Consider the following 57,671-nt stretch of genomic DNA (forward strand, 5'->3'; position numbering starts at 1 on the left):
ATCCCTATCGGCCCCGCGTCTAAGAACAGTATCGGCCCCACCTTGAACGTCTTGATCTTGTGTTTGAGATTCTCGACCCAGAATTTGGCTATCCTGAGCTCTGGGAAATCGAGAGCGAGTATTATACGCTCTTTGGGTTTCAGGTCTGGTCTCGCCATCTGGTTTGAATTATATATCTATGACAGGAGCGACTCCACTTCTTTTACGACCTCATCGAGCTTCACGTTGCGTGAAACGCCGCCCTTCCGGAGCTTCAGTTCCGCCTCCCCTTCCTTTATAGTCCTCGGCCCCACTGCTATGTGTATGGGTATCCCTATCAGCTCAGCATCCTTCAATTTGAACCCCGGGCCTACGTCCCTGTCGTCTATTATGACTTCATAACCTTTATCGAGAAGCTCCCCGTATATCTTCTCGGCCGCGTTCATGATCTCCACGTCCTTCACCTTTAACGGAAGCACCGTGACCTCGAACGGCGCGAGAGCCCTCGGGAATATCATGCCGTTCTCGTCGTGGTTCTGCTCTATCGCCGCGGCTACCGTCCTTCCTATCCCTATCCCGTAGCACCCCATTATGTAGGGCTTCTCCTTCCCGTCGGAGTCTATAAAAGTGGCGTTCATCGCTTCCGAATATTTTGTGCCCAGCATGAACACGTGCCCGACCTCTATCCCCCTCGTCGCCGTGAGCGAGCCGGTCTTGCATCTCGGGCACTTGTCCCCTTCGGACGCGACACGGATATCGCCCGTCTCCTTTATCTGGAAGTCCCTTCCGGGGAGCACGTTTATTATGTGATAGTCCTCCTTGTTGGCCCCCGTTACGGAGCTGCCCATACCCAATACGGACCTGTCGGCGATGGTCCTTATGCTGAGTCCTACAGGGCCGCTGAACCCCATCCTGCCGCCCGTGACTTCTTCTATCGTTGCCGCCGTCGCGAGCTCTACGACCTCCGCGCCGAGCGCTTTCTTGAGCTTCGTCAGGCTGAGCTCGTGGTCCCCCCTCACGAGGGCAGCGACGGGCTGGCCGTCGGCCGTGACTATCATAGTCTTTATAAGGTTCGAAGGCATGACATTCAGGAACTCGGCCACCTCCTCGACGGTCTTGAGGCCGGGAGTATGTACCTCCACGACAACCTTGTCTTCCTTCGACCCCTTGACCCCTTTCTCGTGCCAGTCTATTTCCGCTAATTCGAGGTTGGCCGCGTATCCGCAGTTCCCGCAGCTCATCACGACGTCCTCGCCCGTGGGCGCAAGCACCATGAACTCGTGGGAGAAGCTCCCGCCTATGTTCCCCGTATCCGCAAGCACGGCCCTGAACTCGAGCCCGCACCTCTCGAATATTCGCACGTACGCGTCGTACATGAGCTGATAGGATTTCTCCGCTCCGGCAACGTCCGCATCGAAGCTGTAGGCGTCCTTCATTATGAACTCGCGGGCGCGCATCACGCCGAACCGGGGGCGTATCTCGTCCCTGAACTTCGTCTGTATCTGGTAGAGGTTTATCGGGAGCTGCTTGTAGGAGCGTACGTCGCGCCTCACTATGTCCGTTATGACCTCTTCGTGAGTAGGGCCTATGCAGAATTCCCTGTCTGCGCGGTCCTTGAACCTTAGAAGCTCCTTCCCGTAGTAATCCCACCTGCCGCTCTCCCTCCAGAGCTCGGACGGCACGACGGCGGGCATGAGGAGCTCTATCGCCCCTGCCCTGTTCATCTCCTCCCGGACTATGTTCTCGACCTTGCTAATGGACCTCAGCCCGAGCGGGAGGTAGTTGTAGATACCCGCCGCGACTTTTCTTATCATCCCCGCCCTTATCATGAGCTTCTGGCTCACGACCTCGGCGTCGGCAGGGTCTTCCTTGAGCGTCGGGATAAAGTATTGGGAATATCTCATGTCAGCCGTATAAATTACCGATTCGGCGGCTAAATGCAACTCATTATGCGTGCTTGTTGTCTTGATTCCCTCCCCCTTGAAGGGACGGTTCTGAGCGTGCGCAAGAACCGGTCGGAGCTACAACGAAGCTGATGAAGTCAATCGACTTCGGCCTCAGTGTCACTCAAACCAAAACGGGTTTGGGTGGGGGTGTTAATTTTTAATACTCCGCATCGGCAGCCCGAGAAAGTGACATTACCGGATTCATGGGTCTATATTGGGACAGATAAGATATTGGACCGTTTCCTAATCCATCTTCTCGACCCACTGGGACCGCCAGTCGGGGGCCGGGAATGGCTCGCTCCAGTATGCGGTCTCCTTCGCTATCTTCCCGTCCCTGAACTCGAATATGAATACGGCCTTGTACACGGGGCCTCCGTAATCTAAAGACGCCTCGGCGACGACGAGTTCGCCTGCGCTCACCATCCGCCGGGGCGTTATGGTCGGGAGCGCCGGGAACGCCCCGTATATCGCCCGCCTGTTGGCCGCCCCCACTATCCTCTCACCCGACTGCGGCCAGTCCATGACTGCGTCCTCGTGGAAAAGCTCGTCCATCACCTCCACCTTCCTCTCGTTTATGCACTTGATCAAGCGCTCGATAACCTTCTCGTTTCCACTCGCCATGACGCCCGCCTCCTGTCCATGTCATTTGCAAATATGATGCAGCCGCATAAATCATCCTCTGCCTTCTTACTATAGTAGATTCGGGTTGGAAATGAAATGGGGTATTAGATTTAAACGATGAGTCAGCGCCGATTGACACCTAATCTCTATTTATGTAATTTAGCCTGCTTATAAAATTCACTATGAAGAAGCCATATTGAAATACGTCTCCAGCCTTAACAGCCTCGTAACCGACTACTTCACGTTCTGGATAATCCTGTTTTCGGTAATCACATTCCTCTATCCGGCCCCATTCTCCGGGCTCACGGGACTTATCGTGCCCGTCCTCGGGATAATAATGTTCGGCATGGGCATGACGCTTACCGGGGAGGACTTCAGGAGGATCGCCGGGAGGCCCGGGGACGTAGCGATAGGCGCGGCCGCCCAGTACGGTATAATGCCGGTGACCGGGTTTATTCTCGCCAAGGTGTTTCAGCTCGACCCCATTCTCGCGACGGGCGTCGTGCTCGTGGGCTCCTGCCCCGGCGGCACGGCGTCTAACGTCATCACGTATCTCGCAAGGGGAGACGTCGCGCTCTCCGTCACCATGACGTCAGTTACGACCCTCATGGCTCCTCTCATGGTGCCCTTCTTCATGTACGTATTCGCCGGGCAGTGGATTCACGTCCCCGCGCTCGACCTGTTCATATCTACATTAGAAATAATAATCCTCCCCGTCGTGCTGGGCGCGGGTCTGAGGCTCCTCCTCGGAAAAAGGATTGAATACGTCCTGCCCGTGCTTCCGGGCGTTTCGTCGCTGTCCATAATATTCATAGTGGGCGTGATAGTCGCGGCCAATGCGAATTCTATCGCCAGGGTCGGGCCGGCGGTCGCCGTGATTGTGATGCTGCACAACGTTATCGGGCTTGCGCTCGGATACTCTGCAGCGAGGCTCTCCGGAATGGACGTCAGGAAAGCGAGGGCGGTGTCCATAGAGGTAGGCATGCAGAATTCAGGGCTTGCCGTCGCGTTAGCTAACCTCCATTTCAGCCCGCTCGCGGCGCTGCCTGCCGCCATATTCAGCGTATGGCACAATATTTCAGGCTCGGCCATTGCATGGTGGTGGAGGAGGCATACGAAATGACGAGCCGGAGAACGCGCGGATGAGCGGAAATAACGGTGTCAGGAACGGGAGGGAGAAATTCCCTCTTTCCGGGTACCTGTTCCTGGTCGGGACAGCCCTCTTCACGGCGCTCTCCTACGCTTTCGGAAGGGCGGCAGACAGGTCTATAGACGCGACTACCACGATGTTCATCTGGTTTTTCGGCGCGTTCCTGTGCTCTATCGCGGTCGTGGCCGCCGTCCCTTCGCAAAGGGCCGATTTCAGGAGCCTCGGGAAGTACAGGAACATCTTCATACTGAGCTCCATACTCACTGCCGTTAGCGGCGTGATGTGGATAACCGCGATAAGGACCATAGGCATACCGCTCACGTCGTTCCTCATGAAGTCGCAGACCCTTTTCTCTCTCCTCCTCGGGATGGTCTTCTTAGGCGAGAGGCTCAACAAGTGGGAGAGCGTGGGAGTCGTCATCACCGTCACGGGCGGGATAATAGTCGCCTACCAGAGGGAGTTCTCGCTCCTGATAGGCACGTTCACAGCCATAGGTGCCGCGCTCTGTTATTCGAGCCTGTCTTTCGTGGTGAAGAAGATAGGCCAGGATCTCAACATGCACACGGTCGCCAACCTGAGGGCGCTCGGCGTATCGCTCTTCCTCTTCGTGTACCTGATAGCGACCGGGACCTTCCAGACGCCCCGGCCCGTCGACATTATGTACATGGCCCTGGGCGGCATAACGGGCGCTTATATAGCCAAGGCGTGCCAGTTCCAGGCCATAAAGCTCATAGACGTCTCCCGCACGACCGCAGTGCTCCCTCTCGAATCCATATTCGTCGTGATCTTTTCATATTACATATTCCACGAGATACCGTCTCTCATAAAGCTGATCGGCGGCGCGGGGATAATAGTCGGCGTCATTTTCCTCGTGGTATTCAGGGCCGAGAAACCCGAGGACCTGGGTGAGGGGGAGTGAGCGGTCAATTCTTTTCTGTCTTTGCGAGCGGAGCTAACGTCGTTAGCGTAGCGCGGCAATCTCATCTTTATTTTGTCATTCCCGACACCGATCGGGAATCTCATCTTTTCCTTTCGTAGTTTTATAACTGTAGGAGCGCCATTCCTGAGTCTCTAACGTTTGATACGTTGGCGAACCCTAACCCGTTCGTCCTGAGGCGCAGAACCTGCGCGCGTATACGATCCCTATGTCGCTCCTCAGCTCAGCCCAATAATGGAGCCAAGATAATTCTGAGCTGCGCGCCTGTCCTGAGTTTGTCGAAGGGTCGAAGGACGGAGGTGTTAACAACTAAATCCACCCTTCCCCTCCTTTTAGATCCTGAATCAAGTTCAGGACAGGCGGAGGGAATTAAAACACTCGAATGATCGTTATTTGAATGCAAGCAGCACGAACGGGTTTTCTCTGGGACCTTGACATAGAAATTTCCCCCTTAGAAAAAGGGGGATTAAGGGGGATTTAAAGAACTGGATTCCTGATCGGAACTTGCCCTGAACTTGATTCGGGGTCGGGAATGACAGGATAAAAAGTATGAGATTGCCGCGGTCGCATCCGGCTTCGCCTAAAGGCTACGCCGGGACAGGCGCTCCCTCGCAAAGACACCATTAAGCTTCGCAAAAGTTACATCAGGCAAGCAGGACGAACGGGTCTTGGATTTGTAATAGGCTAAGCTGAAATGTCACGTGAGGATCGTACACGAGCGCAGGTTCTGCGCCTACACCATCCTGAGGCGTATAAGGCTTATGAAGGCATACGCCCCGCAGCCGAATATGAATATGCCCGTCACCTTGTTAACTATGACGAGCCCCCTTTCGGAGAGCCTGCCCCTCAGATGGGAAATCACGTAGCAGAGAACCGTCCAGAGGAACGCGCAGCCCGTGAATATGCCCGCGACGAGGAGAGCTGCGGTCCTGTAATAATCGGCTGGCTTGTGAATGCCGATAATGGCGAATAGTGCAAGGATGGATAATATGACCATAGGGTTCGATAGCGTAAGGAGGAACGCGGAACCGAATGTCCCGAAGTGGCTCCTGTCGACCTTGGATTCGGAATATGGAGCCGGCTTCGAGAAATAGACCCTCAGTCCGAATACGAAAAGTATAATCCCGCCTATCGCGTGCACCCATGCCTCCCTCTCCATGAGCATCTCCGATATGAACGTGAGTCCAAACGCGACTATCGCCGCGTACACGGCGTCGCCCGCAGCGGAGCCGAGACCGGAGACTATGCCCGATTTCCTGCCTTCGTTTATGGTGCGCTGGACGACGAGAGCCCCGACAGGCCCTATCGGGGCCGTTATGATGATGCCTACTATTATTCCCTTGATAAAAATAGCGAAGTCCATACGTAAGTTTAGGTAACACTATACCCGATATAAATAATCTTTCTCAAGTGGAGGATAAGATTGGGGAAATTTGTTATCCTGAAAACAATTATCAATATGAAAGCGTTATGAAGGCTAAATAATTTCGGGCATGGAGATGGTCCCGTGCACGGAGTTTTGAGCCGTTCCGGGCCGCGTCCCGAAACCGCCGTCACGAAGCGGCGACGATCTCGGTAAGGAATTCCGGCGGTAAGGAGTCCCCCCATTTCTCGATGATGGACCTAGTCAGGCGCTCCCTGATCTCGGGGCCTGTCTTGAGCCTCAGGCACTCCACGGCTATCTCCCTCGATTCCTTCTCGGTTATCGTGCTCAGGAGCTTCTTGACCCTGGGTATGGAATGGGTGTTCATGCTGAGCTCGTCGACCCCCAGCCCGACCAGCAGCGGCACGCACGGGAGCTGACTCGCCATTTCCCCGCAGACGCTCGCGGGTATGCCGTTCGAGTGGGCAGAATCGATGACGCCCTTGATCAGTCTCAGCACGGCCGGGTGAAAAGGCGTGTAGAGGTAGGAGACGTGCTCGTTCACCCTGTCTACTGCGAGCGTGTACTGTATGAGGTCGTTCGTGCCTATGCTCAGGAAATCGACTTCTTCGGATATATCCGACGCCGTTATCGCCGCGGAAGGGGTTTCGATCATGACCCCTATCTGCCATGTGCCTTCCCGTCCCAGCTCGGCGGCGGTCTCGGAGATTATGGACTTCGTCTCGGATATCTCGGCCATGTCGGAGACCATCGGGATGAGTATCCTCACCTTCCTGCCGTCGGACGCCCTCAGTATCGCCCTTATCTGGGTCCTGAAAGCGTGCTCCTCCTGGAGCGAGAACCTTATGCCCCGGAGACCTAACGCGGGGTTGAGCCTCGGTGAGGGTTCCATGCCCGTGGGGAACTTGTCCCCCCCTATGTCGAGGGTCCTTATGGTAACGAGCGGGGAATCGAGCGCGTAGACCACCTTCCTGTAGTTCTCGTACTGCTCTTCCTCGTCAGGGAAATAATCGGACTTCGTGAACAGGAACTCCGTCCTGTACATGCCTATGCCTTCGGCGCCGTAGCAGACGGCGTGGGTGAGCTCTTCTATTATCTCTATGTTCGCGTTTACCTTTATTTCCTTCCCGTCGAGCGTCCTGCCGGGGAGCTTGGCGTATTCTAACAGCTTCTTTTCGAGCGCCATGTGACTCGACCTGCGCTCCCTGAACTCCTCCTGCTCGCCCGGGGACGGGTCGAGTATCGCTATGCCCCTGAAACCGTCTATGAAGATCGTGTCGCCCGGGCTCGCCCTGAGCGTTATGTCCTCGAGACCCATGACCGTTGGTATACCGAGGGACTTCGCCACGATCGCGCTGTGCGACGTGGAAGCTCCCGTATCAGTCGCAATACCTATGGCGTGGTGCTTCGCGAACGCGACCACGTCTACCGCGGATATATCGTGCGCCACGAGAACGGAATCGTGCCCGAGGTCGGGTATGTCCTCGGCGACGCCGTGGAGGTTCCGGAGTATCCTCTGCCCCATGTAATAGATATCGGCGAGCCTCTCCTTCATGTACTGGTCCTCGACCTTCCTGAAGGCCTCGCTCTTTACCGAGAGTATGTGGTTAACGGCCCACTCGGCGTTTACGCGCTCGGTCTCTATGAACCTGAGCACTTCTTCCGCGAGGAGCTCGTCCTCGAGCATCATTATGTTGAGGTTCAGTATCTGGAGGTGGTCTCCGGCCTCAAGCGGCTCGAGCTTTTCCCTGATAGTGAGGAGCTGATCCTTGGAGCGCCTGACCGACTGGAGGAACCTCTCTTTTTCGGCATCGATGAGCTTCTCGTCGATCTGCACCCTCTCGACGATCATCCTCGACCGGTCGAGCAGCACGACCTTTCCGAGCGCGATCCCCGGGGATATGGGGATGCCTTTCCTTTCGACCCTCATACGCCCTCGCCGAATCCGCTTTCTATGAGCTCCTCGATCTCGTTCATGGCACTCTCGGAGCCTACGCCTTTGGTTATCACCTTGATGTCGCTTCCCTTTGCGGCCGCGAGCGACAGCACGCCGAGGATGCTCTTGCCGTCTACCTCGTACCCGTTCTTTACGAGCTTGACGTCGCAGGAGAACCTGCTCGACAGCCTTACGAAAACGGCGGCTGCTCGCGCGTGTAGACCCAGTTTATTCTTTATCGTGAAAACCCTGACTACTTCCGTTTCCGGCACCAGTCGATAACCTCAAGCGATATGTGACTTTTTTCCGTTGTACTCGGCCGAGAGTGAGCATGAATTGTCATAAGCACTAATTATAATTTTGCGCGCCGGATTTTTCAATCGCCGCCTGAGGCGTGAAGAGGGCCTTGTCCACGCCCCCGTTGAGCTCGACGCCAGGCTCGTACACAATTGTAATCGAAAGCCCGCCGGTATCAAAATCGATCTTACGGGGGAAATAGTGGCCGTCGACGAGCCCGTCGAAATATTCGTAATTGAGGAGAGCCCTGTCGCCGTTCTCCATCGAGAACTCGGCCTTCTCGACCCTGTAGTTATCGCCGTTGACCCAGAGCGCGTTCTCCACCCCCCCGCCCCCGTCCCTCCATGTGAGCTTTATCATCCCGGCGTCCGAGGCGACCGCCGGCTTTGATTCCGTTTCGTAGATCCTGTACGGGAGCCTTCCCATCACGAGGCTCACTAGGCTCTCGGCCGTTATCCGTATATCCAGCCCCGGATAGACGTACGAGAGGTCGAATTCCTCACCCGCGTCGTACACGCCCCTTTCGCCAGAGGATATTATGTATATGTGCCTCCCGTCGGAGGAGATGAACCCGACCGTGCTGCCGAACGGGTTAAGCGCTTCGAGCCTTATGAGGTCGGGCCTTTCGGCGACCGTGACCTGCGTGTATGAGACCTTGTCCGAAGGGGTCTCGATCCTCACGCGGGCGAGCCCCTTGAGCGATCGCACCCCGCTCTCGAGGAGCCCGATCTTGTCGATTATCGCGCCCGGGTCCGCGCCCGCAACATCTACCGCGGCCTCCTTCCGCGCGCACGAAGCGGAAAGGAGGAGCAGGCCGATCATGAAGTATCTCTTGTATCCGTGTTTCAATTCTAGCTTTGTATCTTGGGATTTTTCGACAGCTGATTTATCTTTTGCCTGAGCCTGTCCCTGAGCTCAATGTCCTCGGGGTTGTCGGACTTGACGCCGTAGAGCATCACGAGGCCCTTGTTGTAGTACTCGATCGCTCTCTCCGTGTCCCCCATGTCCCTGTAAACGTCCCCCAGGTGCTCGAGTATGGCGGGGTCGTCCGACTGGAGCGCGGCCGCCTCCTTGAGCAGCTTCACGGCCTCGGCGTACTTCCCCTTCTTGTAGTAGACCCAGCCCAGGCTGTCGAGTATGTACCCCTTGTTGGGCGAAATGACGAGCGCCTTCCTGATGAGCGACTCCGCTTCGTCGAGGTTGACTCCTTGCTCGGCGTATGTATAACCGACGAAGTTAAGGGCGTCCGCGTGCCGGGGGTTCATCTCTATGAGCTTCTTCATGGTGTTGATGGAATCCTGCTCGCGCTCGATGAGGTAGTACGTCACGCCGAGCGAGTAGTATATGGTCTCGCTGCCGGGGTTCGATTCGAGGAATTTCCTGTAAAGGTTTACGGCGTCTTCGTTCCTGCCCGATTTCCTGTAGACGCTCCCGAGATAATTCACGATCACTTCGTTGTCGGGCTCCCGCCCGTAGACCTCCTCCATGAGCGACATGGACTCGGACAGCATATCCCGCTTCTCGAATACGTAAGCTTTCTGGACGAGGCTCTCGTCGTAGAATTCCGAGTACTGCGGTATCGAGTCAAGTATCCGGACGGCCTCGTCGTATTTACCCGCCTCGATGTAGCAGAGTGCGAGGTAGTATTTCGCCCGGTCGTCGTCGGGGTTGCCCATGAGTATGAGCCTGAACTCCTCTATCGCCTTGTCGTAATCGCCCGACTCGATGTAGAGGAGGCCGAGCCGGAGCTTGAGATCCGGGTTCTGGTAGTCCATCCCCTCCGCCTTCTCGAACTGCTTCCTCGCCTCCTCCATCCGGTTGACCCTGAAGAGGAAATTGCCGTACCGCACGTAAGACTCGAGACTGTGGGGGTAGAGGACTATGACGTCCTGGTATACGCGCTCCGATTCCTTGATCCTCCCCTGCTGCTCGTAAACTATGGCGAGCTCGATCAGAGCCGAGCCGAAGCTCGGGTTTATGTCTAGCGCCATCTTGTAATTCTCCTCCGCGCGGGCGTAGTCTCCCTTCTCGTAGTAGAGCTTGCCGAGGAAGAAGTAACCCTTCTCGTTGTCGGGGTAGAGCTCCGTTATCTTCCTGAACTTGACCTCGGCGCTGTCGTATTTCCCCGCTTCCGTGTCCATGATAGCGAGGAAGAGGAGCGACTCGGCGTCGTCCGGGTCGAGCTCGACGGCGCGCCCCAGTATCTCGACCGACTTCTCCCTCTCCTTCGGGTCCTGAGACGATGCGTATATCTTTCCTAGTACGGTGTACGAGGGAGCGAACCCGGGGTCGGCTTTTATGGACTCTTCCAGCTTCGCGAGCGCGTCCTGCATCCTGCCCGTGGACATGTAGACTAGCGCGAGGTTGTATTTGAGGTACGCGGACGAGGGGTCGAGCTGCTCCGCAAGCTCGAGCTCGGCGAGTGATTCGGGGAGCCTGTTGTCGAGATACATCATGCGGGAAACGGCGAAGTGATAGTACGCCTCGTTCCCGGGCGCTTCCGGCGATACGAAAGGCTCGTCGGCCTTGGCGGGGTCGCTTCTGACCGTCGCCGTATGGGCGCAGGAAAAGAGGGACGGAATCAGTATGATGATCGCGAGCGCGGCTGAATATACGGATTTAATCTTGAATTCCATGTCAGGAGGCTTCCAGGATCTTGAGATTTATTTTACCCACCGCGTTCATGATGACCGAGGTCTCGTTCAAGTCCCCTTCGACGAGCTTTATATGCGTCGCGTCGGCGGGGACCTGGCCGAAGGTGGGGTCTACCGCCACCCACTCCCCGACGTACACCTCGTTCCACGCGTGGTAATAGAATCTCCCGTCGAGATATATTGTACCTGACACCGTTTTCGTAGGAATTCCCGCTGCTCTCGCTAGCGCGGCGAAAAGGGCCGAGTGCTCGTTGCAGTCCCCGGAGCCCGTCCTGAGCACGTCCCTGGCGTTGGGAATGCCCGCCGAGCCCGTCTTTTTCAGGTTCGTGAAGACCCATTCGTTGATCTTGCCCGCGGCCCTGAGCGAGTCCTCCTCTTCCCCGAGTATCTCCTTCGATTTGGATACGATCTCCTCGTCACCGCTCTGTATGAGGTTCTCGGTGGCGAGGTACGGGGCGAAGCGAGGGTCCTTGTTGGGCAGCTTGTACGGCTTCAGGGACGAAGGGTCGCCCGCCCGTATCGAGACTGTCTTGCCGTCGAAGGACTGCCTGTAGCCGTCCGAGAGGTCGAAGCCGTCCCCGGCGCTTATGCCGTCTATCTCGGCCTTCATGTAGCTGAGACCCCTCGGGTCTTTTATCGTGACGTTTGAAGGAATTGATGTTGCGCTTTCTATATCGAGCGCGGAAATACCGTCCCCTGACACCCTGCCGCCCTCGTCCCTGAGCGCGGTCATGCCGGGAGGCATCGACTGCCTGACCAGCACCCCTCCATCCGTGATCCAGGAGGTCACCTTCGCGCCCGAAAGCAGCGACTCCACCTTCCACGCCTCGACCGCGCCTAATGAAGGGACCTCGACTCTCTCTTTTCCGGTTATCTTGTGCACCGTGTCGAAGTTCCCCGGAGGCGACGAGGCTATGACCGTTACGGGGTCGAGCACGGGAACTATATACTCCCGGCCTATCGACGGAGAGTCCGCCATGAGCGCCGCGGGCAGCATGGAGGCGGGTATGAGGTCGGGCGGTACGTCGAAGACGAGCTCGGAGTCCCCCGAGAGCGTCTTCATCCTGACCCGCATGGAGTCCCCTTCCCTCACGCCCAGGGCCGTCACCTTCCCCGCCGGGGACGTGAAGCTGAAATCGAACGACGCGAGCCTGCCGTCTTTCAGCCTGTAAAGCGCCCTCGTCTCGACGTCCTGTGTGTTGTCGAGGAGCTTGACCCTGATCCTCGCCTCCTCTAATGCCTCGGTTACGCCGTCTTCCGTTTTGACGGAATCGTAGGAGTAGCCTATTTTCTTACCGCCTGAATATATGTAGAGCAGGTTTTCAGAGGATGATACGGCGTAAGCGCATGGAATAGTTATTAATACGGACAGGATAAGGGCGGGTATCGATGCGCCTCTAGGGGTTGTCATGTTACGTGAATAATCTACACGCTTTTCCCCCGGTCTCAACCTTTTTGCGGATTACGGAGCATAGTAAGATCCTCCGGGAACTGACAACTGACAGTCCTGCAACGGTATATACCCGGGAGATGTGTCAGTTTGTCAGTTAATCGTTCTATTACAAGAAAAATGAATGACAAAGCAGGTTGAGCAGAGGAGTCTCAAGAGAGTTGTACATGAGCACACATTGTGTGCCCGCCGCCACCGCCAACCCTATATACCCCCTTTGGCGGCGGGGTGTGGAAAGTCCAAGGTTGTCATTGCGAGCCACATTAGTTCCCTCTCCCTTGAGGGGAGAGGGTAAAGGGTGAGGGTGTACCATTCTCTCAAGCATAGGACGGACGGGACACATGGTCCCGGTATACACCCCGCTCGTATGTCCCATCGGTCCCATACATAGTTCGAACCCCCACTCATCCGCCATCCGCCACATCCGCAGGGGTATAGGGTCTGCGGGTCTGTCGGATTGCGGATGGTCTAATCTGTCTTTGCGAGCGTAGTGAAACGAAGCGCGGCAATCTCGTCTTTTTTTATCCCCCCTCCCCCCTCTAGGGGGAGGGAATCAATAGGGAGGATGAGTCGGCCTCCCCCTCCCCCGATTGACACCCCGGCCCATATTAGGTTCACTAGAATGTATATGGAAGTAAGGGACATATTCGGAAAGGTATTCGCCGGAGAGAGGATAGGAAGGGACGAGGGTCTCCAACTCCTGAAGCACGCCGATACCACCCGGATGGGCTCGCTCGCGGACTATGTGCGGAGGAAGCACCACCCGGAAGGTGTAGTCACCTTCGTCGCCGATACCAACCCGAACTATACCAACGTCTGCGACACCGAATGCCTCTTCTGCGCCTTCTGGCGTCCCCCCGGCGCGCACGACGCATACACACACAGCGTGGACAAGGTGATAGAGATGATGAGGACTTCCTATCACAACGGGGCCACGACCGTGCTGCTGCAGGGCGGGCACAACCCCGAGATCACGCTCGATTACTACCTCGACATAATAAGGAGGACGAAGGAAGAGATACCGGGCCTCCACCTCCACGCGTTCTCGGCCCCAGAGATAAGCGCCATAGCGAAATACTCGGACCTCTCGACAGAGGAGGTGCTAAGGAGGTTCTGGGAGGCGGGACTAAGGACGATCCCCGGCGGCGGCGCGGAGGTATTGTCCAACCGCGTGAGGAAGAAGATAAGCCCCCTCAAGATAGACGCCGATCAGTGGATGAAGGTCACGAGGGAGGCGCACCTTACGGGCTTCAAGACGACCGCGACCATGATGTTCGGGCACTACGAGGAGGACGAGGACATACTCGAGCACCTCGACAGGATACGCGCGCTCCAGGACGAGACGGGGAACTTCCTCGCATTCATACCCTGGACGTTCAAGCCGAAAAACACGTTCCTCGAAAGGAAGCTCCCGAACGAGACCGGAGGGGACAGGTATCTCAGGGTACTGGCTCTCTCGCGGATATACCTCGACAACTTCACTCACGTTCAGGGCTCGTGGTTCACGCAGGGGGCGAAGATAGGCTCGCTCTCGATGTTCTACGGCGCGAGCGACTTGGGCGGCACACTCTTCGATGAGAACGTTCTCTGCTGCGCCGAGAACAAGCTCCGCTCTACCGTGGACGAGCTCGTACACATGATAAGGTCGGCAGGGTTCGTCCCCGCCCAGAGGGACACCTATTACCAAATCCTCCACCGGTTTTGATTCCACCGTCTACGCACTCGCAATGACGAGCCGGGAATCCTATCTTTCTCTATCTCCATCGAAAGAAAAACTAAATCCCCCTTCATCCCCCTTTTCCAAAGGGGGAAAATGTCTTCAATTCCATCCTTAGAAAAAGGAGGGTAAGGGAGGATTTTTCATTTTTTATTTCAAATCCCCCTGCATCCCCCTTTACGAAAGGGGGAACGAAAAATAAATGTAGGAGCGGCTTCCAGCCGCGATTACTTCATGTCATTGCGAGCCGAAGGCGCGGCAATCTCATCTTTTGCTTTTTAATTCCCTACGCCTGTCCTCAATTTGTTTCAGGATCATGGTCGTGGAGATCTCGCTTTTTTTGTCATGCTGAATTACGGTTCTGAGCAAGCGTAAGAACCGAACGCAATTGGCCGAATCCAATAATGCAACTATTCTCCGCTTATCCGTTTATCAAACCAAAATATTCAGCATCTCGTCTCATCATGAGATTGCCGCGGTCGCATCCGGCTTCGCCCGAAAGCTACGCCGGGATAAAGCGCTCCCTCGCAAAGACAGGCAGAAAATAGTTCGCGCCAGGCCTGTCCCGTACTTGATACGGGAATGGCGCTCCTACAGTTAGAATAAAAGCGAGATCGCCCACTCTCACCCGCCAAGCTCAAGTGGGATTTCGCCGGACGCCGGTTCGAGAAGCAGAGGCATCCCATTAGAATCGTTTATGAGCGGACATTGTCCGCCGCATTCACCGCCGTTACCTTCCACGCGTTCCCCGTGAATTCGACGGAGCAGTCGAAGGAACGGAAATGCCCGATCAGGAAATCGAAGAGCACGTACGCCGAGCTCGTATATACGGGCCTCCCTACATACACGGCGGCCTCGTCGGCGCCGAGACCCCCGCACTCGCATGCCGAGAGCTCGAAATCGACCCCCTCCCCGCCCTCGGGCACGGTATCCGCCGCGACCGGCGTGAGAGAGATGTTCCCTTCGCCTCCTTCGCCGCTCACGGAGAAGGCGAGCGGGCCACCGCCCGCTTCGATATACCTCGATGCGAGGAACTCGTCTATTTGGGAGACGTGTATGCGGATTGCGCTGTAGGGAGATTCGCTCACAGGGTGGATATAATAACAGAAGGGGCCGGCGTATTCACGGCGGCCCCCTCATTATCCACTCTTCAGATTACGCGGTCGGGATTCGGAAGACCGCTGATACTGTTTATCTATTCCCGGAGCCCTTCACGAACGAGTTGCTGTTATACGATCTCGCGTTCCCCGGGCTGAAATTCCGCGTCGGGCTCGTATACTGCCGGGGGCTCGAGTTAATGTACCTGTTGTTGTCGGACCCGCTCGACTTCCGGTTGACGGACGTCTTGCTTTGCCTCGGCTGAGACTGCCTGTACTGCGGCTGCTGTTTCTGCACGTTGTACTGGTAAGGATTGTAGTTGCTTCTCGGCTGTGCCTGAGTCCTCTTGTACGCCTGCCCCTGACCGGGTTTCGGGTACCTGTTCATTGACTTGTTGTTTGGCTGATAATTATTCGGCTGATAACCGTACGGGTTCCTGTCAACCGGCTTTTGCTTTGCGGCAGGGGCCCGGTTCTGCTTCAGCCTGTCGTTCGCTTCTACGTTGCTCTTCATGCCACTCTGGTTGTCATACATCGAAGGGTCGTTAAAGGCATTGTTCTTCCTGTTCGTCACCGTGGACGGCTTTCTGTCCGTTTTATCCGGTTTATTCGCGGGTATGAACGTATCCCCGGCCGTCTTGCCGCGCTTGGGCGTCTCGTACTGAGCGCCGCTCTTGAGCCTGCCCGTATCCTTCTTTATTACGCCGTAGTCGTCGGGCGCGGCGTTACCGTAGTTCTTGCCGAAGGGATTGCTCCGGCCGGTGTTTGCGTCCCTCTTCTGGACGAGGCCGTTCCCCTTGTTGTCACCGGTATCCGTAAGGCTGTTCTTGGTCCCCGTGTTTTTGTTGTCCCTCGTCGTCCATATGTTCTTGTTGCCGAAGCCCTGGCTGTTAAAAGGCGTTTCACCTTCCTTCTTCTCTATGCTCGGCCTGAATACCTTGTAATTGTTTCCGTCCAGATTTTTCCCGTTCCTTCCGGCCCTCAAGTCTGCGAGGTCGGAGTCGACCAGGTTCGCGGGTTGTAATTTTCCCTTGACCGCGCGCTCTATATTGGACTTCTCGGGGCCGAAGTTGTATATCTTGTTGTTCTCGGCTTTGATGTTCGTAACGTTCTTCACGTTACGCATCACGGTCAACTTATGGTCATTGTCGAGCGCGACTAGCTTCGCGTTCCTGTTCGTGAACTTGTCTTCAGGCACGAACACGCAGTGCTCGCCGGGTGCGTAGTAATCGTTGTCGTAGTAATGTCCTTTCTTGTGCTTCCAGTGCTTGTATCCGTAATTCCCGCCGTAGTAGCCGCCATAACCCCCGTAGTACGGGCCGTAATACCCGTAATCGTAATCTACGAAGCTTATTCCGATCTCGATGAAGAAGTTATTGTCCGGAGGCAGCGGAGACCAGCCGTAGTATCCGGGCGCCTGGTACCATGAGACGTACGCGGGTGCCCATGTCGTCCCCGGTATCCACGTCCAGCCGTAATAGCTGTCGTAAATCCACCTGCCGTAGTGATAGGTCGCCCATCCCCAGGGCTCGTAGGAGGACCATGCCCATCCCTGGTCGGTCCACACCCACTGGCCGTTGAGATAAGGCTGCCACCCGGGGCCGACCCCTGTCGGATACCAGCCGTAACCGTAACCGCTTATCGGCACCCATGAGCCGTAAGCGCCGAGCGAGTTATAAAACAGGCCGAAGCTGAACGCGGTGTCGGCGTGCGCCTTCTCCTCATATTCCATCATCCCCACGCCCGCGAATAACGCGAGCGCCAAAACGAAAACCATGACCTTGTGTTTCATTGTTTTTTATACGCACTCCCTATGTTAGAAGCTACCATATCAAACCATGTTCAGGTAGAAAAAGTTATGCGTTTTTTAAAAATGTATGCTATTGCACACAAACGCGATTTTTGTGGAATATTACACAGTTACGCCGTGGTGTTAAGCGGAGCATTAAGCGCCGGAAGTATCAGTTTTTCTGGCTGGTTACGCGTTCCTTTTTCTCGAGAAGCTCGCGGTAGATTTTCAGATACTCTTTCCCCGAGCTCCTCCAGGAAAAGTCCTCCCTCATGCCCCTCGAAATGAGCTCCCGCCATTTGTCCTTGTCCTCGTACGCGGCTATCGCGCGCAGGAGCGCGTCCAGCATGCTGACCTTGGAGAATTCGTAGAAGACGAAGCCGTTCCCCTTCTCCCCGTCCTCCGTATAGTCCCTGACCGTATCCAGGAGCCCGCCCGTCCCCCTCGCGACCGGAATAGCGCCGTACCTGAGGGCTATAATCTGCCCCAGGCCGCAGGGCTCGAACCGTGAAGGTATGAGGAACATGTCCGATCCCGCGAAGACGCGCCTTTCGAGCTCGTTGTCGTTCACGGCTATCGTGACGGAGAGGTTCCTCTTCCACCTCTTCCCCGCCTTCTCCAGCATGTTCTCGTACCTCTCCACTCCCGCGCCCACGACGGCGACCTGGTAGCCGAGGTCGAGTATCTGGGGTATGGACTCTAGGACGAGGTCGATGCCCTTCTGCTCGGTGAGCTTCGATACGACGCCCAGGAGCGGCTTGTCCCCGTCGGGGTCGAGGCCGAGCTCCTCCCTCAGCGCCTCCTTGTTCTTCCTTTTCCGGTCGGGAGCATCAGGGCCGTATGTCTCGCGTATAGCCCCGTCCTTTTGCGGGTCCCATTTCTCGTAGTCTATTCCGTTAAGTATTCCGATGAGGTTGTCCCTGTTCCTCGACACCCACTTGAGCACGGGGTCGAGTCCGTAGCCGTATTCCCTCTTCCTGAGCTCGGACGCGTAGGTGGGGCTCACGGTGGTGACGAGGTCCGAGTATATTATCCCGCCCTTGAGCAGGTTGACCTTGCCGTAGAACTCTAGTCCCTGCGATGTGAACAGGAATTCGGGGAGACCGAACTTGTCGAGCAGGCCTCTCTCGTGCTGCCCCTGGTAGGAGATGTTGTGGATAGTGAACACGACCCTCGTGTCCTTGAAGAAGGGGTCGTCTTTCAGGTGCTTCCTCCACCTGAGGCATATCGGGAGCAGCGCCGTCTGCCAGTCGTGGCAGTGTATGATGTCGGGCTTGAAGTCGAGCGCCTTCGCTATCTCGAGCGCGCCCAGGGAGAGGAATCCGAACCTGAGGTCGTTGTCCGCGAAGTCGCCCTGAGGGGTCGAGTATATGTATTTCCTGCCGTAGAGCTCGTCGTTCTTGAGGAAGTCGACGTAAACGCCTTCGGATTCGATCTCCTTGATCCGCCCCCTAGCCGGGAGCCAGTCGAGGCAGAACACGAGCTCCTTCGATACGGTCCTGGGCTTTATTCCCAGCTTGGCCAAATTGGCCCTGACCCTCCTGTAATATGGTATGACCACCCTCACCTCGCAGCCGAGCGAGGCGAGCCGCTTGGGGAGAGTGCCTATGACGTCGGCGAGGCCGCCCACCTTGGCGAAAGGGTCCATTTCCGAGGCGACGAACAGTATTTTCATTTTTCGGTCAATGCGAGACAAACGAGACTGAAGATGACTTACACATTTATATTACCAGTTACCGGGATACATTCACCCCTTGTCGAGATCCCTCAGCTTGGCCGCGAATTTAGAGGCGTTCTCGGCGATAGCGTCCGCATCTATCCTCCCCCCTTTCCCGAGGAGCGCGCTCGAAACGCCGACTGCAGAAGCTCCGGCCTTGATAAAATCCGCGAAGTTGTCGAGCCCCACGCCGCCCGTCGTCATGATTTCGACGAACGGCAGCGGGTCCTTTATCGCCTTCACGTAAGCCGGCCCGCCTACGGCGCTCACGGGGAATATCTTCACCATGTCAACACCCATCTTCCACGCGTTCACGATCTCTGAGGACGTGAAAGCGCCCTGTATGGACGTCAGTGTGTTTTCCTTTGCGAAAGTTACGAGATCCTTGTCAGTGTGAGGGGAGACGAGGAACGCGGCCCCCGCTTTCTTCGCCCTCTCCGCCATGTCGATATCGAGCACGGTCCCCGCGCCTACGAGAACGCCGAGCCTCCCGCTCAATGCGGATATCGCCTCCTCCGCGCCCGGGAATGAGAATGTTATCTCTATAAGCCTGAGCCCGCCCTTTATGCACCCCTCCGCGAAATCGAGCGCCGACTCCGCGTTTTCCGCGCGTATGACGGCGAACACCTTGTGTTTTCTTATGGCTTCGAGGCTCTTCACATTTACAAGTTAACAGACTGGGGCGCAGAGATGCAAGTTTTTCGGCGACGTGGACCTGCGCTGAGAAATTTATCCATTAATTGCCATGCCTTATTGATTTCTTTAAACGCATGTTTTATCATGTATAATTATTCGCGAGGGAGTATTACATGGGATTTATTACCGATGAGATGATAAGGGACCGCGTGAGCGAGTTTATAGAGCGGAGCAAGCAGCTCGGCATCAAGGTGACTCCGCAAAGGATAGCCATATATAAAGAGCTCGCTTCGACCGACCAGCACCCGAGCACTGAGACCATATACAAGAAGATAAAGGACTATTACCCGAATATTTCCCTGACCACTGTTTACAGGACTTTAGAGACGTTCGAGAAACTGGGGCTTATATCCGTCGTCAACGTGCTCTACAACGCCGCCCGCTACGACGCGAACCTCACCCCTCACAACCACGTAGTCTGCATCGAGTGCAAGAAAGTTGAGGACCTCTACGACGAGTCTCTCTCGACGCTCGACGTATCCGACAAGACGCTTGGCGATTACCACATAAAGGGCTATTCTATTTTGCTCAACGGCGTCTGCAAGGTTTGCCAGGACAGCTGAGCGCTGTTTTCCGCCCCGAATGTTTTTATAAGGAATCCAAAAAGTATTGTCATGCTGAACTTGTTTCAGCATCTCGTTTTTAAATTCTCCCCAATTAATAGGTTCACAAAACAATACAGATTGTTGTTTGAAAATCTTTCCATCTCTCAAAGCGGCATGAAACTAATGTCCGATAATATAACTTATGTCGACTATATGTTTGACCTTTTCCTTTTTAATATCCCTCCCCTTTACCAAGGGGGAGGGTTCGGGTGGGGGTTTACATTAAACTATCTGTCATTCCCGACCCCGATCGGGAATCTCATCCTGCATCGTGAATCCTGCATCCTGCACCGTACCCGTAGGAGCGGCTTTCCTGAATTGATCCTGAAATAAATTCAGGACATGGTTCAGGACAGGCCAGCCGCGACCCTACTCCGCTCCTTCTTTCAAACATCCCATCCTACTTTGTCATTTCGAACAACGGGAGAAATCTCTTGTTTTCTTTACTTTTTTTCTGTCATTCCCGAATATCTTTATCGGGAATCTAAATTTTTTATGGTGATTTCATTTATACCAATAAATATTACTTTCTGGTATAATATTTCTTGCGAGGAACATACAATGCAGAAAAACACCAGTGTGACGCTCGGCAAACATTTCGAGGAATTCATAGCACAGCAAATCAAGGAAGGAAGGTTCTCATCCGCAAGCGAAGCCATACGTGCGGGACTTCGTCTGCTCGAAGAGCGGGAAACCAAACTAAACGCACTGCGCCGGGCCCTTAAAGAAGGCGAGAAGAGCGGCTTCGTCGATTATTCCCTGAAGGAGCTGATAGAAGAACTGGATACTGAAGACCCCGCTTGATACCAACCTTGATATTCCTGTTGTTCCCGACATCGATCGGAAATCTAAAAAACCGTTCATGCTGCTTGTCCGGCATAGCCTTAGCGACGCAGGAAGCTTGTCGAAGCATGTCATTATTTCCTCGTTCAGACCCTATTCCCATTCCCCCCATAATTGTGTAATCCTATTCTCAAAAGCTGAATAGGAGACCGTTATGAGCATTCCCGAAGGGTTAGAGGCCGCGCTTGGATTCGGATTCATGGACGCCATATTCACGAGGCGGTCAAGACGTTTCGGCCTCGGGATGGAGATAAAGGAGGGCACTCTCGCCCACAAGTCCCGGCACGATCCGGTCCCCCTCTCCGAATTGGAAGAGGCGTTCCTCATATGGGCCGGCACGGGCATGACGGGGCTTTCCTTAGGCGACCTCCCCCGCACGGGCATCTCCTGGCTCTTCCAGTGGACGGGCAGGAGCTGGCCCTGCTCCTGCAACTCACATTCTACGGAGCTCTTCTACACGAACGACAGCGGCGTCTACATGGTGAGGCTCCACGACGTACTGCCCGAGGAAGGAAAGAGCCTCATATTCCAGGGCATGACAGACGACGAGAAGCTCGCGAAGGTCATGGAGCTCTTCAGGAAGAACCGGATCAAGCTAGAGGACGGACGCGCGAATCTGCCGAAAGGCGAGCCCGGCCTCTTCGACTTCAACGCGTGGAACTGCAACAAGCCCGGGACCACGTTCTTCGTCCCCGTTACGAACACCACGGTCGAGTATATGGTGCTGCTGTTCATATACTTCGGCGCGAAATACGGATTCAACATAATCGACGAGCTTAACGGCGGCAGGTCGTGCGGCCTCGACAAGTGGATCGAGAAGGGATACATAAGAAAGGACGTCGAGCTCTCGCTATTCGATCTCGAATTGAGGGTTCTAACGACCCTCAACGTCGAGCAGGCATTCATATGCCAGAACATGAACCTCGCGCTGCAAGGTCTGGGCCTCGGCGGATGGGCGTTCACGGGGCTCCTCCCCCATTACGCGCTCGGCGTACATCCCGATTACAAGGGGCTTGGGTTCAGGTTCACGAGGCCGGAGAAGACCGTGCGCAGCGCGAAACCGCCCGTGCCTGTCGGGAGGGACGGCGTTTTCGAAGCCCTGTGCCCGCCATACGTCAAGGATATGGGCGAGGCCGTGGACAAGTTCCTCCGCATGAGGGGGAGGTTCTGGGAGGAGGACAACCCCTACCCTTACCGTAACCCCGAAGGCGTGCTCGCCGACGAATATCACCCGAGCGAGGTCAGGATAGAGATAGTCAAAGACTTTTGCAAATACGTCTACGAGAATTACGGCAGGTTCCCCGCGTTCCTCGACCCGATGTTCACGAGGCTCGTATTCCAGGCGCACCATCTCGACCTCGAGTTCTACGACAAGTATTACACCGAAGGAGCGTACACGGAGCTCCACAAGAACCACTTCAAGCTCTGGCATCCGGATATGAAGGACCCGTTCGGCGCGGAGTGAAGGTTCTTCTGAATAAATTCACATATCTTTCGATTGGCTTAGGATGAACGGGGTTGTCCGTGAGCGTGAAATATCATTAATTCCCTCCTTAGAAAAAGGAGGGATAGGGAGGATTTTTCTTTTCTTACAATCGAACAAACTTGAGGCACTTATCACTCCTCCGGCCTCCCGTAAACGGCGAGGCTCCTGTTGCTGTACCTTACGTCGTCCGTTATCTCCCTCCCGAGCCATTCGGGCGGAACGAACCGTGCGCTCTCCTCGACTGACTTGAACTCCACCTCCGCGACCAGGAGTCCATCGAGCGCGCCTGAATATACGTCGAGCTCTATCACGTGCTCCCCGCACGGTATCTCGCACCGCGTCTTTTCGACTCTCGACCCCTCGGTGCACGGCCAGAGGGTCTCGAACGCTTCCCTGCTGAGCTCGACTTCGACCTCTTCCCTTTTGAGCCCTCTCCCCGACTTCACTGTCTCGTAGTACCTGTCCCCTATTTTCCGTATCCGTATCTCCGTCCCGTCGCCGGAGACTGCGAGATAGCCCTGCGATATCCCGCTCGCGGGACAGCTCTCTATCCCCTTAGGCATCTCCTTCACGAGAAACTTTCTCTCAATCTCTTTCGCCATGAGGTAGTTTCTTATTTTACTGTCACCCTGAACCATGTCCTGAATTTATTTCAGGATCAATTCAGGAAAGCCGCTCTTACAATAATTTGTCTTTGCGAGCGGAGCGAAGCAATCTCATGAAAAGACGAGATGCTGAAACAAGTTCAGCATGACAAAAAGAGAAGAGATCGCAATGATACATGCCTCATACTCGCTTCATAAACATTTGCGGAATCACCCCTCCGCCCCCTTCCCCGTTATCGCCCTCATCTCCTCCCAGAGTTCGGCGTACGTATGCGCCGACTCCGAATGCGGGAGGTAAGCGGTCACAGGCTCCCTGTAGACCCCCATCCTCTCTATGTCCGACCGGTACGGTATGTGGGTTCTGAGCACGTTCCTGCCGTCGGACTCGATCTTCTCCATGATCTCCCTGTGGAGGCTCTTTTTCGTCTCCACCATGGAGAAAAAGGCGTACAGCTTCCCCGCGTCGTATTCCTTCTTCGCGAAGAAATCGAGGAGCTTTTCGTACGTCATGACCGAGAGCGTCGTCGGAATGAGCGGGACGAATATGAAATCCGAGGCGTTGAACACGTTCTCGGATACGAGCGATATTCCCGGCGGGCAGTCGAGGAACAAGTAATCGTACTCGTGCGTGACCTCGCTGAATACCCTCTTCAGTCGGAATTTCGATTTCTTCATCCCGTCGAGCGCGATGTCGAGGTTCCTGTATGAGAGCTTGGACGGCAGGAGGTCGAGGTTCGGGTAATCCGTTCCCTTAATGTTTTCGTCGATGATCCTCCCGCCCTTTACGAACTTGCTCGAATTGAAGCTGCGCGACGCCTTTATACGGAAATAATACGAAGAGGCGCCCTGCGGGTCGAGGTCGCAGATGAGCGTGCGGTATCCCCCGGCCGAAGCGAGATACGAGAGGTTTACCGCGGCCGCGGTCTTGCCGACTCCGCCCTTCATGCTGTAGAGGGCGAGCGTGATCATAGGGTGAATACTCTAATTGCCGGAGAACAATTTTTCAAACAGGGCTTTCATATCGTCGCCCGAAAACTCCTCGAACCGCGCGTGGAATTCGGCCCTGAGCTCCTTCTGCTTTAGATAGAGCTCCGATATCAGGCCGCCCGCGGCGGCGATGCTGTCCCTCCCCTCTTCGGCAGCCGGGTCCATCTTGGATATGTAGCCCTTCAGCCTCTCCTGCTGGACGTGCATGTCGTTGTAATCGCCGAGGTTGTCCTGTAGCTGTTTCAGGTGCCGTATGGCCGCCTTTATCTCATCAGCCGGGAAGAGGGACTCGAAGAACTCGAGATAATACCTGAGCTTCTTGCACTCGATCCTGAGCGTGTGGAAATCCCTGTCCGGGGAGCTCTCGTCTAAATCTTTCCCCAGCTTCACGGCTTTCCTGTACCGTTTCCGTATGCGTTTTTTCGCAAGGTCTATTACCGGCGCGCCAGAATCCGGAAGCTCGTCTTCCGCCCCCGCGGGCTCGTTGAGGAATTTTCCCCACGCCTCTATGCTCCGCCTGTAGGAGCCGGATGCGAGCTCGCTGACGAAACCTTCGTGAGCTTCTTCCCTCTCCCTCGCGATAATATCGTAGAGAGGGCCGAGACCCGGTCTTAACGCGGGCGGCAGCATCTCCGTGTACCGTTCCCTCCTCAGCAGATATATGTCGAGGTCGCGGAGCTCGTTCGACTTCCTCCCTATCGCAGCAAACTCCGTCTTGAATTCCTCCTTCACGCTTTCGGGGAATATGCCTCTTATGAGAGTTAGCGCCGAGCGCGTCCTCCTCACTGCCACGCGGAAGTCGTGGAGGAACTCGGTGTCTATGTCTTTTATAATTCCTTCTTCGTTCTTCCTCATCGTTTCTAGGAGGCTCCCGAGGATCATCTTTAGCGCATCCCCTGAAGGCATGTCCGGCTCGAGCCTGACTGTAACCTTCGATGAATAGTCCCCCGCCGTCTTGCCCACGGCGCCGAGCGCGATCGAGAATATGTTTCCGTCCGCGCGCTCGATACCCATACCGGCGAGGCGGCGTATTATATCGTCGAACTCGTCCGCATAGCCTCTGACCGGAGCCGCCTCGAGAAGATGGACGGTTACCTTCCCCGAGCCGTTTTCAGCGACTTCTATCTCTTCGAAAGCGAGGTGCACTACGGTCTTCTCGTCCTCGTTGACGACGTTGTGCCGCGTCGCGGCGCTTCTTATCGATACTTGCGGTACGAGCGCCCTTATATCGATGACCTGGCGCAGCGCTTCGCGGAAAGGGCCGTCGGGGAAATCCTGCCAGAACCTCGGGCGTCCGTCCGTATCGGAGTAAGGAGACGAGAGGTCCATTTCAGTGCCGGATGAGCGCAGCACGTACCGCTCTCCTTCCTTCGACAATAATTGCCCGTTTCTGTAGAGCCTGTGATCGAATGTGTCGAGGAAGACCCTTTCCATATCGCGGGAGCTGTCAGGCGCGAGAGTAAGATTGCTCCCTATGCCCGCGAGTATGACTTCACGGTCGCCGGGACTGCTAAGTACGAAATATTCTGACTTGTCGCCACTCGCTTCTTTCGCCGGATTCATGGATAAACGGGGTAAATCGCCCGGATAGATACATTATACCATCCTCAAGACCTTCGCCCCTTTTATCTTCCCCTTTTTCAATTCGCCGAGCGCCCGGTTAGCGTCTTCGAGCGGGTATTCCTCGACTTCGGGAATTATCGGGACCCTGGCTGCGAGCTCAAGCAGCTCCCTAACGTCCCTCCGGCTCACGTTCGCGACCGATTTAATCTCTTTCTCCATCCAGAGGTGAGACGGATAATCGAGTTTGAGGAGATATTCCTTGTCGGAGTCCTCTTTCCTTATGGCGTTGATGACGAGCCTCCCTCCGGGGTTGAGGCTCCTGAGCGCCTCGACGACCGGCTTCCACACGGGTGTCGTGTCTATCACGGCGTCAAGCATTTGAGGAGGGGCGTCATCCGTGCCCCCCGCCCATGCGGCCCCGAGCTCCCTCGCGAACTCCCTTTCCAATTCGCTCCTCGCGAAGACATATATCCCGGTATTGGGATACAAGTAACGCGCCATTTTCAGCACGAGGTGTCCCGAAGCGCCGAAGCCGGTAAGACCGAGCGTCTGGCCGTCCTCTATGCCCGTGAGCCTCAGCGACCTGTATCCGATGGCCCCCGCGCACAGGAGCGGCGCCGCTTCAGTGTCGGTGAATACTTCGGGGATCGGATATGCGTAGCCTTCCTTTGCAATCATGTATTCCGCATACCCGCCGTCCGCGTCCCTGCCCGTGGCCCTGAATTCCGGGCAGAGGTTATCGTCTCCTTCGAGACAATAGGCGCATTTTCCGCATGAGGAGAATATCCAGGCGACGCCTACCCTGTCTCCTTCCTTGAGAGTGGTCACGCCGCTTCCGGCTTTTTCTACGAAACCCACAGCCTGGTGTCCCGGTATTACGGGGAGCTTCGGAGGAGGCGTCCTCCCCTCTATCTCGTCTAACTCCGTGTGGCAGACCCCGCAGGCGGAAATCCTTATCAGCACCTCGCCCGGACCCGGAGCCGGCGGCTTGACGTCGGCAAGACGGAGCGGATCATTGTCGTCGTGAAGGGAGACTATCTTTTCGAGAAGCATAGCTTTCAACGGAACATCCTCCGATAACACTCAGCTCACTATAAGCCCGTCCTTTATCTCGAGCACCTTCTTCGTCATCTCGGCGAGGTACATCTCGTGAGTAATCATCAGTACGGACCTCCCCTTTTCGTTGAGCTCGAGGAACACGTCCATGACCATGGCGGAGTTCCTGGAGTCGAGGTTCCCGGTAGGCTCGTCGGCCATCACTATCTCCGGGTCGTTCGCGAGCGCCCGCGCTATGGCCACCCTCTGCTGCTCTCCGCCCGAGAGCTGGTAGGGCTTCCGCTTTTCCTTGCCCTTGAGCCCGAGGCTCTCTATCAGCTCGTGACACCTTTCCCTGGCGCGCGCGCCGTCGCCCTCTCCGTTCTTGAGCATCGGTATGAGCACGTTTTCGAACGCGGTTAATTCCGTGATTAGGTAATGGAACTGGAACACGAACCCTATCTTCCTGTTCCTTATTTTCGAGAGGAGCTTGGCGTCGCCGAAATCTACTTTCCTGTCGTCGATTATCACCTCGCCCGAAGTGGGCGAGTCGAGTAGGCCGAGTATGTACATGAGCGAGCTCTTGCCCGAGCCCGAGGCCCCTACTATGCTTATGAAGTCCCCTGTCGAGATCTGAATTGATATTCCCTTCAGTATCTCGTTCTCGCCTATGGATTTCCTTATGTCCCTTCCTTCGAGGATTACGCTCATACGCTTGACCGGAATATGTCGACCGGGAAGAGGCGGGACGCCCTCCAGGACGGGTAGAAAGAGGCGAAGAACGCGAATATCATCGCGAATATGAACCCCAGCACGAAGTACCTGGGTCTCCTGTCGAGCACGAACCCGCTCGCCCTGATTATGCCGACGATGTCGAACCTGAGAGACGCGAGCCATACCTCTATGAGATAGCCGAGGAGACAGCCGAGCAGCGCCCCTATGAGGCCGACGAGGAGCCCCTGGAATACGAATATCCTCGTTATCTCCCCGTCCTCGTAACCTATGGCCTTGAGTATCGCTATGTCCCTCTTCTTTTCGAGCACCGTCATCATCATGATGTTGAATATTCCGAACGCGGAAACTATCAGTATGGCGAACACCATCATGTACGTTATCCAGTTCTGCATCTTGAATATCTGGAGGAAGTTGCTGAACGCCCTCTGCCAGCTCTCGGCGAAATACCCCGTGTCATCCGTCATCTCGCCCGCAAGGCTTTCCGCCTGATTTACGTCCTTAACCTTGATAATGAGCTCGTTCACCTGGTTCGGCTTGTCGAGTATCGCCTGGAGCGTGCGGAGGTTAATGTAGACCCTCGACTGGTCGAGGCTCGTTATGCCGGAGTTGAAGAAATCCACCACCTTGAGCGTGTATATGCCGCCGCTCGGCGAAACGAGGGTCACCTTCTTCCCCGGCTCCTTTATCCCGAGATCCCTCGCGAGGAGCTTTCCGATTATTATGCTGTTCCTGTCGGTTACTATCTTGTCCAGGTTTCCGAGCTCTATATAGTCGTCCACTACCGACGCCCGTCTTTCGAGGTCGGGCTCGATGCCGATGAGGTTCGCCGTCTTGTCCTTGGTGCCGTAATTGATAATAGCCTGTCCCGTCAGGTGAGGGGCGATGCCGACGACCCTCTCGTCCTTCTCGTACTTGTCTATGTAATGCTTGTAGCCGATTATCTTGTCCTTCAGGTCCTTGGGCTTGGAGCCCAGGACGTCGGCGACTATGTCTTCCCCGTAAGCGGCCCTGAGTATCCTGTCCGGGTCGTCCGATTCCTCTATCTTGAGGGTTATGTGGGCGTTGATGTCGACTGCCTGTTTTATGAAGTAGATCTGGAACCCGTTCATTACGGAGCTCATGGCTATGAACGCGGCCACGCCTATCGCCACGCCGGCCGTCGAGACGAGCGCCTGCCTCTTTCTCTCGGTCAGCAGCTTGAACGCGATGAACAGTATGGACCTCAACGGGTGAGGGTCTCCTCGCCCCCCGGGGCTCCGTCCCTTATCTCTATGTAGTCGTCTTCCTCCACCCCGGCCTCGACCGGCACCCTGACCTTCTTCCCGTCTTTCACGACCTCTATGTATCCGTCCTTGTAGGCCTCTTTCGAGATGAAGAGCCCTTCCCTGTCCATAACCACTATGTTCGCCTCGACGGTTATCCCGACCGGTATGTCGGGCGGATAATCCGTATCGGCCTTGACCTTGACGGTCCGGGAGACCCTGTCCGATTCCCTCTCTATCACCCTTATCTTTCCCTCGAACACCTTGCCGGGATAAGCGTCCGTCGTTATGAGCACCTTCTCGCCGGGCTTAATCAGCGGAATAAACTCCTCGTCGACAGAGAGCACGGTCTCGAGCGTACCCGGGTTCCCGAGTGAGAAGAGTATGTCGTCCTTGAGCACGGAGTTCACGTAATCCCCTTCCTCGGCGAATTTCCTCAGCACCTCGCCGTCTACAGGGGACTTTATCTCGTGCTTCTCCATCTCCCTGACGACCGCCTGCTCGGCCGCCGTGAAGGACTCGAGCTCGGACCTGAGTGACGCGAGCTGGTCGTTCAGCGCTTCGAGGGATTTCGCGAGCGTCTTTTCCGTGACCTCGAGCCCCTGCTTCGACTTGTCGTAGTCTTCCTTCGAAATTATCCCCTTGCCGTAAAGCGACTCCCTCCTCTCGAAGTTCCTCCTTTCAATCTCCGTGTTCATCTTCCATATAGCTATCTCGTCCCTGAGAGCCTTGAGGAATGGCGAGTCCTCCTTCATCCTCCCCTCTATGAGCTCCCTCTTTGCGGAAATCTCGCGGAGCTGCTCCTTCAGCTTATCGTTCTTGATAGTCGCGATAACCTCGCCCTTTTTGACCTTGTCCCCCTCCTTCACGTATATGCGGTCTATGTAGCCGGACACTTCGGGCTTTATCTGCACCTTGTTCACGCTGTCCACGTAGCCCGAGGCGTAAACGGACTTGACATACCTCTTCTTTTCGACCTTTGCCGCCTCTTTTGACTGTTCGCCCCCCGGAAAGAGGAATATGTATGCGATCAGCAGAACGGCCGCAGCCGCAACGAGAATAAAAATGTACCGTCTATTCATCTATGCACCCGGATGCTTGCAATTGAGTATTATCGTGAGGCTCATGTAAGCGGACTGAAACCGCCCCTGCGGGAGCCGCGTCCTGGACTTTCGGTGTATGGAAAGCCGTCATGGAACCCGCTCACGAGATATATTCTATCATTTATCTGTCAAAAAATCTTACAACGGACATGAATAATTATAGCCGTAAATTCGATTTTTAGCCTTTTATGCCATAAACATTGGGAAGTTCTTTTTGCGGCACGGAACTTGATTATAATTATTTAATATAATCCAAATATCAGGAGGGCAGGCATCATGGCACTTAAAAGATGGGAACCGACGAAGGGCATGGAGAAGTTCTTCGAGGATATGTTCGAGGAAAGTTTTCCGACCAGGTTTTTAAGGAGATTTCCGAGATTCAAGTGGATGACCGAGGTCGAAACGGTCTGGCCTGCGGTCGATATGTACGACAAGGCCGAAGAGATAGTCGTCAAGGCTGAGGTGCCGGGAATAGACAAGAAGAACATAAAGATCTCGGTATCGGACAACACGCTAACGATCAAGGGGGAAATGAAGAAGGAAGAGGAGATCAAGGAAGAGGACTACTACTATTCCGAGAGGTCATACGGAAGCTTTTCGAGGTCGTTGACCCTTCCCGCGAAGGTCGTCGAGAGCAAGATATCGGCCGAGTTCAAGGACGGGATTCTGGAAGTCCATCTCCCGAAGGCGGCTGAATCGAAGCCCAAGGAGATCAAGGTCGAAGTAAAGTGAAACAGCCCGGTTAGGGAGGCCTCTCCCCAGGCGAGGCTTACCGGCCGGAGAACGAAAGGAGGCCCGCGTGAAAATTAACAGGATAGTATGGGGAGCCGACGGGACGGGAGATTCCGCTGAGGCTCTAAGGATAGCAGAAGCGCTTTCCGTAAAATTCAAATCGCGGATCATGGGAGTATCAGTAATTCCCGACTACTATAACGTAGTCAACCTCTTCCCGCCCGCCGAGAAAGCGAAGTTCCGCGACTGGGTCGACCTCAACCTGATCACGGCGAGGAAGGACGCTATGGAAAAGGTGAAGCGCGACCTTTCGAAAAAGGGCGTCGGATTCGAGTACGACATCATGAGGGGCATACCCGCGAAGGCGATAACGAATTTCGCGGCGAAGCAGGATGCCGACCTTATCGCGCTCGGCAGGGGAAGGTCCGCCGAGAAGACGATACTCGGGGGCACGGCGCTCAAGGTCCTGAGGTCCGCAAGGGTCCCCGTGCTCACAGCAAGAGGGGATAAATTCAGGGGGGGCTTCAAGAGGATATTAGTCCCTGTCGACCTCTCTCACGGGCTCGGGAAGAGCTTCGATTACGCGATCGACCTCGCGGCCGCCTTCGGCTCGGCCGTGCACGTGGTGAACGTCGTCGAGACCGGCTACCAGAAATACCCGCCCGAGCTTGCCGAGCAGCTGCGGGGATTCGCGCACAGGGAGCTCAGGGAAACGGTCGGGACGACGAAGCTTAAAGACGAGCTCTTCATCAACACTGTGATCGCTCCCAACGGCTGGCGCGGGATAACGGACTTTGCAATCGAGAAAAAAGCTGATTTAATTGTTATAATGACTTACGGGGGCGGCAGGTTTAAGAAGGAATTCATCGGGAGCGTCGCGGAGAAGGTCATACAGGGGGCTCAGTGCCCTGTGATAACGATGACGCCCTGAGGGATTTGCGGCCCTTTGCACTATACGAAATGGAAATTGGTAAAATTCTCTGGCCGACCGACGGCTCCAAGGAATCGGAAGGATCGCTTGGGCTCGCCGTCCACCTCGCCCGTATATACGGCTCCGAGATCATCTGTCTTCACGTGAGCCAGATACAGGTGCCCGTTACGGACCTCTATCCGAGCTATGAGCACGTCATAATGGACATAGTCAAGAACACCGAGGAGAGGTTCGGGAAGGAATTCAAGCGCATAGAGTCAGAAAACCCCGGAGTGAAATTCTCGTCCAGGATAGTGAGGGGGAGCGTTGTCGACTGGATAATCGAGACCGCGAAGGACAACGCCGCGGGGCTCATAGTAATGGGGAAGAAAGGACACGGGCTCATAGGGAGCGCGCTCCTCGGGAGCAACACCCTCAAGGTGCTGAGGAATTCCCCCGTCCCTGTGCTTTCCGTGAAGCCCGAGGGCGAGAGGAAGGAATACGCCATAAAAAAGATACTCGTCCCGCTCGACATTGCGGACACCGCTGATACCTCCCTCGCGTATGCGCTCGAGCTTGCGGGAAAGCTCGGCTCAGGCGTCACCGCGGTGTACGTGTTCTGGCTCGACGCCAACGTTTATGAAATAAGCCCGGAGCTGGTCGACGAGCTGTCCGCCCACTCGGGGAAAGAGCTCGGGACCAGGGTCGACGGGATCAGGGCCCGCTATTCTAAGGACAACCCGGGCGCGCCCGAAGTAGAGGTCGATACCCGCGTGCTTACCGGCGTGAGCCCGGCACTTACCGTGACCGACTTTGCCGATGAGAACGGTTTCGACCTTATCGCGATAACGACGCACGGGAGGAAGGGTCTCGAGAGGTTCATACTCGGGAGCGAAACCGAAAAGATCATACGTGAAGCCCGCTGCCCGGTCCTGGCGTTAAAGCCCTGAGAGGGAGTGAAATATATGCCCCTGACGATCACGACACTGCTCTCCGCGTTGATATGCATTACGCTTGCGCCGCTCATTGCCTCGGCCGCGCCTGAAAAAGGTACGGCAGCCGCCGGAGATAAAATGGTCGAGAGGGGAAAGCAGCTCGTGACGGAGGGCAACTGCGATTACTGTCACACGCCGCTGATAGAGACGAAAGAAGGCCCCGTGCCCGATATCAAGAGGAGGCTGTCCGGGCATCCCCAGGACAGGGAGATACCGCGTCTCCCCGATACTGAGGTCGGCTCTACGGAGTGGATAGAGTTCCTGGGCACGCTCGACACGACGGAGTGGGCTGGGCCGTGGGGCCTCGTATTCTCTAAGAACATCACCCCCGACCCGGAAACGGGCATAGGGAAATGGACGGAAGAGATATTCATCGGGACCATGAGGAGCGGAAAACACATAGACCTGAAAAGGGATATTATGCCGCCCATGCCCTGGCAGGACTACGCCCGGCTCCCGGACTATGACCTGAAATCCGTATTCGCCTACCTCATGACGCTCCCCCCGGTGAAGAACGCGGTGCCCAAGCCCGTGCCGATGCCCGGTAAAAAATCGGGAGAGTGATGCGGGCGTTTCCAATGCGCAATCTTATAGATTAAAATAATCCGCTATTCAGCGCCTGAAAGGAGGGCTTCAGCTTGATCAAGAAAATTGTGTGGGCTTCAGACGGTTCCAAGGATTCACTCGACGCTCTCGCTTTCGCGGAGTCGATCGCGCGCCCCCTCGACTCGGAGATAATCGGCCTCTACGTCATCCCAGATTATTTCGAAGTCCGCGCTCTTGACGAGTTCCCGAGCCCGGAGCTCGACCTGCTCGCCGACTGGATAAAGGAAAAGGAATCTAAGGGGAGCGACAGGCTCAAGAACATATCGGAAGAGCTCGCCTCAAAGGGGCTCCGTTTCAGGACACGCATCACGCAGGGCGTGCCGTATTTGAAGATCATAGAAGCCGGCGAAGAGGAAAACGCCGACCTCATAGTGCTCGGGAAAGGGAGGGCGGAGGAAAGGAACCTCCTGGGCGCGACCGCGCTCAAGGTGCTCAGGCGCTCGAGGATACCCGTGCTCATAGTAAGGCGCGACAGCCCGAAAAAGGAGATAAAACGGATACTGGTCCCAACGGACCTCTACAACATAATGTCGAGGGACCTCCAGCTCGCCCTCGGCCTCGCGAGGGACCTCCGGGCGGAGATATACAGTCTCAACATTGTCGCTACGGGGGAAGGGAAATACCCGCCCAAGCTCGTGGAGCTGATGAGGGGGGACGCGTACAACAAGCTCACGGAGCAGGTCGAGGAGGCCAGGCTCGAGGACAGGGTGGAAACCGCCGTAGAGACGGCGAGGAACGCCTGGATAGGGATTATCAACTACGCCAGGGAAAAGAAGATAGACCTTATAATCATGAACACCTACGGGGGATATAAGTTCAGGCGTGAGGACTTCATCGGGAGCGTCGCGGAGAGGGTCGCACAGGAATCCCCATGCCCCGTCGTCACGGTCAAGCCCGTTTAGCTGTCGGTCACAGTACCCGTAATACGGAGCAAGATGTTATCGGCGATAAGAAACAAGCTCTTCGTACCCGTTTTACTGATATTCCTCATAAACATGTTCGGCACTATAGGCTACATGGTCGTGGAGGGATGGAATTTCCGGGACTCCCTCTTCATGACCGTGACCACGCTTACGACCGTCGGTTACGGAGAAGTGCACGACCTCTCCCCCGCGGGCGAGATATTCACAATAGTGCTGCTCACCCTGGGCGTGGGGACCATACTTTATCTCCTCGGCACTCTGGCGAAGATAGTGCTGGAAGGGGAGCTTAAACAGATGATCGGGAGGTCCAGATTGGAAAGGAAAATAAAAGACATCAAAAACCATTATATAGTCTGCGGCTACGGGAGGATGGGCAAGACAATAGTCAGGGAGCTCGCCGGGAAGGGCATGGATATCATAGTCATCGAAAAGGAGCCGGTCGAGACGGCGGGGAACGGCGAGCCCGTGATAATCGAGGGCGACGCTACAAAGGACGACGTGCTCCTCTCGGCCGGCATAGAGAGGGCCTACGGCCTCATATCCGTCCTCCCGACAGACGCCGAGAACCTATTCGTCGTGCTGAGCGCGCGAGGGCTGAACCCCGGCCTCCTCATATATACGCGGGCCGGCGACGAGGGCTCGGAAAAGAAGATATTGAGGGCGGGCGCCGACAGGGTCGTATCCCCTTACCACACGGGAGGGATGAGGATAGCGGGCATGATACTCAAGCCGGCGGTGGTCGATTTCATAGAATACGCCACTACGGCCGGGAACCTCGAGATTCAGCTCGAGGAGGTCGAGATACTGCCGGGCTCCGCTCTCGGCGGCAAGACTCTCGAAGCGTCCGGCATAGGAAGGGACCTCGGCATAATAATAACCGCCGTAAAAAAACCGGACGGGACGATGCATTTCAATCCGACGTCGAGGACGGTGATTGAAACGGGGGATACGCTCATAGCTTTAGGCGAGGTCACTAAGCTGAAGACGCTCGAAGCCATGGCCCGCGGATAGTCGGGCGCAGCGTCAGTCGGCTTCGTAAGAGGCCTCTCCGGCCCTCGCGATAAACCCCCTCGCCTTTACGAGAGCCTCTTCCACGGCTCCCTTCCTGTCGTCTTTATGTCCGGGCACGTTGACTATGACCCTGAGCGACATTATCCTGCCCTTAACGTCCTCCTCCTTCTCGATGTACCCGAACGTGACCTCGGTCGCGTCCCTGTCCGCGTTGTAGCTCGTATCGATCAGGTATAGCGTTGAGTAATCCGACATTCATGCCTCCCTTATCAGCCGTTCGCCGCCGGTATCACGGGTGTAATGGCAACAATTGTACCGTTTCCCGGTCCCGGCGCTGAAAGAAATTTCCGGACGACAACATTACCCTGCGTGTCAGAAAATGCGACAGACGACACCGGAGGGTCGGGCCCGGCCTGCATAACGCCCGGTTTCCCGAGCTTAACGCACATTGCTTACGTGGCATTATTGTTGCAATATTCTATAATAAAATCTTGCATTAAGGACATCCCTCCGAGGAGGTAGGATAAATGACAGGAAAAAGAAAAACCCAGGCCGAGCTGTTGAGCGAGGTCATTAACAGGAACGTCGTGACGATCTCGCCTGCGGCGGCGCTTTCAGAAGCCGCGTACATGATGATGAACGAAGACGTGGGCGCGCTCGTCGTGGTCGACGCCGATATGAGCCCCGTCGGCATGATCACGGACAGGGACCTGGTCGTATCCGCGATGGCCGAAGGCGTGAGCCCGGACGAGGCAACGGTCGAGGAGGTAATGACGAAGGACCCCATAACCGTCGACGAGGATACCGACATATTCGAGATGCTGAGCCTGCTGTCCGAGAATTCGATAAGGAGGCTCCCGGTAACGCGCGGGAGAAAGTTGAAGGGCATAGTGTCGGTCGACGACCTTATAGTCGTCGTGGCGACGGAGCTCGTAAATCTAGCCATGGCGCTCAGCAGCAAATCTAAGGTCCTCTGAGCATGAGTCGGGGACACAACGGGAGATATTGTGGTAGAATTAATTGTCCCGGAGGGGCCTTACTTCAGGAAGCGGGAAATAATTCTTCAAAGCGAGACTGACATGGAAATGAACAGGATTCTCTGGGCCACGGACGGATCGGGTGAAGCCGAGCTCGCGCTTGAGTACGCGAAATACATTGCGAGGCTGTCAGGCGCCGAGATAATAGGCGTTCACGTAATTCCTCTACCGGTACAGCTCCTCTTCGAATCCCTGAGAGAAGAGGACGAGAAATTCCACGAGTGGCAGTCCGGGGTCGAGAGAAGGGTGAGCGACAGGTTCGTCGAGGTGAGGAACGAGCTCCTTCATCTGGGAATAAAGTTCGACGGCGTCATACTCAAAGGGATACCAAGCGACAAGATAAGGGAGTTCTCCCGTCTGAGAAAGGCCGACATTATAGTAATGGGGAAACAGGGGCACGGCATCATAGAGAGCATGATGGTCGGAAGCGAGACCGTGAAAGTGCTTAAGTCTTCCCACATCCCGGTGCTCGCCGTCAAGAGGACCGGCCCCGGAAACGATATCAAGATAAGCAAAATAATTGTCCCGATAGACCTTGCCGACGAGAACGAGACGGCGCTTGACTACGCCCTCGGCCTCTCGGGCTTGACAGGGGCGGACGTTACGGCCGTATACGCTCTCAGGCTCGATATGTACGCACAGGACATGCCGGCCGGGGCGCTCGACATCGTCATAAAGCAGTCTGCAAAGGAGCTCCGGGAGAGGGTGGACAGGATCAAGGACAAATACGAGAGCGGGCACGGCGTCACTCCGATCAGCGGGATAAAGACCGAAGTCATACACGGGCTCAGCCCCGCCATATCGATCGCCAATTACGCATCGAGGCAGCATGCCGACCTGATAGTCATCAACACGCACGCGAGGACGGGGCTCAAAAGGCTCGTGCTCGGCAGCGTCACGGAGAGGCTTATCCCGGAGGCCCCCTGCTCCGTTTTGTCGTTAAGGCCGTAAGAAAATTCATCCGCGGGAACAGATGCCTGGAAGTCAAAACCTGAACAGACAGGACCTGATCGAATTTCTGCTCGAGCCCTCTTCGTATCCGCACAGACCCTCCGGGGTCACGCACCTCCAGACGCACATATCCGACGTATTCATTGCCCCGCCGTACGTTTACAAGATAAAAAAGCCTGTGGACCTCGGCTTCCTCGATTTCACGACGCTCGAGAAAAGAAAGCATTTCTGCACTGTGGAGGTCGAGCTCAACAGGAGGCTCTGCTCAGGCGTTTACCTGGGAGTCGAGACGATAACGTTCTCCGAGGGCAGGCTCGCGTTAGGCGGCTCCGGCGAGGCCGTGGAATACGCCGTCAGGATGAAGGAGCTTCCGGAGAGCGGGTTCCTGCTCAACATGCTCGGGCGAGGCGGTATAGGCGAAGAGGACATGAGGAGGCTCGCCCGGAGGCTCGTCGATTTCTACGCCTCTCAGCCCCGTAGCGACGAGATCGCCACGTACGGGCAGCCCTGGAGGATAAGGGTGAACATAGACGAGAACCTCTCGCTCACGGGAAGGTTCGTCGGCGTCACGATCTCGCGGCCAGCTTACGAAGCCGTCCGTTACTTCAACGAGCGGTTCTTCGGGGAGAACCGCGAGACGTTCTTGAAGCGCATCGAAGACGGTTTCATAAAGGACTGCCACGGCGACCTCCACCTCGACCATATCAACATCAATCCCGAAGGCATATGCATATACGACTGCATAGAGTTCAACGAGAGGTTCAGGTACATAGACACGGCTTCCGACATAGCGTTCCTAGCAATGGACCTCGACTATAACGGCTGCCGCGGGCTCTCGCGGTTTATCGTCGATGAAGTCGCGCGCTTGATGGACGACCCAGGCATTTACGGCGTCATCGACTTCTATAAATGCTACAGGGCCTACGTCCGGGGCAAGGTCGAGAGCATCAAGGCATTCGAGCCCGAGGTCCCGGAGGACGAGAAGGCGCTCTCCCTTGAGAGGGCAAAAAAATACTTCGGGCTCGCCCTCAGATACGCCCTCTTCGGCTCGGGTCCCGCGGTCGTCGTCACGTTCGGCGTCATAGGCTCGGGAAAGTCCACGCTCGCCGCTGCTCTCGGGGAGGAGCTCTGCTCGGCCTTAGTCTCGTCTGACGCCGTGAGGAAGGAGATCACCGGGACTCCGCCTGGGGAGAGGAGATACGAGGGGTGGGAAGGCGGCATATATACTAGCGCGATCACCGAGAAGACTTACAGGGAGATAATAAGACGCGCTCTCGGCGAGGCGGAAAGGAATATGACAGCCGTGCTCGACGCGAGCTTCTCAAAGCGCAAGTGGAGGGAATTCCTCATAGGCGAAGCCGCGTCAAAGGGCATGGACGTCTATTTCGTCAGGACTACGGCGCCCGTTGAGGAGATAGAGATGAGGCTTCTCCGGAGGGAGAGAGAGGGAGCGGCCCTATCCGACGCAACCGCGGCCATACTGCCGAGGTTTTTAGCCGAGTGGGAGGAGCCCGGCGGGATGGCGAAAGGGTATTATTTCATGGCGGATACGGCAAGACCAGGAGACGAGGTCCTCGATGCGTTATTCAAAGAGATCATAGAGACTGGGGGCCTCCGCCGGGCAAAACCGTAGCCGCGCCGCGCGAAGCCGGACGCAACGGTCGTTATATCCCCCTGTTTAGTCGTCTTGTCCTGTGTATAACGTTATGGCCGATACAAGAGAGCCCTGGAACATATCTCAGGAGAATGTACTGACCGCTCTCGGGGTCTCGCCGGGCGATGGGCTCGCCCGCGGGGAAGCCCTCGCGCGTCTGAAAAAATACGGCCCTAACCGCCTCGTCGAAGCGAAGCCCAGGAGCGCCCTCTCGATTCTGCTCGCCCAGTTCAGGAGCCTCATAGTCCTCCTTCTCCTGGCGGCCGCCCTGCTCTCATTCGCATTCGAAGACTGGCCCGAAGGTACGGCCATTGCCGTCGTAATCTTGCTTAACGCCGCGATCGGGTTCCTCACGGAGATAAGGGCCGTGAGGTCCATGGAGGCCCTCTACAGGCTCGTCCGCGTGGAGGCGACCGTGCTCAGGGACGGGACAGCATCCGTCGTCCGCGCGGAAGAGCTCGTCCCCGGGGACATCGTAATACTGGAGGCGGGAGACATAGTGCCGGCCGACATCAGGCTCATAGAGGCGTCAAGGGTTGAGGCGAACGAATCCTCGCTCACGGGCGAATCTATCCCGGTAAGGAAAAACACCGACACGATCGCCGGGGAAGCGCAGCTCTCCGAGCGGACGAACATGGCGTTCATGGGCACAGCGCTCACTAAAGGCTCGGGCAGGGGCGTCGTCACGGCCACAGGGACAAATACCGACCTCGGGAAGATAAGCGTCCTCGCCGAGAAGGCGGGACACGACAAGACTCCGCTCGAAAAGAGGCTCGACAGGCTCGGGAACAGGCTCATCTGGGTCACTCTGCTCCTGGCTTCGGCCGTCATCATTGGTGGCGCGCTGACAGGGAGGGATCTCCTCCTAATGATAAAGACGGGGATAGCGCTGGCCGTGGCCGCCATACCCGAGGGCCTCCCGGTCGTCGCCACGATAGCTCTCGCGAGGGGCATGGTCAGGATGGCTCGGAGGAACGCGCTCGTGAACCGCCTTAGCGCGGTCGAAACGCTCGGCTCGACGAACATCGTCTGCACGGACAAGACGGGCACGCTGACCGAGAACAGGATGACCGTGGAGAGGATAGTTACTGAAGGCGTCCTGCTCGGGTTCACGGGCGAGGAAGGGAAATTCCTCGTCGACGGGGCCGAGACGGGGTCGATTGCGGACGAAGCCGCGCTCAGGGTCATAGAGACCGGCGTGCTCTGTAGCCGAGCAAGGCTCGGCGGCAAGGCTCCAGGAAACGGGGAAGACATCGGAGACCCTCTGGAAGTAGCGCTCCTGCGCGCAGGGGCCCTTGCCGGCATGGAAAGAGACGTATTACTATCCGCTTACCCGGAAACCGGAGTAGAGGCTTTCGACACTCTCGTCAACATGATGGCCACGTTCCACGAATCGGACGGGGCTTACAGGGTGGCCGTCAAAGGGGCCCCGGACGCCGTGCTCGCATGCTGCGACAGGGTGCTCACGGCTTCGGGCGCCGCTGTGCTTTCCGGGGAAAGGAAAGGACACTGGCACGGCAGGAACGACGAGCTCGCCTCGCTCGGCTACAGGGTAATAGCTCACGCCGAGAAGACCGTCACAGACCCGGAATCGGATCCATATACGAACCTCACCTTCCTCGGTCTCGTGTGCCTCCTCGACCCGCCACGGCCGGGCGTAAGGGGAGCCATAAGGGAGTGCCTCAAGGCAGGCATAAAGGTCGTCATGGTCACGGGCGACCACCCGTCCACGGCGAGGAACATAGCTCTCGCCGTCGGGCTCACCTCCGACCCTGAGGAGCCCGTCATACACGGGAGGGACCTGAAAAAGATAGATGACCTTCCGGAAGAAGCGAAGAAGCGTCTGAAGGAGTCCCTGATTCTGGCCCGCGTCAGCCCCGAGCAGAAGCTCGGGCTCGTCTCCTTTTATCAGAAGGAGGGGTTCGTCGTGGCGATGACCGGGGACGGCGTGAACGACGCTCCGGCGCTCAGGAAGGCGGATATAGGGGTCGCGATGGGGAAACGCGGTACCCAGGTCGCGAAGGAGGCCGCCGACATAGTGCTCAAGGACGACTCCTTCCAGACGATAGTCCACGCGGTCGAGCAGGGGCGCGTCATCTTCGGCAACATTAGGAAGTTCATATTCTACCTACTCTCCTGCAACGTGAGCGAGATAATGATAGTCACGGCGGCGTCGTTCGCCCCCGTCCCGCTCCCGCTCCTCCCCCTCCAGATACTATTCCTCAACCTCGTGACGGACGTGTTCCCCGCGCTTGCCCTCGGCATGGGCGAAGGGGACGAGAGGGTGATGAGCATGCCGCCGAGAGACCCGAAAGAGCCGCTGATAACACGTAGGGGGTGGCTGGGCATAGCCTCTTACGGCGCGCTTATAACGGCGAGCGTCCTCGGGGCGCTCTTCGTGTCGGTCTACTCGCTGGGACTCTCGGAGGAGCAATCCGTATCCGTATCTTTCCTCACGCTCGCTTTCGCCCAGATATTCCACGTGTTCAACATGCGTGACGCCGGGTCGCCTCTCGTCATTAACGAGGTCACCCGGAACGGCTATGTATGGGGAGCGGTTGCCCTCTGCGCGCTTCTGACCATGGCCGCGGTCCTCACCGGGCCTGCGGCCCGCGTGCTCGGCATCGTCGACCCCGGCCCCGGGGGCTGGAAACTGATAGCCGCGGCTAGTCTTGTCCCGCTCGTCGTCGGGCAAGCGCTCAAGCATGTCTTGAAGAAATGATCCCGTGAGGGGGCTCCTCACGGGACCGTGGATTGCAGTTTAAACGGTGGGGTCAGGGACTATCTGGTAAATGACGCTGCTCCCGCTGTAGAAGGGCCTGTAATATGCGGCCCCGAAAAGATAGTAAGTGGTCCCGTTCACGACCTTCGGCTGGGCGCCCTCGGGCAGTGAGTCCACGGTCGCTCCGACCGGGGGCTGGACTACCTGGAACCCCGCGTCCTGGGACGAATAGAACGCGCCTCCGCAGTCGTAGTACTGGTCGTCGCCCGCGTATACAGTATCGCAGGAGGGCGGAAGCGTATTGACTACCGCTCCCGGCGGCGGCGGCACGACTACGTACTGGCTCCCCTGGGGAGCGTAATAGACGCCGTCAGCGTAATAGAACGGGTTACCGGATACGTAAACTGTCGTCGAGCTCGCCGGAATGCTCGCTATGGCGGCGCCCATGGCGAGGCCGCCCGCGAACGCCCATCCGCCGTAATAGCCGCCCCAAGACCCCCAGTATCCGCCCCAGTAGTTGTTATACTCGGTGCAGTTGTAGCAGTTGTTATTGTTCCTGTTGTTCGAATTATTATTGTTGTTGTCGTTGTTATTGTTATTGTTATTGGTGTTCCTGTTGTTCGCGTTGTTCGCGTTTGTGTTGGCCCGGTTCGTATTCTGGTTAGCGTTCGTGCCGGCGTTCGGGTTGGTGTTAGTCCTGTTCATGTTCTGCCCCTGATCGGCCATGTTCTCGCGGTTCTGGCCGGCCTCCGAGTTCTGAAACTCGGACTGCCGGTTGGAGAACGAGTCCTGGTCTCCTCCGAAATCGTCCCTGTTCTGGCCGAAATCGGAATCCTGGAAGGACTGCCTGTCGCCCATACCGGAGTTGTCGAAGGACTGCCTGCTGCCGAAATTATCCCCCTGATAACCCCTGTAGCCGGACATGTCGCCCATTCCGTTCCCGGAGTACCTCACGTTCCCCATGCCCCTGTTACCGGCGCCCCTGTAGCCTCCGCCGAAGCCGCCCCGTGAAAAGGCGTCCGTCGTCATGAATACGCCCGAAGCCAGAAACGCTATAACTGCCGCCGACGCGGCCGTTCTATTTATTAAATGTTTTAGGTTTCCCATTTTACTCCCCCGTATTATTGTTATTTGTTTTCATTTTTATAAATTCTATCTGCACCGCCCCTTCAGGCAGCACCGGCGTGAATACCGACGCGTTTACCGCCGGGTTTAAAGCCCAGTCGGAAAATACCGCCGAGTATTGAGGTCCGCCCGGTATGGTCTTGTAGGTTATGACCAGCTTGCAGGGGAGCGCCTCCTTGCCGTTCGATATCCATATCTGCCAGTCAATGAACTTCTCGACGAAAGCCAGGTGCTTGCACGACTGCCCGTTAATCGTGCTGTCGCCTATGACAACGCCCGCCGCGACGTTCGTCACGAACGCCTTATAAGGATCGCTCACAACAACATCGGAAAGGGGAAGCGTGAAACCGTATTCGACCATGAGTTTGTCCATCGCGTCGTCGAGGTTCGCGGGAACGGGAAGGTTACCGTAAAAGTTCTTGTCCACGTCGAGCACCGTGACGTCCTTGCCCGTGTACCATACCTTTCTTCCGATCAGGTCCCCCGCGTATTCCGCGTAGACCTTGTCAGGCCTCTGGAGAGTCACGTTCGCTGAGCCGCCGTACATTATCTGCTGCCCGGATACGATGAGCTGGTCGAAGTTTATATCGGCTCTGAAAGTGAGGGTTTTCGCTGAAGCGAGCGTCGAGCTCATGGATTTGAGCAGCTTGTCGGCTACGGGGTCGATCACGGGTGTTACCGGCGCTGTTTGAGTCGCGTCGTCCTGAGCGAACGCGTCCCCGCCCGGCAGGGGCGAAAACAGGAAAGGCGCAGCGACGAAGGACAGTAATAAAAGGAAAAAGAGCTTCAAATCAGGGATAAATCTCTTCATGTATAACATCTCCTCCTGTAATATTATGCCCTAATTCTATATCAGATTTGTAAAAATCTCATTAATAAATTCCGGGGCCGGCTCAGCCGTGCCTTACTATGAGCACCGGGCACGGGGAGGAGAACATCACCTTGTGGCTCGTCGTGCCGAGCGAGACCTCTCCCGATTCGGTCCTTACGCCGTGGGACCCCATGATTATGAGGTCTACGCCCATCTCTTTCGCGTACGTGTCTATGACCCTCCAGCGTGGCCCGATCAGTATGTCCGTATGCACGTCGAGCCCGCTTTTTTCGAAAATGTCCTTCTCCTCAGCCATCTTCTCCTGCATCTGCGCCTCGAGCGTCCTGTAAAATTCCCTTATCTCCTCGTCAGCCTCTTCGTATCTGAGCGGCTCTATGGCGTGGAGCAGATAAACGGACGCGCCCAGAGCCCGGGCCAGGTAGAGCGCGTGCTCCCTCGCGTTCACGGACCTGGGGGCGAAATCGGTCGGGAACAGTATCTTCTCGATCTTCAATTAAAGTCTCCTTTTGAGCGATATTCTAATACCATTAACGCCGGATGGTAAGTATCATTTTTTCTCCGCGTCTAGAGCCCTTACGAGCCCGTTCAGTATGTCCGTGGTCGTAAGCACGCCCTTGAGCTCTCCGGAGGCAGAAACCACCGGCAGGGCGTTGAACTTGTTCTTGCTGATAAGCTCAGCCGCCTCTTTGAGAGGGATGTCCTCATTCACCGTTACGGGGTCGGGGGTCATCACGGAGGATACCTTGAGTCCCGGCTCTGAAAGCGTTTCCATGACCGCCAGTCTCAGGTCCCTGTCGGTCACTATCCCTATGAGCTTCCCGCCCTCGAGCACCGGGGCCTGGCGTATTTTCAAATCAGTCAGCTTTCCGAAAGCTACCCTGACGTCCTCGTCCGGCGGGAACGTCACCGGGTCCCTGGTCATGCACTCCTTCACGAGCATGGGCTTCCTCCCTGATCTTTAGTCCGCCCGTAAGCCAAACCCCTGGGCATGACATATAATCTGCTCATTCGGCGCGGGAAATCCAGCCCTGGAGTTAAAAAATGCCGCCGACAGGAGTATTTTTTATGCCATTTTTGGAAATTCCGATGCTTTCCAAGAGAAAAATCGGCTCTTCAGATGTCGACGTAATGGAAGTAATATTTAACCTCTGTGGGATCAATTCACAATATCCTGGGGTGAGCATCGGCTCTTGGATTTTACGGCCTGTGATATATTCCGTGTTATAATATATAGAATATCTTGAAGGGGGTATTTCAAATGTATTTGACCAGATCGTTTATCAGCCTTGTATTAGCTTCATTTTTTATGATTTTTCTTTCTGTAAAGGATGTAAGGGCCGGAGACGTCCAGTTTTTCATTACGGACAATTTCTCAACACCGGGGCAAAGGATTTGCTGGATATGCACGGGACCTTTTCTCAGGAGTACTGGTTTGCATTACTTCACAGCGCCCTTCACCGCTAAGTATTTTTACAGCGCTCAAGACGGTATCGGAAGTCAATACGGCGAATGGAGCTGTTATTACAACTACGCGAATGATGCAGGGGGGGAACTTCGATGCCTGGGCCCCAGGGCCGGATTCACCTATGGATTCACGTTTAATTTACCAAGTAACGCCATGGGGGTAGAGTTTGTACAGGCCGCACCCGGGTACGATGCTAAACTGATACAACGCGTGGCCCCTACAAGAACACAATCAGCGGAGGCAACAGCACCTGCACCCGTTGCTTATACCGCCTCTCTCGGGGACGACGCCAAAGAAGACAAACCGGACAGGGATACATTCACTTTCGACGCGGTCGAAGGGGACGATATAGTCCTCAGTCTCACAGGAGACCCGGCTAAAGGCCACATCGGGTCCCTAGCCAGACTCAAGCTCCGCCGTCTCGGAGCCGGCTCCGGCGAAGAACTAGCCGAAGGCAGCGTTCCCCTCAGGCTGAAAACGACTATATCTGAAACGGGGACGTACGAAGCTGTCGTCGAGCAGGATGACAAGCAGAAAGACGATTGGTTCAGGGGAGATTACTTCCTCGTTCTCAGGCCGGGCATAGCGGATCTCATACCGGCCGAAGACGTCGAACAATGATCTCTAAATGCGCTGAAATCCGCCGAGTGAATTCGTGTAACTCGTTTTTATTCGAGATCAAGCGGGGAACATGACTTATCGTTACGCCGAGGCCGTGGGGTGCTGTCCGTTATCGAATCCCAGAACCCTAAGTGAAGATGCGGCGGTTTCCTCCACGAGCTTTCCGTAGGGGGTGTCGAGCATGCCGCTCGTATGGAAGAGTATCGCACGCGTGACCATGCCTATGACGAAGGCCGCGCCCAGGTTCTCGTCCATGTCTATGAACACCCCTTCCCTTACCCCCTCGCCTATGATATCGACGAATATGTCCCTCGGTTTCCTCTTATCGTAAGGCATTTTTCCCAGTTCCGTGAAGTGCCCTACCATAATATAGGCGTAGGCTTCCTTCTCCCGCTCGGCGAAGTCGAAGAACGCCCGGACAGCTGCCGAGAGTTTTTCCGCGGGGCCGGGGGCGGGCGCTGTTTTCTCGGAGAGCTCGTCCCTGAAAGCGTCCATGTAACGGACGAAGAGCTTGTAGGCGAGGTCGCTCTTGCTCTCGAAGTAATTGTATATCGTGCCTTCGGATACTCCTGCGTCCCTCGCTATCTCTTTCGTCGTCGTGGCGGTTATGCCCTTTTTTATGAAGAGCCTGAGCGCGGCGCCCTGTATCCTCTCGGACGGGTCAACTGCTTTCGTTTTCGAAGGGGTCAGCATGGTTTGTTAAATCGAACAAATATAATATGCGTAATGTTTCCTGAATCAAATATATTCATACCCTCGAGCGTCAGCGGATGCGTTCATCAGGCGGAGCCTAGTTCGTCAGCTCGCCGAAGCCTCCGAGAGCCTTCCCGTCTTTATAGAACGTGCTCGCGCTCATCGCCTCGGCGCTCCCGAACGCCGCAATGTTATACCCCATGGGAGACCGGAGCTCGCCGTTCTGAAGATAAGACGCCTTCTCCGCGTCTATCCACTCCCCCGTGCCGTAATCGGCGACGTATGCTGCAAGCGGGCTCTCCCCGCGTTTGCCTGCGTCCTTCAGGTCGTCCGCCATGCACCCTATGTCGTCGAACTTCCTGGCCTCCCCGCTCGAAGTTATATATTGTGCGGCGAAACGCTTGTCGCTGATTATCATCCTGCACCTCTCGCAGGAGTCTTCCCCGTAGTGGACGGCATGGGGCCTTGTGTCTATCTCGTCCTTGCACCCGGCCATACCCAGGAGCATCAGCAGTACGAGAATATATTTCATGCTTCTTCCCTCCTGAATAAAGAGAAAGTCAGAAACGCATATACGAACGGCACTATGGTCCAGAGGCTCAAGACGGAAAGGAGGAGATATATCACCCCTTCCCTCCCGAAAGTCCTTACGGCGTACACGCCCACGGGGCCCAGTATCTCGAACCTCGGGCTCAGCGCGAGGACAGAGGCTATCTTGAACACCTCGGCCGGGTTAAGGAGCGCGAGCGCGAACACCTGCCTTACGCCGAGGTCCATCGCGGCTGCGGTGCCCATTATGCCCAGGTCTCCGAGTATTATAAACACGAGCCACAGGAATACGGCTACCCCTATCGCCTTCGAAGCCCTCCTCGAAAAAACCGAGACGACGAACCCCACGCTCAGGAGCGACGCCGCCAGGAGCCCCGAGAGGAGCGCCGTGAGTATGAGCTCGGCTGCGTCCCCGCCGCCTCCCCTTAATGCGACCCCGATTCCAGCAAGACCGAATCCGAGCGATATGGAGAAGAATATAGGTACGAGTATTCCGAAAAATTTCCCCATGAAAACCTCGGACTTCGTTACCGGATGCGAAAGGAGGTACTGGAGCGTCCCGTTATCCCTTTCCCCGGATACGCTTATCGCCCCCGTTATGAGCGCGATGAGCGGGACGAAGAGGAGCACCAGGTTTATAAGGCTCGCCGCTGTCCTTCCGTAAGCCGACACTCCCGCGACTTCGCTCCTCCCGGGTGCCACGGCGAGTATCAGGACCGCGAGCGCGGAAAAAGAGACGGTGTACAGGACGAACCACCTGTTCCTGAGGGCGTCCCTGGTTTCCTTTCCGGCGAGTATGAGTATGTTCCTAATTTCCATCCCTGCGTGCTCCTTCCAGTATGTTTTCCATGGTCGGCTCCTCGACGCTGAACCCCAGGACCGGTATGTCCCTCGACATCAGCTCTCTCAGCGGACTGAGGCTGTCCCCGCCCCTGACCTCTACGAGGAAACCCCTGCCGTTCCTGCCGTGAACGATGATGCCCGCGCCGGCGAGCGCGGAAGACGCAACCGCGGCGTATTCTTCGGGGACGGCGATGTTCATTTTCGTTCCTAGCCCGAGGGACTGCCTGAGCCTGTGAGGCTCCTCGTCCATGACGACCCTGCCGTCTTTCATCAGCACCGCCCTGTCGGCGAGATAATCCACTTCGTCGAGCCTGTGCGAGGAAAAGATCACGGTCTTTCCCTTCTCCTTGTACTCCTTTATGTGTTTCAGGAACTCGGCGCGCGCGTGCGCGTCGAGGTTTGAAGTGGGCTCGTCAAGTACAAGGAACATGGGCTCCGACAGGAGCGCTATAGCAAAAGATAGGCGCTGCCTCATTCCGCCCGAAAGCTCGGAGGCGTATTTCGAAGCGTGTTCCGCGAGACCGACCTTTTCCAGGACGGACATAGGCCTCTTCTCGTCTATTCCCCTCAGGCGCGCGAAGAAACGCATGATGTCGAGCGCCCGCATGTCGTAGAAAAGCGGCTCCTGCGGCAGGTAGCCGATGAGAGACTTCGCCTCCTTCGGATGCTCTCTCACCCTGAGCCCGCCTACAGTAATGTCGCCCGTGTAATCGAGGAGACCGAGTATGCACTTGATCAGAGTGCTCTTCCCGGCGCCGTTCGATCCGAGGAGAGAGACCGCCTCCCCCTTTCCTGCCCGGAAGCTCACCGAATCGACCGCCTTCAGCTTCCCGAAATATTTCGTAACGTTCTTTATCTCTATCAATTGACGCTCCCATTCACCGCTTCATGACGTATGCGTAAAAAACGAGCGGGATAATAACCATGGATAGGGAGAGTAAAATCAGCCGCGGCGACCATCCCCTTCCGCCCGCCTTAAGCTCGGAGGGCATCTGCGGGCGGACGAGCGGGTATTCGTCCGTAAGCTTGGGCTCGGGCTTGATAACCGGAAACGCTTGAGACGCGAGCTCTATCGCCTTCGCTACGGGACTGAAGACGAACACTCTCAACTCGGGCTTCCCGTCTATGAGGCTCTCGAAAAGGCTCTCCGACTTGTAAGGAATCTCTCCTATCCCGTCCCCGTCCTCGTCGTAACCTACGTAATCGCTCCAGTAGTTGCCGCTCCCCTCTCTCGACCATTCGTTCCCGGAGAGACGCCCCCCTCCCCTCACTTCCACCTGCTCTTCGTTATCTATGAAGCTGTTGTCGATGAACGCGTTCCTCCTGATAGAAGGCATGAAGGAGACTCCTATGTCGTTGAACGCTATCACGTTGTCGCTTATCGTGTTCCACGAATCGTAGAGGTAGGGCGAATTGTCGAGGAATATGCCGACCCGGTTGTCCATTATGAGATTGTCCCTCGCTACAACGTCGTCGAGGTCCTTGAACCCGATTCCGTAGCCCGTGCCCGTGCCGCGGTTGTCTATGAATTTGTTCCTGTGGAACTGTATGTCCACGCTGTACATGAGGAACCCGCCTACGTAATTGTTCCTGAATACGTTGTCCTCGAACCTGTTATGGTTGGACGACATGTAATGGAGACCGTACCTGCCTTCCTCCACGGTGTTCCCCTTGATGAGCGTATCGCTCGACCACCATATGACGACGTCCCTGATTCCGGATATCTTGTTGTCGAGCACCTTCGTGCCGGAGCTGTACCAGAGTCTCACGCCGTCACCCCTCTCGGGCATCGGGACTTCCTTCCCCCTAATCGTATTCCCGCGGATGACCGTATGGGGCGCATTCTTTATGTATATGCCGAAAAGCACGTCCGTCAGTATATTTTCCTCAACTGTAACGCCCTCTGCGGAATCGACCAGTATCCCCGTGTCCTCGTTAGAGAGGTGAGAGCCGGACCCCGTCACGGTAAAACCCTTGATAACCGAGCCCGGGGCTTTTATCTCGACCACCGTCCCCGTGCCTCCGCCGTCAATAACGGGGTTACTCACGCCTATGAGTCTGAGCTTCTTGTCCGCGACCACCCTCTCCCTGTAAACGCCTCCGTCGACGATTATGGTGTCGCCGGCTGAGGCCGAATCTATAGCTTCCGAGATCGATCTCACCGGACCGTCCCGGGTTACGCGTATCGTCTTTTCGAGGGACTGAGCGAGCGGCGCCGCGCCGAGAATAAAAACGGCGAGCGCGGAGAATCGGAGCAACAGGTATCTAGTCACGGGTCACCTTTACACTACTCCTTTTTTATTTGCCCCCCTCGTCGACGAGAAGCGGCTTGTAAGCCTTTCTGTGGAAGTATAGTCCTATGAGTATGAGAACGGAGGCCGCGATGGACATGTATAGCCCTGTCTCCCAGGTGGCCGTCGTGGAGAACTGCGCGATCTTCCCTTCGCCCAGGAGCGGCGGCACGAACGGCTTTATAGCGCCGCTGAGAGGCGCCCTCTTGTCGAGGTTGGTCCCGAATGTCCGCATCCAGAAATAGAGGTCTCCCAGGAAGAACGCCGGGTAGAGCACGGCCGGTATGCAGAGGAAGAGGGCGAACGGGCTGTGGACGTAAACGGCCGCTGCGATCAGGAGCGCGATGCCTATGATTATAAAGATGCTGAGCGTGCGCTCGAGGACCGCGGCCTCTCCCAGCGGCTTCATCCCGATATAGTGGTTGAGCCCGTCTATCTCCTGCACGTCCCCCGTAAGCCTGTTCACGTACATGCTCGCAGCGAGTCCCTGCGGGTATTGCGGAGCGAAAAGCGTTATCTTCCAGTAGGGAAAGAATATCGATATGAAAAGAAGCACCGCCGCCGCGACGAGCACTATCGAAGGGACGAGGAACCTCTTCCTTTCCTTCGCCCAGAGCTCTTTAGGTATGCGCGGTCCGAATATCAGTTCATTCTCTTTCATTTAATTACGACCTCCATTATGGAACCGAGTTCCGTGAACTTGCGTATCTGAATCGCCGTCCCTTTTTACCGGCGGGGACTCCCCGTATAATCTTTTCAAGCGAGTGGAGTCCCCGACAGCATACGAGAGCGAATACCGTAAACAACAGTCACAGACCGCTGAGAATGCTTTTAGCGTTCAGGCCCGCGGTCGCGGCCTTAACGTAGTACTGCCATGCCATGTTGTACTCGTTAGAAGCCTTCTCGTACTCTTCCTTCGTCATGGCTTCGTCGGCGACGGCCATGTTCTTGTCGCCTTCGCCTAACCACGCGACGGCGTCCTCTATGAGGCCCTTCACGTCGGCGTTCCCCTTGTCCCCGGTCTTTCCGAGCTCGTCCGCTACGCCCACTACAACCACCCTGGTGTCCTTGGCCTGCTTCTGCCAGGAAAGGGCGCTCTGCTTCCACGCAGACTGGTCGCCCGCAAACGAAACCGCCGCGGCGATGAAAAGAGCCGTTAAAAGCACTATTGCAACATTTATTCTCTTGATGTCTATCGCTTTCATTTTTCAATACCCCCTTTTCGGATATCGTCTTCAAGAGAGGGCGCTCCCCTTCACTTCCCGTGACTAAAGATCCGGGAAAAGCGCCCCCCGGTAAATCACGACTTAGGCTGCTTCGGCTGTACGAGGAGATAGCCCATCATCTCAAGATGCAGCGCCGAGCAGAACTCCGTGCAGTAGAACGGGAACACCCCGGTCTTGTCCGCGACGAACTCGACCGTGCTGCTCTCGCCGGGCTCGAGGCTCAGGTTAACGTTGTAGCCGTCTATGGCGAACCCGTGCGTGGCGTCCCTCGCGCGCTCGACGTTCGTTATGTGCATGATGACCTTGTCGCCTTCGTTCACCGTTATATGCTCCGGGTTGAAGTGGCTCCTTATCGCCGACATCCATATCTCCACGGTGTCTCCGTTACGCACTATCCTTTCGTTGCCCACGGACGCAGCCTCGGGGTCGACGCTCATGGTCATCGGGTTGAACCCGACTTCGGGGTAAACGAGCCAGGGTTTAAGCTTGTCGGCCTTCACCATCTGGACGTAGTGAGGCTCGCCCACTCCTATAGGCATGTCGTAAAGGAGCTGCATATTCTTCCCGGAAATGTCTATGAGCTGGAAGTTCTGCGGATGGAGCGGTCCCACGGGCAGGAACCTGTCTATCGACCACTTGTTGAGCGCGACGCAGTATTTTCCGTCGGGCGCAACGGTATCGCCTTCGGCGCACACCACGTGCCCTATGTTGTACTGTACCGGTATCTTCTCGACGGTCGTCCATGCATCAGGGCCGTCGTAATCCGGCGGGCCGAGCTTCCACTTCGCGAGCGTGCTCTCGACGAATACGCTCGTGTAGGCGTTCCCCTCGTTGTCGAACTGCGTATGGAGAGGGCCTAACCCTATCTCGACCTGCTTCTCCATAACGTCGGCGAAGTTGAGTACTGGTACGCCGTAAGCGTCCTTGCCCTCGACCTTGTTGTTCTTGATCGCGTCCATTATCTTATCGAACGAATAGACAGTGGCGTGTGTGTCGAGCTTGCCGGACGCGACAATGAAATTACCGCCCGGGGAGACGTCGACTCCGTGCGGGCTCTTGGGCACGGTCATGAAATATACGAGCCCTTCGGCGATAGCAGTATCGAGCGGGATTATCTTCTGACCGTTGAGCTCCTTGGCCTTACCCTGTTTGAAGACCTCTTCGGCTTTCTTCCAGTTAAATACGTGCAGGTAATCGGCTTCCTTCTGCGATATGCCCGCCTCAAAAGGCGGGTTGCCCTGGTTTATTCCGCCTGTCGCCATCTCGGAATTGATGGAGTTGCAGAACGCCCAGCCCTCGCTCACCTTCTTCCCCGAATCGCAGAGGTCCTGCCAGTAGGGCGGGAGCTCGATCGAGAAAGACTGCGATTCGTCTATCCTGCCCTTTTCCCTGTCGAACTTGTGGAACGTGGCTAGTCCCCTGTATTTTTCCTTGTACTCGTCGAGCCCTGCATACTGATCGAACGGAAGCGGGGCAGCGTACTGTGTCGTTTCTATGACGTACTCCGTATTGGGCGTCACGAAGCTCGCGCCGTGGTCCGAAATCGTATTCGGGTTCTTGATTATCTGTTTCGTTTCGAAATCGCGGAGGTCTATGACGGCGACCCTGGCGTTAGCCTTGTCGTTCACGAACAGGAACTGCCCGTCGTAATCCCCGTTAGTTTCACTGAGCGCCGGATGGTGGACGTCGGCCCACGTGAGGGTTTTGTCCGTGCCTTCGGGCATGTCGCCCTCGGACAAAATCTCGTGCGATTCCTTCGCCCCCGTGGCGTAGCCCTGCCAGGGCTCGGGCGTGAAGACGGCGATCGTCTTCAGCAGCCTCATGGAAGGCACGCCTATCACGAATACCTGGCCGGAGTGCCCGCCTGAAGCGAACATTACGTAATCGTCATACTTGCCGGAAGGTATATAAGTCTTGAGCGCCGCCTCGACGTCCTTGGGGGAAAGCCCTCTCGCCTGTGCGATCTCCTCGACGCTTGCGGGCGCCTGAATACTCGATGCATCCTGTTTACTCTCCTTCTCATCTCCCGAGTTCTTGCAGCTCGTGAAACATACCGTCGCGAGTGCAAGGAGAAAAACAGGCAGTAACGCGATTAACCTCATCAATCCTTTCATATCTGCACACCTCCTCATGTGTACTGGATTATTTAATTCAGCTACTTTTTATTTGAATCCTCGTATTCGAAATAATCGATCAGGGCGTCGATATCCTGATCGGAGAGCCCCTGGTTAGGCATCGGGACCATGTACTGCTGGAGCATTTCCTTGGCGACCGGGTCCGACATCAGCATCGTCTCCGGAGACTTGAGCCATTTCTTGAGCCACTCCTCGTCCCTCCTCTCCGTAACCCCTGCCAAGTCGGGCCCGGTGAGTTTGCCCTTCCCTATCGTGTGGCACGCTGCGCAGCCCCTTTCCTGGAACAGTTTTTTCCCGGCCTCTGCCTCCGCCTGGTCTCCGCGGGAAACGGGTGCAAACCAACCAAAAACTAAAAAAACTAGCAAGGCAGCTAGAAACATCCTGATCACGGGTGCGAAAACATTATTCATGTGCATTTAGAACCTCCTTTCGCATAAAATATTATGAAAGTTAAATGCCAATCGTAATTGTCTGTGAACATTGATATAAACTAAAAATCTCCTTGTCGAATGTCCGAGAATAGTACATAAAATGAGTGCGCGCTCACTCATGGTTTTGTGGAGAAAATCGAGATATTGAATTAAGAATGGTAGAGGAGGGGAAAATTCGGTATGGCACTTTTATTTCCTTTCACCTCCGAAGGGGAAAGGCGCGATTCCTTATACTTCCCTCCCCCTCATAGGAGGGGGGAGGGTTCGGGTGGGGGTGTACCTTAAAATTCCTGTCATTCTTGAATGTCTTAATCGAGAATGATAACAAAAAGAGAGACCATGATTAAGGCCGGGTACGTGCTGGGAAGTGCGCATCAGCAGGGGAAATAATGCGGCTATCCGAAAATCTTCTTCGCCTTCTTAATCGCCTCGACAGCGAGGTCTATCTCTTCCTTCGTGTTATAGAGGTAGAAGCTCATTCTGACGGCGTAATCCATGCCGAGGTGCGCCATGAGGGGCTGCGCGCAGTGGTGCCCGGAGCGGACTGCTATCCCTGCCTCGTCGAGCACTCCCGCGACGTCGTGCGGGTGTACGCCCTCCACGTTGAACGACACGACCCCCACCCTCTCTCCCGAGCCGTGCCCGTAGACCTTAATCCATTCATGCTCCGAGAGCCTGCCTAATGCGTGTTCCAGGAGCTCGTCCTCGTACGCCGATACGTTTTCGGGTCCGAGCGCGGCGAGATAATCGACCGCCGTGCCGAGTGCTATCGCGCCGCCTATGTCCGGCGTCCCCGCCTCGAACTTCCACGGGAGCTCGTTCCAAGTCGATCTCTCCATAGTGACTTTTTCTATCATGTCCCCGCCGTAGAGGAACGGGTCCATCTTCGCCAGGAGTTCGGGCCTCGCGTAGAGGAACCCCGTACCCGTAGGGCCCATCATCTTGTGCCCCGAGGCGGCCAGAAAATCGCAGCCTATGTCGGTAACGTCGAGTGGCAGGTGCGGGGCCGACTGAGCGGCGTCGACGAGGACTAACGCGCCAGCCTTATGCGCCTCGTCCGTTATGCGCTTCACGGGGTTTATCGTGCCTAACACGTTGGACGCATGGACGACGCTCACGAGCCTCGTCCTGTCCGTCAGGAGCCTCGGGAGATCGTCGAGTTCGAGCTCTCCGTTTTTATCGACACGAATGAATTTCAGCTTTATGCCTGTCCTGTCCCGGACCATCTGCCAGGGGACGATGTTCGAGTGGTGCTCCATGAGGGTTATCAGCACTTCGTCGTCCTTCTTCAAGTTCTTTAGGCCCCACGCATAGGCGGCGAGGTTTATTGATTCGGTCGCGTTCCTCGTGAACACGATGCTCCGCCAGTCCTGAGCGCCTATGAAGCGCGCTACTTTCTCGTGCGCCTCCTCGTACATTTGAGTCGATTCGTAGCTGAGAGTGTGGACGCCCCTGTGGATGTTGGAGTTGTGCGTCTCGTAGAAATTCCTGAGCGTGTCTATGACCGCGTTCGGCTTCTGCGTTGTGGCGGCGTTGTCGAGGTAGACGAGGGGCTTTCCGTGCACCCTCCGTCCGAGGATAGGGAAATCCTCTCTCAGCTTAAGAGGGTCGAATGCTGGTTTTTTCCGGGCGGCTCTTTCCATGACGTTTAACGGAACAGGCACGGGTTGATTTATTTAATCCGCTTTCATCGCGAGGAGCGCCTTTTTCAGGACCTTTATGCCGAGCAGCGCGCATTTGAACCTCACGGGAGAGATCGGGTTCCCGAGCGCAGACAGCATATCCTCGTCTTTCATGGACAGTATCTCCCCGACAGACTTACCCTTCACGCTCTCGGTCAGTATGGAAACCGACGCCTGGCTTATCGCGCAACCAGTGCCCGAGAACTTAGCGTCCTCTATTACGCCGTCGCCGAGCTTCACGTCTATCCTGACCTTATCCCCGCAGGACGGTATCCCCTCTTCATAGGAGGCGTCTGCGTCCTCTATTGTCCCGTAGTTCCTCGGGTTCTTGTAGTGGTCGAGAATGAATTCGTACTGGTCGGGTTCCATATTTCGTGCAATCCCCGCAGGCTGCCGGTTCTATTTGTATTATACCAGACAATATCCCCTGTTCATTTGGCCGGAATCGTCGTGCGTCCACCTCCGTCATCCGCTCGACCGAAGGCAAGCCGGCTTCCCCCGTCCTACGAATGTATCGTGCTTATCCTCGTGTCGAGCTGTCGGAGCGCCTTCTCCACCTCCCCGAAGTTGCAGTTGACCACCCAGAAGTAATAGAGCTTCCTCGACTCGGGCGCAGCGCTGAACGAAAGAACCTTCTCCGAGCTGTTCTGTATGACGTGGAGAACGTCGAATAGGCCTATACCGTCGGGCATCTGGACTTCGAGCCTCTGCGGCTTTTCGTAGAACCCTAACATACGTAAGAGCGCGTCGAGGAGGTCTATAACGGTCAGTATGCCGACCAGCTCCCCTTTACTCGAAACCACCGGCAGCGCGTTGAACTTACCGTTCCTTATGATCTCGGCCGCCCCCTCGAGGGAAGCGTAATCGAGTATCGTAACAGGATCCCTGGCCATGATATCACCGACTTTGACGCCGCTCCCCTTGGAAGCCCTTATGTCCCTGTCCGTCACAATGCCTACCAGCTTACCGTCCTCAACGACCGGGCACTGCCTGAAATTGAGGCTCCTCATAAGCTCGAGCGTCTCGTCGGCCATCTTGTCGGGAGTAACCGTTACAGGGTTTGGTGTCATGAATTCCTTGACGTGCATCGCTCACCTCCGAGTTATGTATATGGGGCAGTTCCAAAGGTTTGGAATAACCTATATTATCATACAGAAATATTATGAAAGCGCTAATGGTATTAACACGAACCTCGCGCCTTGCGTATTCTTGACAACGTAGCGCCCCTTCGGTTTTCTTTACTCATCGCCATGGCTAAGACAGGGACAGTATATCTCATAGGCGCGGGACCGGGAGACCCGGGACTTATGACAATAAGGGGAATGGAGGTCCTCGGAAAAGCGGACGTCATCGTTTACGACTACCTCGTCAACCCGAGGCTCCTCGCTCTCGCCCGCCCCGGAGCGGAGATAATTTACGTCGGCAAGAGAGCTGGCGTTAAAGAGAAGACACAGGGGGAGATAAACAGGCTACTTGTCGGTAGGGCGAAGAAAGGCAAGTCGGTCGCCCGGCTAAAGGGCGGCGACCCTTTCGTATTCGGCAGGGGCGGCGAGGAAGCGGAGGCTTTGTCCAGGCACGGCATAGAGTTCGAGATAGTGCCGGGCGTAACGTCGGCGTCCGCTGTTCCGGCCTATGCGGGGATACCGCTCACTCACAGGAACGTCACGTCTTCCTTCGCCGTGGTCACGGGACACGAAGACCCGCGCAAGGAGAGGTCCAATATTCCCTGGGACGTGCTGGCAAAGATAGGCACTGTCGTCTTCCTCATGGGGGTTCGGAACATCGAAAAGAATATGCGCATGCTCATCGATCACGGGAAGCCCACCGCGACGCCCGCTGCAGTCATAACATGGGGCACCTACCCCTCTCAGACCGTTGCGACCGGCACCGTGGGCGGCATAGCCAGGGTAGTGAAAAAGAGGAAGGACATCTCCTCTCCCGCAATAGTTGTCGTAGGGGATGTCGTAAACCTGAGGGACGTCATAAACTGGTACGAGCGGAAGCCTCTCTTCGGAAAGCGGATACTCGTGACGAGGGCGAGGGAGCAGTCGGAGCCTTTCCTGAGGATGCTCGAGGAAGACGGGGCCGAGGTGATAGAGTTCCCCGTCATAGAGATAGTCCCTCCGCGGAGCTTTGAGGACCTCGACCGGGCGATAGGGAGCGTCCGGGATTACGACTGGCTCGTGTTCACGAGCGTGAACGGGGTGGCGAAGTTCTTCGAGAGGCTCATCGCTTCGGGTAAAGACGTGAGGGAGCTATACGGTCTCAGGATAGCGGCTATCGGAGAGGCGACGGCGGGCGAGATAGAAAAGAAAGGGGTCCGCGTCGAGCTCCTCCCCGTAGAGTACAGGGCCGAAGGGCTCATCGAGATGTTCGGTAAGGAAAACATGAGCGGGAAGCGCGTGCTCATACCGAGGGCGAAAGAGGCGCGCGACGTGCTGCCGGTCAAGCTCAGGGAAATGGGCGCCGAGGTCGACGTCGTGACCGCTTACGAAACGCGGAGGCCCGGGCGACACGAGGCCGCAAAAATAAAAAACATGCTCGCGAAAAACTTGATAGACGCGGTCACGTTCACGAGCTCCTCGACTGTCAGGAATTTCCTCTCGATATTCCCCGAGTTCAAGCCCTCGCGAGGCAAGCCCG

55 protein-coding genes (2 of these 55 running past the window's edge) are annotated in these 57,671 nt (G+C 56.1%); 18 read left to right on the top strand and 37 right to left on the bottom strand.

Going from position 1 to position 57,671, the window contains the following annotated elements:
* The 3 genes from pyrF to AB1598_02730 all read right to left on the bottom strand — a co-directional run.
* Positions 1-158 carry the start of an orotidine-5'-phosphate decarboxylase gene (gene pyrF / locus AB1598_02720; GenBank protein ID MEW6143910.1) on the bottom strand. It extends 565 nt beyond the left edge of the window, so the window shows 158 of its 723 coding nt (coding positions 1-158); the start codon lies at positions 156-158; its stop codon lies off the left edge, out of view.
* A gap of 18 nt (positions 159-176) precedes the next feature.
* Positions 177-1,883 (bottom strand): proline--tRNA ligase, encoded by a 1,707-nt coding sequence (locus tag AB1598_02725; GenBank protein MEW6143911.1) that lies wholly within the window; start codon positions 1,881-1,883, stop codon positions 177-179.
* A 285-nt stretch (positions 1,884-2,168) separates the two neighbouring features.
* Positions 2,169-2,546, bottom strand: coding sequence for a nuclear transport factor 2 family protein (locus tag AB1598_02730; GenBank protein MEW6143912.1), 378 nt, complete (start codon positions 2,544-2,546; stop codon positions 2,169-2,171).
* A 196-nt stretch (positions 2,547-2,742) separates the two neighbouring features.
* On the opposite strand from AB1598_02730, the gene AB1598_02735 reads away from it, so the two are divergent.
* Positions 2,743-3,669, top strand: coding sequence for a bile acid:sodium symporter family protein (locus AB1598_02735; GenBank protein ID MEW6143913.1), 927 nt, complete (start codon positions 2,743-2,745; stop codon positions 3,667-3,669).
* 19 nt (positions 3,670-3,688) lie between these two features.
* Positions 3,689-4,615: a DMT family transporter gene (locus tag AB1598_02740; protein ID MEW6143914.1), complete on the top strand. Its 927-nt coding sequence runs from the start codon at positions 3,689-3,691 to the stop codon at positions 4,613-4,615.
* Between the two features lie 751 nt (positions 4,616-5,366).
* On the opposite strand, the gene AB1598_02745 is transcribed toward AB1598_02740, so the two are convergent.
* The 6 genes from AB1598_02745 to AB1598_02770 all read right to left on the bottom strand — a co-directional run bounded on the left by AB1598_02745 (position 5,367) and on the right by AB1598_02770 (position 12,315).
* Positions 5,367-5,996, bottom strand: a complete 630-nt coding sequence (locus AB1598_02745) for a LysE family transporter (GenBank protein ID MEW6143915.1) — start codon at positions 5,994-5,996, stop codon at positions 5,367-5,369.
* Positions 5,997-6,186: 190 nt separating this feature from the next.
* Complete coding sequence (gene ptsP, locus AB1598_02750; protein MEW6143916.1) at positions 6,187-7,947, bottom strand: phosphoenolpyruvate--protein phosphotransferase; 1,761 nt, start codon at positions 7,945-7,947, stop codon at positions 6,187-6,189.
* A complete protein-coding gene (locus AB1598_02755; GenBank protein ID MEW6143917.1) occupies positions 7,944-8,225 on the bottom strand; it encodes an HPr family phosphocarrier protein in 282 nt (93 codons plus the stop codon). Before AB1598_02755 ends, ptsP begins: the two co-directional genes overlap by 4 nt.
* A 76-nt stretch (positions 8,226-8,301) precedes the next feature.
* Positions 8,302-9,072: a DUF4292 domain-containing protein gene (locus AB1598_02760; GenBank protein ID MEW6143918.1), complete on the bottom strand. Its 771-nt coding sequence runs from the start codon at positions 9,070-9,072 to the stop codon at positions 8,302-8,304.
* Between the two features lie 29 nt (positions 9,073-9,101).
* Positions 9,102-10,886, bottom strand: coding sequence for a tetratricopeptide repeat protein (locus tag AB1598_02765; protein ID MEW6143919.1), 1,785 nt, complete (start codon positions 10,884-10,886; stop codon positions 9,102-9,104).
* A 1-nt stretch (position 10,887) separates the two neighbouring features.
* On the bottom strand, positions 10,888-12,315 hold the full coding sequence (locus tag AB1598_02770) for a transglutaminase-like domain-containing protein (GenBank protein ID MEW6143920.1): 1,428 nt from the start codon (positions 12,313-12,315) through the stop codon (positions 10,888-10,890).
* 661 nt (positions 12,316-12,976) lie between these two features.
* Between AB1598_02770 and mqnC the strand changes: the two genes are divergently transcribed.
* Entirely contained in the window at positions 12,977-14,059 is a 1,083-nt protein-coding gene (mqnC, locus tag AB1598_02775; protein ID MEW6143921.1) for a cyclic dehypoxanthinyl futalosine synthase, read from the top strand.
* Positions 14,060-14,766: 707 nt separating this feature from the next.
* Here the strand turns inward: mqnC and AB1598_02780 are convergent.
* From AB1598_02780 to AB1598_02795, 4 genes are all read right to left on the bottom strand, one after another.
* Complete coding sequence (locus tag AB1598_02780; GenBank protein ID MEW6143922.1) at positions 14,767-15,159, bottom strand: hypothetical protein; 393 nt, start codon at positions 15,157-15,159, stop codon at positions 14,767-14,769.
* A 103-nt stretch (positions 15,160-15,262) separates the two neighbouring features.
* On the bottom strand, positions 15,263-16,960 hold the full coding sequence (locus AB1598_02785) for a DUF6600 domain-containing protein (GenBank protein MEW6143923.1): 1,698 nt from the start codon (positions 16,958-16,960) through the stop codon (positions 15,263-15,265).
* A 169-nt stretch (positions 16,961-17,129) separates the two neighbouring features.
* The gene (gene glgA, locus AB1598_02790; protein ID MEW6143924.1) at positions 17,130-18,632 is read right to left on the bottom strand and encodes a glycogen synthase GlgA; all 1,503 of its coding nucleotides are present in this window, start codon (positions 18,630-18,632) and stop codon (positions 17,130-17,132) included.
* Between the two features lie 72 nt (positions 18,633-18,704).
* Complete coding sequence (locus AB1598_02795; protein MEW6143925.1) at positions 18,705-19,334, bottom strand: bifunctional 4-hydroxy-2-oxoglutarate aldolase/2-dehydro-3-deoxy-phosphogluconate aldolase; 630 nt, start codon at positions 19,332-19,334, stop codon at positions 18,705-18,707.
* A 149-nt stretch (positions 19,335-19,483) separates the two neighbouring features.
* Here AB1598_02795 and AB1598_02800 point away from each other — a divergent pair, with 149 nt between their 5' ends.
* From AB1598_02800 to AB1598_02810, 3 genes are all read left to right on the top strand, one after another.
* Complete coding sequence (locus tag AB1598_02800; protein MEW6143926.1) at positions 19,484-19,933, top strand: transcriptional repressor; 450 nt, start codon at positions 19,484-19,486, stop codon at positions 19,931-19,933.
* 603 nt (positions 19,934-20,536) lie between these two features.
* Positions 20,537-20,779, top strand: coding sequence for a type II toxin-antitoxin system ParD family antitoxin (locus AB1598_02805; protein ID MEW6143927.1), 243 nt, complete (start codon positions 20,537-20,539; stop codon positions 20,777-20,779).
* Between the two features lie 193 nt (positions 20,780-20,972).
* Positions 20,973-22,283, top strand: a complete 1,311-nt coding sequence (locus AB1598_02810) for a hypothetical protein (protein MEW6143928.1) — start codon at positions 20,973-20,975, stop codon at positions 22,281-22,283.
* A gap of 152 nt (positions 22,284-22,435) precedes the next feature.
* Here the strand turns inward: AB1598_02810 and AB1598_02815 are convergent, their stop codons facing one another.
* The 7 genes from AB1598_02815 to AB1598_02845 form a co-directional block, all read right to left on the bottom strand.
* Positions 22,436-22,906 carry a CYTH domain-containing protein gene (locus tag AB1598_02815; GenBank protein MEW6143929.1) on the bottom strand — a complete coding sequence of 157 codons (471 nt, stop codon included), beginning with the start codon at positions 22,904-22,906 and terminating at the stop codon, positions 22,436-22,438.
* A 213-nt stretch (positions 22,907-23,119) separates the two neighbouring features.
* On the bottom strand, positions 23,120-23,878 hold the full coding sequence (locus AB1598_02820) for an AAA family ATPase (GenBank protein ID MEW6143930.1): 759 nt from the start codon (positions 23,876-23,878) through the stop codon (positions 23,120-23,122).
* Between the two features lie 12 nt (positions 23,879-23,890).
* Complete coding sequence (locus AB1598_02825; GenBank protein MEW6143931.1) at positions 23,891-25,459, bottom strand: CHAD domain-containing protein; 1,569 nt, start codon at positions 25,457-25,459, stop codon at positions 23,891-23,893.
* Positions 25,460-25,492: 33 nt separating this feature from the next.
* The gene (locus tag AB1598_02830; GenBank protein MEW6143932.1) at positions 25,493-26,521 is read right to left on the bottom strand and encodes a zinc-dependent alcohol dehydrogenase family protein; all 1,029 of its coding nucleotides are present in this window, start codon (positions 26,519-26,521) and stop codon (positions 25,493-25,495) included.
* A 21-nt stretch (positions 26,522-26,542) separates the two neighbouring features.
* On the bottom strand, positions 26,543-27,205 hold the full coding sequence (locus AB1598_02835; GenBank protein ID MEW6143933.1) for an ABC transporter ATP-binding protein: 663 nt from the start codon (positions 27,203-27,205) through the stop codon (positions 26,543-26,545).
* Positions 27,202-28,455, bottom strand: coding sequence for an ABC transporter permease (locus tag AB1598_02840; protein MEW6143934.1), 1,254 nt, complete (start codon positions 28,453-28,455; stop codon positions 27,202-27,204). The genes AB1598_02835 and AB1598_02840 overlap by 4 nt, the downstream gene beginning before the upstream one ends.
* The gene (locus AB1598_02845; protein MEW6143935.1) at positions 28,452-29,573 is read right to left on the bottom strand and encodes an efflux RND transporter periplasmic adaptor subunit; all 1,122 of its coding nucleotides are present in this window, start codon (positions 29,571-29,573) and stop codon (positions 28,452-28,454) included. Before AB1598_02845 ends, AB1598_02840 begins: the two co-directional genes overlap by 4 nt.
* A gap of 297 nt (positions 29,574-29,870) precedes the next feature.
* Here AB1598_02845 and AB1598_02850 point away from each other — a divergent pair, with 297 nt between their 5' ends.
* From AB1598_02850 to AB1598_02875, 6 genes are all read left to right on the top strand, one after another.
* Positions 29,871-30,326 carry an Hsp20/alpha crystallin family protein gene (locus AB1598_02850; GenBank protein MEW6143936.1) on the top strand — a complete coding sequence of 152 codons (456 nt, stop codon included), beginning with the start codon at positions 29,871-29,873 and terminating at the stop codon, positions 30,324-30,326.
* A 67-nt stretch (positions 30,327-30,393) separates the two neighbouring features.
* The gene (locus AB1598_02855; protein ID MEW6143937.1) at positions 30,394-31,257 is read left to right on the top strand and encodes a universal stress protein; all 864 of its coding nucleotides are present in this window, start codon (positions 30,394-30,396) and stop codon (positions 31,255-31,257) included.
* Between the two features lie 29 nt (positions 31,258-31,286).
* Positions 31,287-32,186 (top strand): universal stress protein, encoded by a 900-nt coding sequence (locus AB1598_02860; protein MEW6143938.1) that lies wholly within the window; start codon positions 31,287-31,289, stop codon positions 32,184-32,186.
* A 15-nt stretch (positions 32,187-32,201) separates the two neighbouring features.
* Positions 32,202-32,795, top strand: coding sequence for a diheme cytochrome c-553 (locus AB1598_02865; GenBank protein MEW6143939.1), 594 nt, complete (start codon positions 32,202-32,204; stop codon positions 32,793-32,795).
* Between the two features lie 74 nt (positions 32,796-32,869).
* Complete coding sequence (locus AB1598_02870; GenBank protein MEW6143940.1) at positions 32,870-33,739, top strand: universal stress protein; 870 nt, start codon at positions 32,870-32,872, stop codon at positions 33,737-33,739.
* A 33-nt stretch (positions 33,740-33,772) separates the two neighbouring features.
* Positions 33,773-34,771: a potassium channel protein gene (locus AB1598_02875; GenBank protein ID MEW6143941.1), complete on the top strand. Its 999-nt coding sequence runs from the start codon at positions 33,773-33,775 to the stop codon at positions 34,769-34,771.
* Between the two features lie 12 nt (positions 34,772-34,783).
* Here AB1598_02875 and AB1598_02880 read toward each other — a convergent pair whose 3' ends face one another.
* Positions 34,784-35,026: a hypothetical protein gene (locus tag AB1598_02880; protein MEW6143942.1), complete on the bottom strand. Its 243-nt coding sequence runs from the start codon at positions 35,024-35,026 to the stop codon at positions 34,784-34,786.
* A gap of 272 nt (positions 35,027-35,298) precedes the next feature.
* Between AB1598_02880 and AB1598_02885 the strand changes: the two genes are divergently transcribed.
* The 4 genes from AB1598_02885 (at position 35,299) to AB1598_02900 (ending at position 41,135) form a co-directional block, all read left to right on the top strand.
* The gene (locus AB1598_02885; protein MEW6143943.1) at positions 35,299-35,748 is read left to right on the top strand and encodes a CBS domain-containing protein; all 450 of its coding nucleotides are present in this window, start codon (positions 35,299-35,301) and stop codon (positions 35,746-35,748) included.
* A gap of 30 nt (positions 35,749-35,778) precedes the next feature.
* Positions 35,779-36,759 (top strand): universal stress protein, encoded by a 981-nt coding sequence (locus tag AB1598_02890; GenBank protein MEW6143944.1) that lies wholly within the window; start codon positions 35,779-35,781, stop codon positions 36,757-36,759.
* 22 nt (positions 36,760-36,781) lie between these two features.
* Positions 36,782-38,392 carry an AAA family ATPase gene (locus AB1598_02895; protein ID MEW6143945.1) on the top strand — a complete coding sequence of 537 codons (1,611 nt, stop codon included), beginning with the start codon at positions 36,782-36,784 and terminating at the stop codon, positions 38,390-38,392.
* 73 nt (positions 38,393-38,465) lie between these two features.
* Positions 38,466-41,135, top strand: coding sequence for a cation-transporting P-type ATPase (locus tag AB1598_02900; GenBank protein ID MEW6143946.1), 2,670 nt, complete (start codon positions 38,466-38,468; stop codon positions 41,133-41,135).
* A 39-nt stretch (positions 41,136-41,174) separates the two neighbouring features.
* Here AB1598_02900 and AB1598_02905 read toward each other — a convergent pair whose 3' ends face one another.
* The 4 genes from AB1598_02905 to AB1598_02920 form a co-directional block, all read right to left on the bottom strand.
* Positions 41,175-42,242 (bottom strand): DUF6515 family protein, encoded by a 1,068-nt coding sequence (locus AB1598_02905; protein MEW6143947.1) that lies wholly within the window; start codon positions 42,240-42,242, stop codon positions 41,175-41,177.
* Position 42,243: 1 nt separating this feature from the next.
* Positions 42,244-43,071, bottom strand: coding sequence for a DUF2092 domain-containing protein (locus AB1598_02910; GenBank protein ID MEW6143948.1), 828 nt, complete (start codon positions 43,069-43,071; stop codon positions 42,244-42,246).
* An 82-nt stretch (positions 43,072-43,153) separates the two neighbouring features.
* On the bottom strand, positions 43,154-43,585 hold the full coding sequence (locus AB1598_02915) for a universal stress protein (protein ID MEW6143949.1): 432 nt from the start codon (positions 43,583-43,585) through the stop codon (positions 43,154-43,156).
* 54 nt (positions 43,586-43,639) lie between these two features.
* Positions 43,640-44,032: a CBS domain-containing protein gene (locus AB1598_02920; GenBank protein MEW6143950.1), complete on the bottom strand. Its 393-nt coding sequence runs from the start codon at positions 44,030-44,032 to the stop codon at positions 43,640-43,642.
* 735 nt (positions 44,033-44,767) lie between these two features.
* On the opposite strand from AB1598_02920, the gene AB1598_02925 reads away from it, so the two are divergent.
* Positions 44,768-45,178, top strand: a complete 411-nt coding sequence (locus AB1598_02925) for a hypothetical protein (protein ID MEW6143951.1) — start codon at positions 44,768-44,770, stop codon at positions 45,176-45,178.
* An 81-nt stretch (positions 45,179-45,259) separates the two neighbouring features.
* Here the strand turns inward: AB1598_02925 and AB1598_02930 are convergent, their stop codons facing one another.
* The 12 genes from AB1598_02930 to AB1598_02985 form a co-directional block, all read right to left on the bottom strand.
* A complete protein-coding gene (locus AB1598_02930) occupies positions 45,260-45,871 on the bottom strand; it encodes a TetR/AcrR family transcriptional regulator (protein ID MEW6143952.1) in 612 nt (203 codons plus the stop codon).
* A 97-nt stretch (positions 45,872-45,968) separates the two neighbouring features.
* The gene (locus AB1598_02935; protein MEW6143953.1) at positions 45,969-46,403 is read right to left on the bottom strand and encodes a nitrous oxide reductase accessory protein NosL; all 435 of its coding nucleotides are present in this window, start codon (positions 46,401-46,403) and stop codon (positions 45,969-45,971) included.
* Positions 46,400-47,239 carry an ABC transporter permease gene (locus AB1598_02940; protein ID MEW6143954.1) on the bottom strand — a complete coding sequence of 280 codons (840 nt, stop codon included), beginning with the start codon at positions 47,237-47,239 and terminating at the stop codon, positions 46,400-46,402. Before AB1598_02940 ends, AB1598_02935 begins: the two co-directional genes overlap by 4 nt.
* Positions 47,229-48,128 (bottom strand): ABC transporter ATP-binding protein, encoded by a 900-nt coding sequence (locus AB1598_02945; protein MEW6143955.1) that lies wholly within the window; start codon positions 48,126-48,128, stop codon positions 47,229-47,231. The genes AB1598_02940 and AB1598_02945 overlap by 11 nt, the downstream gene beginning before the upstream one ends.
* 13 nt (positions 48,129-48,141) lie before the next feature.
* A complete protein-coding gene (locus AB1598_02950) occupies positions 48,142-49,521 on the bottom strand; it encodes a nitrous oxide reductase family maturation protein NosD (GenBank protein MEW6143956.1) in 1,380 nt (459 codons plus the stop codon).
* 40 nt (positions 49,522-49,561) lie between these two features.
* Positions 49,562-50,215, bottom strand: a complete 654-nt coding sequence (locus AB1598_02955) for a cytochrome C (GenBank protein MEW6143957.1) — start codon at positions 50,213-50,215, stop codon at positions 49,562-49,564.
* 148 nt (positions 50,216-50,363) lie between these two features.
* The gene (locus tag AB1598_02960; protein ID MEW6143958.1) at positions 50,364-50,759 is read right to left on the bottom strand and encodes a hypothetical protein; all 396 of its coding nucleotides are present in this window, start codon (positions 50,757-50,759) and stop codon (positions 50,364-50,366) included.
* Positions 50,760-50,854: 95 nt separating this feature from the next.
* Positions 50,855-52,894, bottom strand: a complete 2,040-nt coding sequence (gene nosZ, locus AB1598_02965) for a Sec-dependent nitrous-oxide reductase (GenBank protein ID MEW6143959.1) — start codon at positions 52,892-52,894, stop codon at positions 50,855-50,857.
* Positions 52,895-52,935: 41 nt separating this feature from the next.
* Positions 52,936-53,331: a cytochrome c gene (locus AB1598_02970; GenBank protein ID MEW6143960.1), complete on the bottom strand. Its 396-nt coding sequence runs from the start codon at positions 53,329-53,331 to the stop codon at positions 52,936-52,938.
* Positions 53,332-53,741: 410 nt separating this feature from the next.
* Positions 53,742-54,989, bottom strand: a complete 1,248-nt coding sequence (locus tag AB1598_02975) for a cysteine desulfurase (protein MEW6143961.1) — start codon at positions 54,987-54,989, stop codon at positions 53,742-53,744.
* A gap of 33 nt (positions 54,990-55,022) precedes the next feature.
* Complete coding sequence (gene sufU, locus AB1598_02980) at positions 55,023-55,397, bottom strand: Fe-S cluster assembly sulfur transfer protein SufU (GenBank protein MEW6143962.1); 375 nt, start codon at positions 55,395-55,397, stop codon at positions 55,023-55,025.
* Positions 55,398-55,531: 134 nt separating this feature from the next.
* Positions 55,532-56,116 carry a CBS domain-containing protein gene (locus AB1598_02985; GenBank protein ID MEW6143963.1) on the bottom strand — a complete coding sequence of 195 codons (585 nt, stop codon included), beginning with the start codon at positions 56,114-56,116 and terminating at the stop codon, positions 55,532-55,534.
* A 111-nt stretch (positions 56,117-56,227) separates the two neighbouring features.
* On the opposite strand from AB1598_02985, the gene cobA reads away from it, so the two are divergent.
* Positions 56,228-57,671 carry the 5' portion of a uroporphyrinogen-III C-methyltransferase gene (cobA, locus tag AB1598_02990; GenBank protein MEW6143964.1) on the top strand. 134 nt of this gene lie beyond the right edge of the window, so the window shows 1,444 of its 1,578 coding nt (coding positions 1-1,444); the start codon lies at positions 56,228-56,230; its stop codon lies off the right edge, out of view.

Source organism: Thermodesulfobacteriota bacterium (assembly GCA_040754335.1).
Taxonomy (GTDB): Bacteria; Desulfobacterota_D; UBA1144; order Nemesobacterales; family UBA2774; genus 2-12-FULL-53-21.

What these genes read in the sequence shown, in the direction of transcription:
- AB1598_02725 (MEW6143911.1), bottom strand. Translation starts at nt 1,883, where the DNA reads ATGAGATATTCCCAATACTTTATCCCGACGCTCAAGGAAGACCCTGCC.
- AB1598_02730 (MEW6143912.1), bottom strand. Translation starts at nt 2,546, where the DNA reads ATGGCGAGTGGAAACGAGAAGGTTATCGAGCGCTTGATCAAGTGCATA.
- AB1598_02740 (MEW6143914.1), top strand. Translation starts at nt 3,689, where the DNA reads ATGAGCGGAAATAACGGTGTCAGGAACGGGAGGGAGAAATTCCCTCTT.
- AB1598_02745 (MEW6143915.1), bottom strand. Translation starts at nt 5,996, where the DNA reads ATGGACTTCGCTATTTTTATCAAGGGAATAATAGTAGGCATCATCATA.
- ptsP (MEW6143916.1), bottom strand. Translation starts at nt 7,947, where the DNA reads ATGAGGGTCGAAAGGAAAGGCATCCCCATATCCCCGGGGATCGCGCTC.
- AB1598_02760 (MEW6143918.1), bottom strand. Translation starts at nt 9,072, where the DNA reads ATGATCGGCCTGCTCCTCCTTTCCGCTTCGTGCGCGCGGAAGGAGGCC.
- AB1598_02765 (MEW6143919.1), bottom strand. Translation starts at nt 10,886, where the DNA reads ATGGAATTCAAGATTAAATCCGTATATTCAGCCGCGCTCGCGATCATC.
- AB1598_02770 (MEW6143920.1), bottom strand. Translation starts at nt 12,315, where the DNA reads ATGACAACCCCTAGAGGCGCATCGATACCCGCCCTTATCCTGTCCGTA.
- mqnC (MEW6143921.1), top strand. Translation starts at nt 12,977, where the DNA reads ATGTATATGGAAGTAAGGGACATATTCGGAAAGGTATTCGCCGGAGAG.
- AB1598_02785 (MEW6143923.1), bottom strand. Translation starts at nt 16,960, where the DNA reads ATGAAACACAAGGTCATGGTTTTCGTTTTGGCGCTCGCGTTATTCGCG.
- glgA (MEW6143924.1), bottom strand. Translation starts at nt 18,632, where the DNA reads ATGAAAATACTGTTCGTCGCCTCGGAAATGGACCCTTTCGCCAAGGTG.
- AB1598_02800 (MEW6143926.1), top strand. Translation starts at nt 19,484, where the DNA reads ATGGGATTTATTACCGATGAGATGATAAGGGACCGCGTGAGCGAGTTT.
- AB1598_02805 (MEW6143927.1), top strand. Translation starts at nt 20,537, where the DNA reads ATGCAGAAAAACACCAGTGTGACGCTCGGCAAACATTTCGAGGAATTC.
- AB1598_02810 (MEW6143928.1), top strand. Translation starts at nt 20,973, where the DNA reads ATGAGCATTCCCGAAGGGTTAGAGGCCGCGCTTGGATTCGGATTCATG.
- AB1598_02815 (MEW6143929.1), bottom strand. Translation starts at nt 22,906, where the DNA reads ATGGCGAAAGAGATTGAGAGAAAGTTTCTCGTGAAGGAGATGCCTAAG.
- AB1598_02820 (MEW6143930.1), bottom strand. Translation starts at nt 23,878, where the DNA reads ATGATCACGCTCGCCCTCTACAGCATGAAGGGCGGAGTCGGCAAGACC.
- AB1598_02825 (MEW6143931.1), bottom strand. Translation starts at nt 25,459, where the DNA reads ATGAATCCGGCGAAAGAAGCGAGTGGCGACAAGTCAGAATATTTCGTA.
- AB1598_02835 (MEW6143933.1), bottom strand. Translation starts at nt 27,205, where the DNA reads ATGAGCGTAATCCTCGAAGGAAGGGACATAAGGAAATCCATAGGCGAG.
- AB1598_02845 (MEW6143935.1), bottom strand. Translation starts at nt 29,573, where the DNA reads ATGAATAGACGGTACATTTTTATTCTCGTTGCGGCTGCGGCCGTTCTG.
- AB1598_02850 (MEW6143936.1), top strand. Translation starts at nt 29,871, where the DNA reads ATGGCACTTAAAAGATGGGAACCGACGAAGGGCATGGAGAAGTTCTTC.
- AB1598_02860 (MEW6143938.1), top strand. Translation starts at nt 31,287, where the DNA reads ATGGAAATTGGTAAAATTCTCTGGCCGACCGACGGCTCCAAGGAATCG.
- AB1598_02865 (MEW6143939.1), top strand. Translation starts at nt 32,202, where the DNA reads ATGCCCCTGACGATCACGACACTGCTCTCCGCGTTGATATGCATTACG.
- AB1598_02875 (MEW6143941.1), top strand. Translation starts at nt 33,773, where the DNA reads ATGTTATCGGCGATAAGAAACAAGCTCTTCGTACCCGTTTTACTGATA.
- AB1598_02880 (MEW6143942.1), bottom strand. Translation starts at nt 35,026, where the DNA reads ATGTCGGATTACTCAACGCTATACCTGATCGATACGAGCTACAACGCG.
- AB1598_02885 (MEW6143943.1), top strand. Translation starts at nt 35,299, where the DNA reads ATGACAGGAAAAAGAAAAACCCAGGCCGAGCTGTTGAGCGAGGTCATT.
- AB1598_02895 (MEW6143945.1), top strand. Translation starts at nt 36,782, where the DNA reads ATGCCTGGAAGTCAAAACCTGAACAGACAGGACCTGATCGAATTTCTG.
- AB1598_02900 (MEW6143946.1), top strand. Translation starts at nt 38,466, where the DNA reads ATGGCCGATACAAGAGAGCCCTGGAACATATCTCAGGAGAATGTACTG.
- AB1598_02905 (MEW6143947.1), bottom strand. Translation starts at nt 42,242, where the DNA reads ATGGGAAACCTAAAACATTTAATAAATAGAACGGCCGCGTCGGCGGCA.
- AB1598_02910 (MEW6143948.1), bottom strand. Translation starts at nt 43,071, where the DNA reads ATGAAGAGATTTATCCCTGATTTGAAGCTCTTTTTCCTTTTATTACTG.
- AB1598_02920 (MEW6143950.1), bottom strand. Translation starts at nt 44,032, where the DNA reads ATGCTCGTGAAGGAGTGCATGACCAGGGACCCGGTGACGTTCCCGCCG.
- AB1598_02930 (MEW6143952.1), bottom strand. Translation starts at nt 45,871, where the DNA reads ATGCTGACCCCTTCGAAAACGAAAGCAGTTGACCCGTCCGAGAGGATA.
- AB1598_02935 (MEW6143953.1), bottom strand. Translation starts at nt 46,403, where the DNA reads ATGAAATATATTCTCGTACTGCTGATGCTCCTGGGTATGGCCGGGTGC.
- AB1598_02940 (MEW6143954.1), bottom strand. Translation starts at nt 47,239, where the DNA reads ATGGAAATTAGGAACATACTCATACTCGCCGGAAAGGAAACCAGGGAC.
- AB1598_02955 (MEW6143957.1), bottom strand. Translation starts at nt 50,215, where the DNA reads ATGAAAGAGAATGAACTGATATTCGGACCGCGCATACCTAAAGAGCTC.
- AB1598_02960 (MEW6143958.1), bottom strand. Translation starts at nt 50,759, where the DNA reads ATGAAAGCGATAGACATCAAGAGAATAAATGTTGCAATAGTGCTTTTA.
- nosZ (MEW6143959.1), bottom strand. Translation starts at nt 52,894, where the DNA reads ATGAAAGGATTGATGAGGTTAATCGCGTTACTGCCTGTTTTTCTCCTT.
- AB1598_02970 (MEW6143960.1), bottom strand. Translation starts at nt 53,331, where the DNA reads ATGCACATGAATAATGTTTTCGCACCCGTGATCAGGATGTTTCTAGCT.
- AB1598_02975 (MEW6143961.1), bottom strand. Translation starts at nt 54,989, where the DNA reads ATGGAAAGAGCCGCCCGGAAAAAACCAGCATTCGACCCTCTTAAGCTG.
- sufU (MEW6143962.1), bottom strand. Translation starts at nt 55,397, where the DNA reads ATGGAACCCGACCAGTACGAATTCATTCTCGACCACTACAAGAACCCG.
- AB1598_02985 (MEW6143963.1), bottom strand. Translation starts at nt 56,116, where the DNA reads ATGCACGTCAAGGAATTCATGACACCAAACCCTGTAACGGTTACTCCC.